Source organism: Microbacterium sp. I2 (assembly GCF_051364985.1).
Taxonomy (GTDB): domain Bacteria; phylum Actinomycetota; class Actinomycetes; order Actinomycetales; family Microbacteriaceae; genus Microbacterium.
Window position 1 is genome coordinate 1 of sequence record NZ_JBLWIH010000027.1, and the last position, 57087, is coordinate 57087.

52 protein-coding genes (1 of these 52 only partly in view) are annotated in these 57087 nt (G+C 70.4%); 20 read left to right on the plus strand and 32 right to left on the minus strand.

Annotation, left to right across the window (positions count from 1 at the left end):
* Positions 1-125: 125 nt before the first annotated feature.
* A complete protein-coding gene (locus ACLKM7_RS19025; protein WP_436448874.1) occupies positions 126-590 on the minus strand; it encodes an AAA family ATPase in 465 nt (154 codons plus the stop codon).
* Between the two features lie 239 nt (positions 591-829).
* Complete coding sequence (locus tag ACLKM7_RS19030; RefSeq protein WP_436448945.1) at positions 830-1063, minus strand: histidine ammonia-lyase; 234 nt, start codon at positions 1061-1063, stop codon at positions 830-832.
* A 282-nt stretch (positions 1064-1345) separates the two neighbouring features.
* Here ACLKM7_RS19030 and ACLKM7_RS19035 point away from each other — a divergent pair, with 282 nt between their 5' ends.
* The gene (locus ACLKM7_RS19035) at positions 1346-1762 is read left to right on the plus strand and encodes an HIT family protein (RefSeq protein ID WP_436448875.1); all 417 of its coding nucleotides are present in this window, start codon (positions 1346-1348) and stop codon (positions 1760-1762) included.
* Between the two features lie 104 nt (positions 1763-1866).
* Here ACLKM7_RS19035 and ACLKM7_RS19040 read toward each other — a convergent pair whose 3' ends face one another.
* Positions 1867-2349 (minus strand): hypothetical protein, encoded by a 483-nt coding sequence (locus tag ACLKM7_RS19040; RefSeq protein WP_436448876.1) that lies wholly within the window; start codon positions 2347-2349, stop codon positions 1867-1869.
* Positions 2350-2494: 145 nt separating this feature from the next.
* Positions 2495-3448 carry a hypothetical protein gene (locus ACLKM7_RS19045; RefSeq protein ID WP_436448877.1) on the minus strand — a complete coding sequence of 318 codons (954 nt, stop codon included), beginning with the start codon at positions 3446-3448 and terminating at the stop codon, positions 2495-2497.
* A gap of 157 nt (positions 3449-3605) precedes the next feature.
* Between ACLKM7_RS19045 and ACLKM7_RS19050 the strand changes: the two genes are divergently transcribed.
* Positions 3606-4229: a hypothetical protein gene (locus ACLKM7_RS19050; RefSeq protein WP_436448878.1), complete on the plus strand. Its 624-nt coding sequence runs from the start codon at positions 3606-3608 to the stop codon at positions 4227-4229.
* Positions 4230-4292: 63 nt separating this feature from the next.
* Here the strand turns inward: ACLKM7_RS19050 and ACLKM7_RS19055 are convergent, their stop codons facing one another.
* The 3 genes from ACLKM7_RS19055 to ACLKM7_RS19065 form a co-directional block, all read right to left on the minus strand.
* Positions 4293-4466: a hypothetical protein gene (locus ACLKM7_RS19055; protein ID WP_436448879.1), complete on the minus strand. Its 174-nt coding sequence runs from the start codon at positions 4464-4466 to the stop codon at positions 4293-4295.
* A gap of 117 nt (positions 4467-4583) precedes the next feature.
* Positions 4584-5069 carry an AAA family ATPase gene (locus ACLKM7_RS19060; RefSeq protein WP_436448880.1) on the minus strand — a complete coding sequence of 162 codons (486 nt, stop codon included), beginning with the start codon at positions 5067-5069 and terminating at the stop codon, positions 4584-4586.
* A 158-nt stretch (positions 5070-5227) separates the two neighbouring features.
* Positions 5228-7822 (minus strand): family 78 glycoside hydrolase catalytic domain, encoded by a 2595-nt coding sequence (locus ACLKM7_RS19065; RefSeq protein WP_436448881.1) that lies wholly within the window; start codon positions 7820-7822, stop codon positions 5228-5230.
* Between the two features lie 124 nt (positions 7823-7946).
* Here ACLKM7_RS19065 and ACLKM7_RS19070 point away from each other — a divergent pair, with 124 nt between their 5' ends.
* From ACLKM7_RS19070 to ACLKM7_RS19090, 5 genes are all read left to right on the plus strand, one after another.
* The gene (locus ACLKM7_RS19070; RefSeq protein ID WP_436448882.1) at positions 7947-8765 is read left to right on the plus strand and encodes an NAD-dependent epimerase/dehydratase family protein; all 819 of its coding nucleotides are present in this window, start codon (positions 7947-7949) and stop codon (positions 8763-8765) included.
* A gap of 2 nt (positions 8766-8767) precedes the next feature.
* The gene (locus tag ACLKM7_RS19075) at positions 8768-9766 is read left to right on the plus strand and encodes a LacI family DNA-binding transcriptional regulator (RefSeq protein WP_436448883.1); all 999 of its coding nucleotides are present in this window, start codon (positions 8768-8770) and stop codon (positions 9764-9766) included.
* Positions 9767-9797: 31 nt separating this feature from the next.
* On the plus strand, positions 9798-11315 hold the full coding sequence (locus tag ACLKM7_RS19080; RefSeq protein ID WP_436448884.1) for an apiosidase-like domain-containing protein: 1518 nt from the start codon (positions 9798-9800) through the stop codon (positions 11313-11315).
* Entirely contained in the window at positions 11312-13477 is a 2166-nt protein-coding gene (locus tag ACLKM7_RS19085) for a beta-galactosidase (RefSeq protein WP_436448885.1), read from the plus strand. The genes ACLKM7_RS19080 and ACLKM7_RS19085 overlap by 4 nt, the downstream gene beginning before the upstream one ends.
* A gap of 81 nt (positions 13478-13558) precedes the next feature.
* Positions 13559-14074: an alpha/beta fold hydrolase gene (locus ACLKM7_RS19090; RefSeq protein WP_436448886.1), complete on the plus strand. Its 516-nt coding sequence runs from the start codon at positions 13559-13561 to the stop codon at positions 14072-14074.
* A gap of 56 nt (positions 14075-14130) precedes the next feature.
* Here ACLKM7_RS19090 and ACLKM7_RS19095 read toward each other — a convergent pair whose 3' ends face one another.
* The 9 genes from ACLKM7_RS19095 to ACLKM7_RS19135 all read right to left on the minus strand — a co-directional run bounded on the left by ACLKM7_RS19095 (position 14131) and on the right by ACLKM7_RS19135 (position 24432).
* On the minus strand, positions 14131-15396 hold the full coding sequence (locus ACLKM7_RS19095; RefSeq protein WP_436448887.1) for an MGH1-like glycoside hydrolase domain-containing protein: 1266 nt from the start codon (positions 15394-15396) through the stop codon (positions 14131-14133).
* A complete protein-coding gene (locus tag ACLKM7_RS19100; RefSeq protein ID WP_436448888.1) occupies positions 15393-17270 on the minus strand; it encodes a hypothetical protein in 1878 nt (625 codons plus the stop codon). The genes ACLKM7_RS19095 and ACLKM7_RS19100 overlap by 4 nt, the downstream gene beginning before the upstream one ends.
* A gap of 231 nt (positions 17271-17501) precedes the next feature.
* The gene (locus tag ACLKM7_RS19105; protein ID WP_436448889.1) at positions 17502-18257 is read right to left on the minus strand and encodes an SDR family NAD(P)-dependent oxidoreductase; all 756 of its coding nucleotides are present in this window, start codon (positions 18255-18257) and stop codon (positions 17502-17504) included.
* Positions 18258-18285: 28 nt separating this feature from the next.
* Entirely contained in the window at positions 18286-19164 is an 879-nt protein-coding gene (locus tag ACLKM7_RS19110) for a phosphogluconate dehydrogenase C-terminal domain-containing protein (protein ID WP_436448890.1), read from the minus strand.
* A complete protein-coding gene (locus ACLKM7_RS19115) occupies positions 19161-19970 on the minus strand; it encodes a sugar phosphate isomerase/epimerase family protein (RefSeq protein ID WP_436448891.1) in 810 nt (269 codons plus the stop codon). Before ACLKM7_RS19115 ends, ACLKM7_RS19110 begins: the two co-directional genes overlap by 4 nt.
* Positions 19967-20782 carry a triose-phosphate isomerase family protein gene (locus ACLKM7_RS19120; protein ID WP_436448892.1) on the minus strand — a complete coding sequence of 272 codons (816 nt, stop codon included), beginning with the start codon at positions 20780-20782 and terminating at the stop codon, positions 19967-19969. Before ACLKM7_RS19120 ends, ACLKM7_RS19115 begins: the two co-directional genes overlap by 4 nt.
* Positions 20782-21279, minus strand: coding sequence for a ribose-5-phosphate isomerase (locus tag ACLKM7_RS19125; RefSeq protein WP_436448893.1), 498 nt, complete (start codon positions 21277-21279; stop codon positions 20782-20784). The genes ACLKM7_RS19120 and ACLKM7_RS19125 overlap by 1 nt, the downstream gene beginning before the upstream one ends.
* Positions 21272-23029: a dihydroxyacetone kinase family protein gene (locus tag ACLKM7_RS19130; RefSeq protein WP_436448894.1), complete on the minus strand. Its 1758-nt coding sequence runs from the start codon at positions 23027-23029 to the stop codon at positions 21272-21274. Before ACLKM7_RS19130 ends, ACLKM7_RS19125 begins: the two co-directional genes overlap by 8 nt.
* Positions 23026-24432 (minus strand): MFS transporter, encoded by a 1407-nt coding sequence (locus tag ACLKM7_RS19135; RefSeq protein WP_436448895.1) that lies wholly within the window; start codon positions 24430-24432, stop codon positions 23026-23028. The genes ACLKM7_RS19130 and ACLKM7_RS19135 overlap by 4 nt, the downstream gene beginning before the upstream one ends.
* A 133-nt stretch (positions 24433-24565) precedes the next feature.
* Between ACLKM7_RS19135 and ACLKM7_RS19140 the strand changes: the two genes are divergently transcribed.
* Positions 24566-25324, plus strand: a complete 759-nt coding sequence (locus tag ACLKM7_RS19140) for a FadR/GntR family transcriptional regulator (protein WP_436448896.1) — start codon at positions 24566-24568, stop codon at positions 25322-25324.
* 16 nt (positions 25325-25340) lie between these two features.
* Here the strand turns inward: ACLKM7_RS19140 and ACLKM7_RS19145 are convergent, their stop codons facing one another.
* Complete coding sequence (locus ACLKM7_RS19145) at positions 25341-26690, minus strand: glycoside hydrolase 43 family protein (RefSeq protein WP_436448897.1); 1350 nt, start codon at positions 26688-26690, stop codon at positions 25341-25343.
* Between the two features lie 140 nt (positions 26691-26830).
* On the opposite strand from ACLKM7_RS19145, the gene ACLKM7_RS19150 reads away from it, so the two are divergent.
* From ACLKM7_RS19150 to ACLKM7_RS19170, 5 genes are all read left to right on the plus strand, one after another.
* Positions 26831-28144, plus strand: a complete 1314-nt coding sequence (locus ACLKM7_RS19150) for an ABC transporter substrate-binding protein (protein ID WP_436448898.1) — start codon at positions 26831-26833, stop codon at positions 28142-28144.
* Positions 28145-28226: 82 nt separating this feature from the next.
* Entirely contained in the window at positions 28227-29186 is a 960-nt protein-coding gene (locus ACLKM7_RS19155; RefSeq protein WP_436448899.1) for a carbohydrate ABC transporter permease, read from the plus strand.
* Positions 29183-30091 (plus strand): carbohydrate ABC transporter permease, encoded by a 909-nt coding sequence (locus tag ACLKM7_RS19160; protein WP_436448900.1) that lies wholly within the window; start codon positions 29183-29185, stop codon positions 30089-30091. The genes ACLKM7_RS19155 and ACLKM7_RS19160 overlap by 4 nt, the downstream gene beginning before the upstream one ends.
* A complete protein-coding gene (locus ACLKM7_RS19165; protein ID WP_436448901.1) occupies positions 30088-30708 on the plus strand; it encodes a hypothetical protein in 621 nt (206 codons plus the stop codon). The genes ACLKM7_RS19160 and ACLKM7_RS19165 overlap by 4 nt, the downstream gene beginning before the upstream one ends.
* A complete protein-coding gene (locus ACLKM7_RS19170) occupies positions 30705-31640 on the plus strand; it encodes a nucleoside hydrolase (protein WP_436448902.1) in 936 nt (311 codons plus the stop codon). Before ACLKM7_RS19165 ends, ACLKM7_RS19170 begins: the two co-directional genes overlap by 4 nt.
* Here the strand turns inward: ACLKM7_RS19170 and ACLKM7_RS19175 are convergent.
* From ACLKM7_RS19175 to ACLKM7_RS19185, 3 genes are all read right to left on the minus strand, one after another.
* Positions 31613-32620, minus strand: a complete 1008-nt coding sequence (locus tag ACLKM7_RS19175; RefSeq protein WP_436448903.1) for a LacI family DNA-binding transcriptional regulator — start codon at positions 32618-32620, stop codon at positions 31613-31615. The two genes, ACLKM7_RS19170 and ACLKM7_RS19175, sit on opposite strands and share 28 nt — an antisense overlap.
* A 121-nt stretch (positions 32621-32741) precedes the next feature.
* A complete protein-coding gene (locus ACLKM7_RS19180) occupies positions 32742-34082 on the minus strand; it encodes an MFS transporter (RefSeq protein ID WP_436448946.1) in 1341 nt (446 codons plus the stop codon).
* A gap of 5 nt (positions 34083-34087) precedes the next feature.
* Positions 34088-34549, minus strand: coding sequence for a MarR family winged helix-turn-helix transcriptional regulator (locus tag ACLKM7_RS19185; RefSeq protein ID WP_436448904.1), 462 nt, complete (start codon positions 34547-34549; stop codon positions 34088-34090).
* A 103-nt stretch (positions 34550-34652) separates the two neighbouring features.
* Here ACLKM7_RS19185 and ACLKM7_RS19190 point away from each other — a divergent pair, with 103 nt between their 5' ends.
* The 5 genes from ACLKM7_RS19190 to ACLKM7_RS19210 all read left to right on the plus strand — a co-directional run bounded on the left by ACLKM7_RS19190 (position 34653) and on the right by ACLKM7_RS19210 (position 40510).
* Entirely contained in the window at positions 34653-35504 is an 852-nt protein-coding gene (locus ACLKM7_RS19190) for an alpha/beta hydrolase (protein WP_436448905.1), read from the plus strand.
* Between the two features lie 156 nt (positions 35505-35660).
* A complete protein-coding gene (locus ACLKM7_RS19195) occupies positions 35661-37235 on the plus strand; it encodes a glycoside hydrolase family 6 protein (RefSeq protein WP_436448906.1) in 1575 nt (524 codons plus the stop codon).
* A gap of 224 nt (positions 37236-37459) precedes the next feature.
* Complete coding sequence (locus ACLKM7_RS19200; protein ID WP_436448907.1) at positions 37460-38509, plus strand: lipoate--protein ligase family protein; 1050 nt, start codon at positions 37460-37462, stop codon at positions 38507-38509.
* Positions 38506-39513 carry a DNA-methyltransferase gene (locus ACLKM7_RS19205; RefSeq protein WP_436448908.1) on the plus strand — a complete coding sequence of 336 codons (1008 nt, stop codon included), beginning with the start codon at positions 38506-38508 and terminating at the stop codon, positions 39511-39513. Before ACLKM7_RS19200 ends, ACLKM7_RS19205 begins: the two co-directional genes overlap by 4 nt.
* Positions 39514-39523: 10 nt before the next feature.
* Positions 39524-40510, plus strand: a complete 987-nt coding sequence (locus ACLKM7_RS19210; RefSeq protein WP_436448909.1) for an LLM class F420-dependent oxidoreductase — start codon at positions 39524-39526, stop codon at positions 40508-40510.
* A 215-nt stretch (positions 40511-40725) separates the two neighbouring features.
* Here ACLKM7_RS19210 and ACLKM7_RS19215 read toward each other — a convergent pair whose 3' ends face one another.
* From ACLKM7_RS19215 to galT, 3 genes are all read right to left on the minus strand, one after another.
* Complete coding sequence (locus ACLKM7_RS19215) at positions 40726-41568, minus strand: alpha/beta fold hydrolase (RefSeq protein WP_436448910.1); 843 nt, start codon at positions 41566-41568, stop codon at positions 40726-40728.
* Positions 41569-41734: 166 nt separating this feature from the next.
* Complete coding sequence (galK, locus tag ACLKM7_RS19220; protein ID WP_436448947.1) at positions 41735-42919, minus strand: galactokinase; 1185 nt, start codon at positions 42917-42919, stop codon at positions 41735-41737.
* Positions 42920-42936: 17 nt separating this feature from the next.
* Positions 42937-44253, minus strand: coding sequence for a galactose-1-phosphate uridylyltransferase (galT, locus tag ACLKM7_RS19225; RefSeq protein ID WP_436448911.1), 1317 nt, complete (start codon positions 44251-44253; stop codon positions 42937-42939).
* A gap of 80 nt (positions 44254-44333) precedes the next feature.
* Here galT and ACLKM7_RS19230 point away from each other — a divergent pair, with 80 nt between their 5' ends.
* Positions 44334-45362 (plus strand): LacI family DNA-binding transcriptional regulator, encoded by a 1029-nt coding sequence (locus tag ACLKM7_RS19230; protein ID WP_436448912.1) that lies wholly within the window; start codon positions 44334-44336, stop codon positions 45360-45362.
* A 400-nt stretch (positions 45363-45762) separates the two neighbouring features.
* Here ACLKM7_RS19230 and ACLKM7_RS19235 read toward each other — a convergent pair whose 3' ends face one another.
* The gene (locus ACLKM7_RS19235) at positions 45763-46485 is read right to left on the minus strand and encodes a ThuA domain-containing protein (protein WP_436448913.1); all 723 of its coding nucleotides are present in this window, start codon (positions 46483-46485) and stop codon (positions 45763-45765) included.
* Between the two features lie 56 nt (positions 46486-46541).
* On the opposite strand from ACLKM7_RS19235, the gene ACLKM7_RS19240 reads away from it, so the two are divergent.
* Positions 46542-47663 carry a glycerate kinase gene (locus ACLKM7_RS19240; RefSeq protein WP_436448914.1) on the plus strand — a complete coding sequence of 374 codons (1122 nt, stop codon included), beginning with the start codon at positions 46542-46544 and terminating at the stop codon, positions 47661-47663.
* A 287-nt stretch (positions 47664-47950) separates the two neighbouring features.
* Here the strand turns inward: ACLKM7_RS19240 and ACLKM7_RS19245 are convergent, their stop codons facing one another.
* The 8 genes from ACLKM7_RS19245 to ACLKM7_RS19280 form a co-directional block, all read right to left on the minus strand.
* A complete protein-coding gene (locus ACLKM7_RS19245) occupies positions 47951-49396 on the minus strand; it encodes an aldehyde dehydrogenase (NADP(+)) (RefSeq protein WP_436448915.1) in 1446 nt (481 codons plus the stop codon).
* 76 nt (positions 49397-49472) lie between these two features.
* The gene (locus ACLKM7_RS19250) at positions 49473-50573 is read right to left on the minus strand and encodes a mandelate racemase/muconate lactonizing enzyme family protein (protein ID WP_436448948.1); all 1101 of its coding nucleotides are present in this window, start codon (positions 50571-50573) and stop codon (positions 49473-49475) included.
* Positions 50574-50587: 14 nt separating this feature from the next.
* Positions 50588-51487 (minus strand): 5-dehydro-4-deoxyglucarate dehydratase, encoded by a 900-nt coding sequence (locus tag ACLKM7_RS19255; protein ID WP_436448916.1) that lies wholly within the window; start codon positions 51485-51487, stop codon positions 50588-50590.
* Positions 51484-52440, minus strand: coding sequence for an NAD-dependent epimerase/dehydratase family protein (locus ACLKM7_RS19260; protein ID WP_436448917.1), 957 nt, complete (start codon positions 52438-52440; stop codon positions 51484-51486). The genes ACLKM7_RS19255 and ACLKM7_RS19260 overlap by 4 nt, the downstream gene beginning before the upstream one ends.
* Positions 52437-53816 carry a Gfo/Idh/MocA family protein gene (locus ACLKM7_RS19265; protein ID WP_436448918.1) on the minus strand — a complete coding sequence of 460 codons (1380 nt, stop codon included), beginning with the start codon at positions 53814-53816 and terminating at the stop codon, positions 52437-52439. Before ACLKM7_RS19265 ends, ACLKM7_RS19260 begins: the two co-directional genes overlap by 4 nt.
* A gap of 194 nt (positions 53817-54010) precedes the next feature.
* Positions 54011-55021, minus strand: a complete 1011-nt coding sequence (locus ACLKM7_RS19270; RefSeq protein WP_436448919.1) for a LacI family DNA-binding transcriptional regulator — start codon at positions 55019-55021, stop codon at positions 54011-54013.
* A 237-nt stretch (positions 55022-55258) separates the two neighbouring features.
* A complete protein-coding gene (locus tag ACLKM7_RS19275; protein ID WP_436448920.1) occupies positions 55259-56293 on the minus strand; it encodes a LacI family DNA-binding transcriptional regulator in 1035 nt (344 codons plus the stop codon).
* 65 nt (positions 56294-56358) lie between these two features.
* Positions 56359-57087 carry the 3' portion of a sugar phosphate isomerase/epimerase family protein gene (locus ACLKM7_RS19280; RefSeq protein ID WP_436448921.1) on the minus strand. It continues 168 nt past the right edge of the window, so the window shows 729 of its 897 coding nt (coding positions 169-897); the start codon falls outside the window, past its right edge — the gene reads right to left on this strand; its stop codon occupies positions 56359-56361.

Here is a 57087-nt window from a genome sequence, read left to right on the forward strand (position 1 = left end):
ACTGCCCCGCCTGAAAGCACTCCCACGCCTGCTGGACCACATCCAGCCGGAACCTCAGCGCCAACTCCGCCACAACACTCTCCATTCAGCAAGTGTTGCGACCACCGCAAGAACCCAAGGATCGCCTACCGTGCGCTACCGGAGCCGTGCGGTATTGCGAGCTTCTCGATCTCGTCGGCGAGTTCGCCGATGGGCCGGCACGCATCGAGTTCCAGGGTCGCGCCGCGACGTAGCAGGGGCTCAATGTCCCGCGCGTATCGGCGTACATCGGCCTGGTCGCGTTCTGATTTTCCGTAGGGATTGTTCGTACGCGTCGAGAGGCGGTGTAGCAGGACGTCGACCGGTGCGCTGAGAAGAATGACGGCCGCGAAGCGGTCGTAGAAGCGCCCCTGATTCTCTACCGTGCCGGCTACGACCACGGGCGAGGCGGCTGAGAGTAGAGAAGCCATTCGCGGTTCGTCCCACGCGCCGTCTGCGCGCACCCATGGGCCGTAGTCCGTGTCGATCGTTCGATGGCCTCGACGAGAGAGTTCGCTCAGCACCGATGACTTTCCGACGCCGGACATTCCCGTGACCAGGATTTGATCCACAACTCGGGAGCATAGTTCTCAGCCGTGCGGTAGCCGGTCACGCAGCGCGCAGACAACCTTCTGTTCAAGACCGAGAGTCGAGGAGTCGTAGCGGATGCCGTCGCGGGTGGTCCAGACCTTCCGCCCTAGGAGCTGTGTGAGCACCTGCTCCGAGTCGCGCAGGCCGCTTCCCACCGGGAGTCCGGCAGGACGAACCAAACTGGCTCTTCGCAATCGAGGGTGTAGCCGCGCGCACCCCCTCAGTCGGAAGACCCGCCAGGGAAGAACGGATTCTCCGGACCGTGTAGACGGCCGGTCGCGGGGTCGACCCAGTTGCCGGATCCGTTGGCACGGTGCCAGCGCTTGTGGAACGCGAGGTCGGTACCGTCGGCTTCGACGACGGCGGCACCGCAAAGATCGCAGATGCGCAGGATGACTGTGTCGCCACTTGCGGTTGTGACCGAGACCGCCCCCGCCGGAAAAGCGATGCCCACCAACCGCCTCCTCTCGCGTGTCCGGCCGTCGCACTTTGACGCCGAGACTGCACTCAAACTACGCCATGTAGCGCCGGCGTGCCCCGGCGAGCCGCGACGAGACGAGGCATGTCGTCGGAAGGTCAGCGTAAAAACGTCCATCCTCGTAGGGCCTCGCCTCACCACGCGAAAGTCCGCTGGATCCGCCTGCCCCGCGTCACAGCGGTTCGTACGAGGGTCGGTCAGCGGGCATTTCGGCGGCTGTCGGCACGCCGGAGAATACGTGCTGGCTAGAGTCGCCCCATGAGCGTGCCGTGTGTGTTCTGCGATCTCATTCGAGACGACTCCGCGACGTGGGTGGCAGTCGAGGAGCACGCGGTCGCGTTCAAACCTCTCGCGGAGGACGCTCTCGCCCCTGGGCACACTCTCGTCATACCCCGCATTCACCGTGAAGGACTGTTCGGACCGACCGAGGTCGAACTAGCTGCTGTCATGGATTTGGTCCGGCTCGTGGCGAGGGCGATGCGAACCGAGCTCGGCAGCACCGGGACCTTTCTCCTTCAAGCGAGCGGCCCCGACTCTGGTAGCACAGTTGCGCACCTTCACTTCCACGTCGTGCCGTGCTGGGCCGATGACGAGGCAGACTACTGGCCGGTAGCACGCTCCGCCCATATCGGCCACCCTGACCCATACGTTGCGATCCGCTCTGCTCTCACATGACGCTCGGCTAGCGCGCCGGCATCGAGCGAGTAACGGGACTTGATCCCGTGACCCGGGCGACTAGATGGGTCGGCTACCGAGCGGATGCCGGTCCCGTCACCGCACTATGGCGTGATGTCGTCGCTCGAGTCTCGCCGGTAAACCAGCCGTAGCTCGACACCGTCCTGCGTAGGTCTGTTGTATATCCACAACGCGCGCCAGTCCAGCGGTGTCGGACCGAGCTGAGTGGGCTGTTCGGACAGCCCCATCTCCTCAAGGAGCTCATCAGCTGTGCGACCGGCCGCTGGCCGAACCGTCACGTACGTGGTGACTCTGTAGTTCGAGGCCTCGATCCGCGGTTCTCCCACGATCGTTGCGCCTTCCGGCGCCGTGATCACCCACGACGGCGGAACCGCGTCCTTCGTGCTCGCGAGACCGATGACCTGCAAGAGGAGGTAGCCACTGACGAGGATCAGGGTGATGGTCAACGCGATGACGCAACGGTCTCTAGCCGACAGGGGCCGCGGCGCGTCGTCGCCGGCGGGGTCCGCCTCCGACCGTGTCGTCAACACGCTCGTCCTAGCGATCGCGCGCGCCGGACGTTTCATGTCCTCACCGTACCGGCCCGAGGCCCGGCCACCCGGGGTCCTCAAGCGAACTGTTCGACGCGTGATCACGGAGGTCGCGCGCCGGTGCGTTGTCCCTCGCTCCGGTCGCACACCGTCCGAGTGCGCGATGTCCATGACCGGTTGTTCAGGCTGCGGTGAGGATCGCCTCGCGCCGCTCCAGCAGCGTACTGATCCGCATTGACGTCTCAACGGCGCTGGTGGCCAGCTGCTCTGCGAGCTGAGCGAGGCGGTGGTCAAGCTTCTCGGCGCTCGCGCGTGCTTCGGAGATGCGGTCCATCACCATCCAGTCGCTGAGGACGTTATCGAACAGCACGTCAAAGACCGCCAGAGTGTCGGAGATCTCGACGCCATCGACGGTCGATGCCCCGAGGTCGGCGAGCTCGGTCGAAAGCCGCTCGAGCGCCCGGTTGACCGCGGTGAAGGCGTCGGTGGCTTCGCTGATGTTCGAATGCTTGACCATGTCGGCGACCAAGCCGCCCCCGAAAAAGGTGTCGTACGTCGACCAGCCGCCCGCGCTGTCCAATTTCACGAGTGCTTCGTCAAGTGCTGCTTTCGTGGCGCGCAGCGCTTCGACAGCCTCCGTGATCTCGCGTTGACGCGCCGCGGCCACGCCCAACTGGTCGGCGATGGCAGTCAGTTCCGCCGCTTCGCGGCCGCCGGCTGCACGCAGGGCGACCTCGTAGGCGGCCAGCGCTTCACCGTACGCGTAATCCGCGCCGCGCAGGTCATCGCGTTCGCTGCGGACTCGGGCGGCGTCGGCGATGGCGCTGTCGAGTCGCGCCTGCGCGCCGGCCACGGCGAGCGCGGCGGCGTCGGCTTCGGCGCGCTCGATGGCAAGGCGATCGGCCGTGTCTCCGCGCAGCGTCGCCCAGATCTTCGTCGGGGAGAAGGTCTCGAGCCGGCGGACGTCGGTCTGCTCCACGTGCAGCCCCCGCTGCAGCTCGGCCAGCTCGCTGCGCCGCGTGTCCACGAGCGCCCCAGTGGCATCCAGTTGGGCGCTGAGTCGTCTGTGACGCGCACGGGCCTCTGCGGCGGAACGGACGGCCTCGGACAGGGCAGCCAGGTCGGGTTGGGTCACCCAGTCACTGTGCCACACGACTCGCGCCGGTAACCGAGATCTCGCATGGGAGCGCAGGGCCAAGGAAGGAGCGGGTGAGGGCGAACCCGCGCCAGACGAGCCGCACGTTCGCCGGTCCGTCTGCGTGAGCCAATTGCTGCCGCCCTATCGTGGTGGGATGCGCGGGATCGAGGTCGACGAACGAGACTCATCGTGGGAATCGAACGACCCGCGCTACCGGATTTACGTCTTTACGGGCGCTGCTTCGGCGGTGACCACGGTCGATCTAGAGGATGCGACGTTCAAGGACGCGGAATGGTCTGCGACCACCCTCGCGGGCGAGGACGGGGTGTGGTCGATCGCGCTCGTCGTCGATGATTCCACCCGCGGCCGTGGCCTGATCTGGCTGGTGGGAGGCGACTACAACTCGCCGCCGAAGTCGCCTCGTGAGTGGCGGATGCGTGCGGAGATGCAAGACCGCCTGCTCGCACTGCGAAGCCGTAAGAGACTTCCGCTCACTCTCCCGGACGGACGGCGGGTCATCCGCCTCTTTCCGGATTGGGGGCGGGAGTGGCCGATCTGGGAATCCTTCAGCGACGAGTACACGCTCGACGCTGAGGACCTGCCGCTGAGCAGTGAGCTGTCCGCCGACATCTATGCCTGGAACGCCGCTTGGCAGGCGAGGGCAGAAACCGATCCTGTGCCGGATGGGTGGGCCGAACACGGACGATACCTCCATGCGCGGATGCAGGCAGAGCTCCACGCAGTCGCCGAAGTGCGACCGGACTTCGAATCACCCTGAGCCCATCGCACCATTGGAGCGGACGCCGGTCGTCAAGCGCGCGAGCGGCTGACCTCGCCGGGGTTAGGGCCGGTATTCGTCCCTGGGTGTGGGAGAGGGCTTTGGCGGAAGCATCGTCTGTGCATTCATCTGCTCGGGCGGTTTGAGGACCGCGAGGAAGAAGGCAAGCGCCTTCGCGAGCGTGCTGCCGATCACCACGGCTGCGGCCCAGGCGAGGGAACGATCGCGATCGGTCATCTTGCAAGCATTCATCATCGGAGTGTCGAGCGTCTAGCGGTCGGCGACGTGGAACAAGCGATTGGCGGTACTCGAGCGCGCCGAAAATGGAGGGGCAACGGGACATGAACCCGCTACTCACTCAACCCCATGCCGGTCGGTTACGGCGTCCTTGGAGTCGGGCGGCTCGATCAGCTTCTCGACTTCATCCGCGAGTTCACTGACAGGTCGGCGCGCATCAAGCTCCAAGGTCGCGCCGCGACGTAGCAGGGGCTCGATGTCCCGCGCGTATCGGCGTACCTCGGCCTGGTCGCGTTCTGATTTTCCGTAGGGATTGTTCGTACGCGTCGAGAGGCGGCGCAGTAGAACGTCGAGCGGTGCGCTGAGGAGAACGACGGCCGCGAAGCGGTTGTAGAAGCGCCCCTGATTCTCTACCGCGCCCGAGACGACCACGGGCGAGGCGGCTGAGAGTAGAGCAGCCATTCGCGGTTCGTCCCACGCGCCGTCTGCGCCAACCCATGGGCCGTAGTCCGTGTCGATGGTTCGATGGCCGCGACGAGAGAGTTCGCTCAGCACCGATGACTTTCCGACGCCGGACATGCCCGTGATCAGGATGTGACCCACAACTCGGGAGCCTAGTTCTTGCCCGTGCGGATGCCGGTTGGACGCAGGCGCGTTCCAGATGTGGTCGCGGCCCCGCGTCGCTCGTGGCGCGTTTACCCCGCCCGATGAACAAGTTGTTCAGGGTGCCCTTTGCGCGCCCAGGGCGGGACTCTGGGGTCTCACTCGCGAAGCGCGACAGTGCGTGAATAGGTGCCACTGCCCAGCGTCTCCTCGTCGGCTCCGACGAGATCCAGCACCGCCTCGGCACCCACCGGCACAGTCACCTCGACGTGCAACTCCCCGTCCCCGATCCGCCACGCGATCGCGGCCTCACCGTACGGCGTGAGTTGCCGCGCCGACGCCGACGTCAGCCCGCCGCCGGGACGAGGCGCGAACCGAATCCGCCGATACCCGGGCGCTGCCGGAGCCAGCCCCGCGATCACCCGGTGCATCCAGTCCGCCACCGCACCCAAGGCGTAGTGGTTGAACGAGGTCATCTGGCCCGGGTTCACGGTGCCGTCGGGCAGCAGAGAGTCCCAGCGTTCCCACACCGTGGTCGCACCCTGCTCCACCTGGTACAGCCACGACGGGCACTCGCGCTCCAGCAGCAGGTCGTACGCCGTGTCGATGTGCCCAGCCCCGCTGAGCGCGTCCGAGACGAGCGGCGTGCCGACGAACCCGGTCGCGATGCGGTTGCCGGCGTCGCGCACGAGCTGCGCGAGACGGGATGCCGCAGCATCCCGCATCTTCGGATCGGTGAGGAGGTCGAACTGGAGGGCGAGGGCGTACGCCGTCTGCGCGTCGCTGGTCATCGTGCCGTCGTCGTTCACGTATTCGGCGGTGAACGCGGCGGCCACCTCGTCAGCCAGCCCGTCGTACCGCCCGGCCTCGGACGACAGTCCCAGCACTTCCGCCATGCGCGCGACCGTACGCGCGGACTTGGCGAAGTACGCGGTCGCGACGAGGTAGCGGTCGGTGCGGACGTCGGCGGGGTCGTTCGGCGGTGCCGCGGGGTCGAGCCAGTCGCCGAGCTGGAAGCCGGTGTTCCACAGTCGCGACGGCCCTGAGATGCGCTCGATCAAGTCGACCCAGCGCCGCGCGCTGTCGAACTGCGCGCGCAGCACGCCGGTGTCGCCGAAGCGCTCGTACAGCGTCCAGGGCAACAGGGTCGCGACGTCGCCCCACACGGCGCCCGGCCGCAGCGGCGTCCACATCTTGTCGGCCGGGATCACGGGTACGTACCAGGGCACCGTGCCGTCGGGCAGCTGCTCGATCTCGAGGTCGCGCAACCACCCCGCGAGCATGCCCGAGACATCGAACAGCGTCGAAGCCGTCGGGCCGAACACCTGGATGTCACCGGTCCACCCGATGCGCTCGTCGCGCTGCGGGCAGTCGGTGGGGATGTCGACGAAGTTGCCCCGCATGCCCCACAGCACGTTCTGGTGCAGACGGTTCAGCGCGGGATCGGACGACTCGAACCATCCGGTGCGCTCGAGGTCGGTGTGATAGACCCGCGCGACGAGCGCCCCTGCGGCAACATCGGCGTCGAGGTCGCCGGGCCAGCCCGACACCGCGACGTAGCGGAAGCCGTGGAACGTGAAGCGCGGCTCCCACTCCTCGAGCTCGCGTCCCGCGAGCGTGTAGTTGTCGGTCGATCGCGCGTCGCGCAGAGGACGCGTGTAGATCTCGCCGTCTTGCATCACCTCGGCCGTGCGGAGCGTCACCGTCGTACCCGCCTCGCCCGAGACGCGGATGCGCACACGCCCGACGAGGTTCTGGCCGAAGTCGAGGATGCGTGAGCCGCTCGGGCCCGTGAGCACCTCCACGGGTCGCAGCTCCTCGGTGCAGCGCACCGGGGGAGCGGTCGGCGCGACGAGCGTGGCGGGGTCGCGGTGACGTTCCTGCGCCATCTCCCACCCGGCGTCGTCGAAGCCGGGACTCGACCAGCCGGCGTGCTCCTCGCGTGCGTCGTAGTCCTCGCCGTCATAGATGCCGCTGTGCAGGATGGGGCTCGCCGCGGCGCGCCACGTGTGATCCGTGGCAACGACCTCGCGCGTGCCGTCGGCGTAGGTCAGCTCGAGCTGGCCGAGGAACGACTGATCGGTGCCGTAGACGTTGCGGAACCCGCCACGCCAGCCGAGGCGACCGCGGTACCAGCCGTCGCCGAGCCACGCGCCGAGGGCGTTGGCGCCGGGCCGCACCTGCTCGGTGACGTCGTACGTGTAGTAGCGCAGCCGCGCGCCGTACACGGTCCAGCCGGGCGAGAGCGTGTCGTCGCCGACGCGCTCGCCGTTGAGCTCGGCCTCGTACAGCCCGTGCGCGGTCGCGTACAGCCGGGCACGCACGAGGCCGTCGCGCACCTCGAAATCGCGACGCACGAGTGACGGACGGCGGCCGTCGGACTGGGGGTCTTCGTTGCGGGTGGCGCCGACGGGCCGTGCCACCCAGTCCGACGGTTCGAACAGTCCCGTCTCGAGCGTCGTGGGAGCGGATGCCTCCGACCACGCACCGTCGACACCGCGCACCGCGATGCGCACCGTCACGATGTCGCGCGAGCCGAGCGGCTCGGCGGGCCACTCGACCAGCACCTGCTCGCCGCTGTCGACCTCATACGAGGCCGCGCCGCCGTCTCGCTCGATGTCGACGCGGTAGGCGGCCTGACGCCAGCCCGATGGCGCGGAGCTGACGACCCACGACAGCCGCGGCATCCGCTCGCCGATCCCGAGGGGTTCGCGGTGGTGCTCGATGCGGGGTGCGTCGACGATGACGGTCATGGTGGGCCTTCCGTTAGCCGCGAACACCTCTGAAACGTTTCGGTTTCGCGTGTACAGTGAGTGTGCCAGGGAGTTCGAATCGTTTCAAGTCGCTCGTGCGAGGAGGCACTCAATGAGGATCGGCGTGACAGGCAGCGGCGGCAAGCTCGGCCGTGCAACCGTCGAGTGGCTTCGTGCCGACGGCCACGAGGTGACGGGATTCGACCTCGCCGGAGTCCCAGGACCGGGCTTCACGCGGGTCGATCTCGCCGACTTCGGCCAGACCCTCGACGCGTTCCTCTCGGTGACCGCCCGCCACGACGGACTCGACGCCCTCGTCCACCTCGCGGCGATCCCCGTGAACGGATTGATTCCGGATGCCGCCACCTTCCACAACAACATGACCGTGTCGTTCAACGCACTGTTCGCGGCGCACCGCGCCGGCATCCGGACGATCGTGCTCGCGTCGAGCATCACGGCGATGGGCTTCCCGTTCGACGAGGCGCCGCCCGCGCTTCCCGTCGACGAGAGCTACACGAGCGCCAACAACACGTACGGACTCGGCAAGGTCGCCGAGGAGGCGATCGCCGCGCAGCTCGTGCGCTGGGGCGACGGCACCTCGATCACGGCGCTGCGCTTCACGAACGTCGTCGCGGCCGACGAATACGCGACGTTCGAGCGCGCGGGCGAACCGGACTACCGACGCGACCTCATCGGGTCGTGGATCGACGCGCGTGACGGGGCCGAGGCGGTCGCGCTGGCGCTCGCCGCCGCCGAACCCGGGTTCGAGGTGTACAACGTCGCGGCGCCCGAATCGGGCGTGGCGGCGCCGTCGCGCGAGGTGGCGGCCCGGTGGTTCCCGGGCACGCCGGTCGCCGACGATCTCGGCGAGTTCGAGTCGCTGATGTCGACGCGCAAGATCCGCGCTCGGCTCGGCTTCGTCGCCCGGCACGACTGGCGCTGACGATGTCGAGGCCGGGGATCCGTCAGGTTGCAGCCCGCGCGGGAGTCGCGGTCGGCACCGTGTCGGCGTACCTCAATCATCCCGACCGCGTGTCGGCCGAGCGGGCGGAGCGCATCGCCGAGGCGATCGCCGAGCTCGGGTTCGTGCCCAGCAGCGCGGGCCGGCAGCTGCGACTCGGTGTCAGCAGTCTCATCGGCTACCTGTCGCCCGACGTCAGCAACCCGCACTTCAGCGAGATCGCGCAGGACGTGGAGTACCGCGCCGAGCGCCTCGGCATGACGGTGTTCTTCGCCCACTCCCACGGCGATCGCAACCGCGAGGACGCCTACCTCGAGGCCTTCGAGCAGCGCCAGGTGCGGGGTCTGCTGGTGTCGTCGTTCGAGCCGGTCGAGGAGCGACTCGCGGTGATGCGCGATCGAGGCACGCCCTCGGTGCTGGTGGGGCGCCGCGCATGCCGGCCCGAGCAGCCATCGGTGTCGATCGACGACGTCTCGGGCGGCCACCAGGCCGCCGAGCACCTGCGGGCGAACGGATGCCGCCGCCTCGCCTTCGTCGGCGGTCCGCTGCCGGTGCAGCAGGTCGCCGACCGGCTCGCCGGGGCTCGACAGGTCGCCCGCGACCTCGAGGTGATCGAGGTCGCGGAACGGTCGATCGCGGTCGGGCGATCGGTCGGCGACGCCCTCGCGGCGCGTCCTCCGGCGGAGCGACCCGACGGGGTCTTCGCCGCGAACGACGTCCTGGCGCTCGGCATCCTGCAAGCGCTCGTCGCCGGCGGAGTCTCGGTGCCCGCCGAGGTCGCGCTCGTCGGATACGACGACAACGAATTCGCCGAGGCATCCCTCATCCCGCTCACGAGCGTGCGTGCGAGGCACGAGGACTTCGGCGCCACAGCGGTCGACCTGCTCTTCGAGGCGATCGAGCAGGCGTCGCTGCCCGACCCGCAGCGCGTGTACGCACCGGAGCTGATCGTGCGAGAGAGCTCGCGCCGCACCACTTCTTGACTCTTACGGACCACATCGAAGGAGAACATCCGTGTCATCCCCTCAGCCCAGTGAGCTGTACCGTCCCATCGAGCTGACGTTCGAGGGATCGGCGCTCATTCCCGCCGATCGCACGCCGCTGACCGTGCGACTGCGGCACGCGGCATCCGGAGCCGAACGGGCCGTGCCGGGATTCTGGGACGGCGGCACCACGTACCGCGCGAGGTTCGCCCCCGATGTCGAGGGGGAGTGGACCTGGCAGAGCGAGAGCGAGGATGCCGCGCTGTCGGGCACGACCGGCACGTTCGAGGTCGTCCGCGGCAAGGACCACGGCCCGGTGCGGGTGGCGCACCGGTTCCACTTCGCCCACGCCGACGGCGCGCCCTTCCGCCCGGTGGGTGCGACCGCCTACAACTGGCTGCACCAGGACGAGCCCCTCTTCTCGTCGACGGTCGACGCGATCGCCGAGGCGGGATTCAACAAGTTCCGGTTCATGGTCTTCCCGCAGGGCGGCGGGTACATCGAGCACGTGCCGGAGCTGATGCCGTTCGAGAAGACGGACGGGCGCTGGGATGTCACGAAGCCCGTGCCGGAGTTCTTCCAGCGCCTCGACCGGGCCGTCGACGTGCTCGGGGATCGCGGCATCCAAGCGGACGTGCTCATCTACAACGCCTATGACCGTGGTCAGTTCGGTCTCAACGAGCTGACCGAGGAAGAGGACGCGATCTACCTGCGCTACCTCGTCGCGCGCCTGACCGCCTACCCCCACGTGTGGTGGTCGCTGTGCAACGAGTTCGATCAGCTCGAGCGACCCGCCGAGCGGTGGGACCGCACCGGCGCGCTGCTGGCCGAGATCGATCCGTACGATCACCTGCGCTCGATCCACAACTGGATCGAGCTGTACGACAACAACCAGCCGTGGGTGACGCATGCGTCGATCCAGAACGGTTCGGCGACGACCGACTTCGGCCGCGCGAACCTCTACCGCGACGTCTACGGCAAGCCGGTCGTGCTGGATGAGATCAAGTACGAGGGCGACATCGACGACCGCTGGGGTCATCTCGATGCCCACGAGCTGGTGCACCAGTTCTGGATCACGACGGTGGCCGGCTGCTACGCGTCGCATGGCGAGAGCTTCGTCACCGAGAGTGGCAGCCTGCACATGGTCGAGGGGGGACCGTTGCGCGGCGAATCGCCGGCACGGCTGGGGTTCCTGCGCGGCATCCTCGACGACCTCGTCGTGCCCGGCCTCGACCCCATCGACAAGTGGGACGATCCGGCATACGTCGCGGGCGCGCCGCGCCGGCAGTACGTCCAGTACCTCGGGCGTTCGGCGCCGGAGTCATGGGAGTTCCGCCTGCCGATCGGCGTTCCGGGGGAGCGACTCGAGGAAGGCGACCTGTTCGAGGTCGACGTCATCGACACCTGGAACATGACGATCACGCCCGTCGGCCGCCGATTCACGCTGACCGACGTGCAGCGCAACGACGCGTACGACCGCGAGTCCGCTCCCGTGGCGCTGCCGGCAGGTGAGGCGCTCGCGCTGCGCATCACCCGCATCGAGGCGTGAGCGTGGCCGAGCCGGCGGCACCTTCTCCCTCCGACGCGGGCGGGGCCGCGGCATCCGTCGACCGCCTGCGCGCGTGGCGCGGCGGCCCCCGCCTCGGAACGGCGTACTACAACGAGTACCTGCCCGGCGATGCCCATTCCAGACGTGCGCGGCTCGAGACCGACCTGCGATTGATGACGGATGCCGGGATCACGTGCATCCGCGTCGGTGAATCCGTCTGGTCGACCTGGGAGCCGCGCGACGGCGAGTTCGATCTCGACTGGCTCACGCCGGTGCTCGACGGCGCGCACGCGCACGGCATTGACGTGATCCTCGGCACGCCGACGTACGCGGTGCCGCCGTGGCTGGCCCGCAAGCACCCAGAGCTCGCCGTCGTGCGCCGCGATGGATCCCGCGTGCCCTGGGGCGGGCGGCAAGAGGCCGACTACACGTCAGAGGTGTTCCGTGGCTACGCCGAACGGGTCATCCGAGCCGTGCTCGGGCGGCACGGGCGTCATCCGGCAGTCGTCGGCGTGCAGCTCGACAATGAGGCGGGCCTGCACCTGATCCACAACGACCACGTCGTGGCGCGCTTCCGGCGGTGGGTCGCAGCGCGCTACGGCGACGTCGACACGCTCAACCGCGAGTGGGGGCTGACGTACTGGTCTCACCGCATCTCCGAGTGGGACGAGCTGTGGCATCCGGCCGGAAACACGACGCCCGCGTACGACCTCGCGTGGCGCCGGTTCCAGGCCGAGCTGACAGCGGAGTTCATCGAGTGGCAGGCCGGGATCGCGCGCGAGCTCGTGGCCGACGACACGTTCCTGACGACGTGCATCGCCTACCAGCGCCCCGCGATGGACGATGTCGCGGTCGCCGCGCACCTGGATGTCGCCTGCGGCAACGCCTACTACCTCGCTCAAGACTCGCTCGACCTTGCTCGTGAGGGTGCGGGCGGGCAGTGGTACGCCGACGACGTGCCGCAGCTGATCCTCATGGCCGACCGCATGCGCGGCTCGCGGGAAGCGCCGTTCCTGGTGACCGAGACGGGTGCCGCGTCGATCGGGCCGGCGTGGCTCACCCGACCTCCGTACGACGGCCAGCTCGCCCAGGCGGCGTGGCTGCTGGTGGCACGGGGCGCCCGCCTCGTGTCGTACTGGCACTGGCACACTCTGCACTCCGGCGCCGAGGTGCACTGGGGCGGCATCCTCGGGCACGACCTCGAGCCCGGCCGGATCCATCGCGAGGTCGCGAGGATCGGCCGAGAGTTCGCGGGCGCGGCGTCGTGGCTGGCGGATGCCGAGCCCGACGCCGACGTGGGAATCGTGTACGCGCACGACAGCGAATGGATGATGGCGTTCGAACCGCCTCTCGCTGTTGGGGGCGGCACTCCCGATCGCGCCGCCTACGGTCGCATCGTGGGTGCGTTCGGCCGGGCCGCCGTCGACGCCGGACTGCAGGTCGGCTACGTCAACGAGCGCCGGCTGCCCGAACCAGGGGAGCTGCTCGCGCGGTTCCCTGCCCTGATCGTCGCCGGCCTCATCGTGGCGTCGGACCGGACGCTGACCGTACTCGAGGAGTACGCGCGGCTCGGCGGACGACTCATCGTGGGACCGCGCACCGGATACGGCGACGACGAAGGACGCATGCGTGCCGCGGTTGCGCCGGCGGTGCTCGGCCCGGCCGCGGGAGTGGCGTACCGCGAATTCGCGGCCCTCGCCGACCCCGTGGCGGTGGTCGCTCCCGACGGACCCCTGGCAGGGGCATCCGGTCAGGCGCACGGCTGGGTCGACGCCCTCGAAGCCGGTGATGCCGACGTGGTGCTGCGCTACGACCACCCGCACTTCGGCCGGTGGGCCGCCGCGACGCGGAGCGTGGTGGGTGACGGAACGGTCACGATCGTCGGGACGCTTCCGGACCGCTCGCTCCTGAGAGCAGTGGTGACGGATGCCGCGGGCCCGGCGCGCGTCGCCGGCCCACTCGCGGAGCGGCCGCTGCAGGTGACGACGCACTCGTTGGCGGGTGCCCGCGGCCGCGTGTGGGTCGTGCACAACTGGGCGCCGGAGTCCCGGACCGTGGCGGTGACGCGGGACGTGGCATCCGTCGTCGATGACGCCACCCACGACGCCGGCACCGTCGTGGAACTCGGGCCCTGGGACGTGAGGATCTGGCGCGAGGCCTGATCGATCTCGCGAGGTGCTGGCGGGCCGTCGGCACCGCGCCGTAGCATCCGGTGAGTCTGTTCGCGATACAGGAGGCCCGCAATGGCGCAACACACCCTGGAGCTGCCGGATGTCGACCTGGTCTACGACGTCCACGGTCCTCTTCCGACCGCGGATGGCCGGCCGCCGCTCGTCATGATCGGCCAGCCGATGGACGCGAGCGGGTTTCAGGCGCAGGTGAAGCTGTTCGAGGACCGGACGGTCGTGACCTACGACCCGCGCGGCCTGGGCCGGAGCAAGCGCAAGGATGGCAGGGTCACGAACGATCCGGAGACTCAGGCGGAGGACGTGCACGCGATCATCGAGGCGCTCGGCGCCGGCCCGGTGGACATGCTCGCCAGCAGCGGCGGCGCGGTGACGGCGCTCGCGTTGGTCACGGCGCACCCGGATGACGTGTCGACCCTCGTCGCCCACGAGCCGCCGATCGACAGTGTGCTGTGTCGCTTCCCGGCACGGCTTACGGCGTGTCGTGACACCTCAGCGGGCATGGCGCCGCCCGGCTCGGTGTTCGGGTGTCAGGACACGCGGCATCCCCGCGCGGGATACGGCGTGTCGTGACACTTGAAGCCCGCGCCCACTCGGGAGGAGCCCAGGGGACCGGGCCGATCCTGCGGCTAGAACTCCGCGACGACCGGACGGCCCTCGAGCCACGCGATCATGTTGAGCACGAGGAAGTTCCAGTTCTGGAAGTTCCGCGTCATGATCGGCTCGCCGTTGTCGGGGTTGTAGAACTCGTGAAGCGACCCGGTGGTCTCGAGGTCGCGGCCGAACAGGCGCACGGTGTCTTGGGCCAGCTCGCGCGCGTCATCCGCGAAGCCGTACTTCAGCAGGCCGCGGAACACCAGGTAGTTGCTGACGCCCCAGATCGGGCCGAGCCAGTTCGACGGGTTGTTCGACGCCCGCAGGTTGTACTGCTTCTCGAGGCGCGACAGCGTGCGCACACCATAGTTCGCGCGGAACGTGCGGCGGTCGATCACGCGCTCACGCATGCGATCCGCCTGCTCCTGCGACGCGAAGCCGGCCCACAGCGGCAGGAAGCTCGACCAGTTGTCGACCCGCAGGAGAACCGACGACCACGAGCGGGGCGCGCCGCGGTGCAGCCAGTCCTCGGGGTCGATCGGGCGCAGGGCGAGGTCGGCGCTGTAGAACGTGCCGTCGCGCTCATCCCACAGGTGCTCGTTGACGGAGTCGGCGAGATCCTGCGCCCGGCCACGCCAGCGGTTCGCCTCACGCACCTCGTCGAGGTCCTCCAGCAGCGAGCCGAACGCGAGCAGTTCGCGGTAGAGCAGCGAGTTCAGGTAGATGGAGGCGGTGCTGCGTGCCGGCCGGTAGTACACCGACGGGTCGTTGTCGACGCCGATCGCGAAGTCGGTCTGCCAGTAGGCGAGTCCCGTCTCGGCGTGGATGTGGCTCTCGAGATAGCGCTCGAGAAAGCGCTGGAGTGCCGGGATGTCGCCGCGAAGCCACTCGGCGCTGCCCCGGCGGCGCGCTAATAGCGCCGCCTGCTGCGCGAGCACCGGCTTGTGCATGTTCTCGGAGAAGCCCGCCGCGCGGCTCGGGTCCGCATGCAGGAACGGTCCGTCCGGCTTGAGCAGCACCGGCATGACGCCGTCCTCGTCGGTGTGATCGAGGAAGTTGCGGATGGTGCCCTCCTCGTACTCGCCGAAGCGACCGCGCTGGTCGGTCTCGAGCTCGACCTGGCCGAGCACGACGCTGATGAACCATGAGTCCCAGTCCCACAGCGCGTCCGAGTAATACGGCGAGTCGGGCGAGCTCGGCACCGTGTACGGGTGCGACAGGATGCCGGAGGGCTCGCGTGTCATCTGCACGGCATGCTCGCGGATGTGGTCCTGCAGCAGGCGCATCCAGTGCTCGGTCATGATCCTCCATGATTCAGAGCGGTCGCGGCGACCGCGAGGCGGACGAAACTGCCGCCGTCGATGTGTGTGGTGAGAGAGCCGGTGGGGGTGTCGACGGTCACAGTGCGGCGCTGTCGATCGAGGTTCGCGACGAGCACGGTGTCGCCGGCTTCGCCTCGAGCGCCGATCGCCCACACCAGGCCGTCGGGGGAGTCGCCGCGCAGGCCGGGCAGACCCGCGAGCGAGGCGAGCGCGGTCGCGGCAGCATGCACGGGCCGTGGGGTCCCGGTGTCGTCCGCCAGCCCGCGCGTACCCCACTCCTCGAAATACGCGATCGTCGCGACGCCGGGGACGGCCAGGGCCGCGGCACTCGCCACTGTCCACGTCGCGAGCTCGGGCGCGCTGATGCGGGCATCGGCGGAGTCGATGAGCGCGGAGCCATAGCCATCCCGCAGGTCGTCGTGTTCAGGCCTCGGCGGCGGCGTGGTGGCGACGTCGTTGAAGTGCGGGCGCAGCGACACCGGGCCGACGTGCACCGGCACACCGCCGGCGATGTCGGCCGCCTGGGTCGCGATGAGCCGCTGCATCGGCAGCGACTCGATGAGCTGGTGCGTACCCAGGCTGTGGAAGAGCGGCGTCACGCTGAAGACGACGCCGTCGAGGTCCGCCGGAAGCCGGTGGTTCTCCCGGTTGAGCTCGGTGAAATGGGAGCGGGCGCCGCCGACGACGGGGGCCTGGATTCCGGCATCCGTCATCGCATCGCGCAGCAGCGCGATCGCCCGGGCATCCGAGACGTGCCGGGCGGGTCCGGTCGGCCAGAACGCGGTCACGCGGGCGAGGTCGTGGCCGCGCAGCGCACGCACACCTTCGCCGAGAGCCGACGGGTCAGCGTCGGCGAGCACGAAGCGAACGTCGAGAGGACGGGCGGTCCGCACGCCCCCTCCGGACGCCGTCCCCACGGCCCCTCCACTCGCCGCTGGCGCGTCGAGTGGAGCCTCCGGCCGCGTGGGCCCAGGCGCGTCGCCCGGAGCCTCCGGGCGCGTGGGCCCAGCCGCAGCCCGCTCCAGCGCCGCGCGCCAGTTGCGCGTCGCGAGGTCGAGCTCGACCAGAGTCACCGCGCCGACCGGCTCAACGGCGGGGGCCGGGTCGGGCGCGGTCGATGCGCTCACGGCGATGTGGGGCAGCGGTACTCCCGGCTCGAGCCGGATCCGCGCCGGCGCGTTGTCGTCTTCCGCGGCGACGGCACCGCTCACGCGCACCTCGACCGACTGCACGACGCGCTCGCCCGCCGCCAGGCGATACGGGAAGGGGAGCCCGAGGGGTCTGCTGTACGTCTTGTACGAGGCATCCGTCCAGTTGCGCTGGTCCTCCATCTCGAACACGTCGCCCGCGAAGCGCACGTCCACGTCAAGGCCGGCCGGATCGGTCCATGACAGCGCCGTGATGTCGAACGCCGGCTGATGGGGGCTGATGCGGTTGGGGAACGCGGTCTGCTCCACCGCGCCGGCAGCGTGCGTGATGCGCAGCGCGCTCCCCGCGAGCGCCGGGGGGTGCAGCACGACCAGGCCGGTGCGGTTGGTGTCGAAGTCGGTCTGCGACTCGAGGTCGGTGAGCACGACGAGCCGGTCAGCCCGAACCTCGGCGCGCACGATGCCACGCAAGTCTGCGCCGAACGCCTCGCAGCGCACATGCAGCGTCACGGCGAGATCGCTCGCATCGACGCGATCCACGATCAGCGGCGGGGTGTCCCAGTTGCGATCGCGCACGACCGAGCGCACCGAGCGCAGCACGACGCGCCCGTCGAACGCGATGTCGGCGAACTCGTCGTCGCGCACCTCGACCGACCACGGGCCGCTGCGCCACTCCACGGCACCCTCGCCCCACCACTCGCTCACGCCTTCATCCTCCTTTATCGCCTACCTCTGGTCGCCCCTCGCCCGTGCGGTGAGAACCACGTGGAGGTTGAGAAACCACGCAGAGGTTGAGAAACCACATGAGGCGTGATGTTTCAACCTCGGCATGGTTTCTCGACCTCAACCCCTACCCCGACCCCGACCTCGACCCCGACCCCGAACCCGACCTCAGCCTCGGCCGCGACGACGGTCGGGCAGCACGCGCCGTCGAGATCAGAGCGACGTCATGCCGCCGTCGACCTGGAACAGGGCTCCCGTCGCGAACGCCCCGTCGTCACTGGCGAGGTACACCATGATGCCCGCGACGTCGTCCGGCGTGCCGGCGCGGCCGAGCGGGATGCGGCCGATGATCGCGGCGCGCGACTCGGGGTCCTCGCTGATGGCCGACACCAGCGGCGTCTCGGTGTACGCCGGCTGCACGGTGTTCACCCGGATGCCCTGCGGCGCGTACGCCGCGGCCACTGTCCGGGCAAGTCCGTGGATGCCGGCCTTGGACACGCTGTAGGCGGTGAAGTCCTTGCCCTCGCCGTTGACGCCGGTCGGGCTGCCGGTCAGGATGATCGACCCGCCACCCCGCGCAAGCATCGAGCGCACCGCGTGCTTGACCGTCAGGAACGTCCCCGTCAGGTTGATGTCGATCGTCCGCCGCCAGACGTCGAGGTCCAGGTCCGCGGCAGGCGCGTCCTGCCCGAACAGCTGGACTCCCGCGTTGGCGATCACCACGTCCGGCGCCCAGCCCGCCGCCTCGATCTCGGCGAAGCCGGCGGCGACCGCACCCTCGTCCGAGATGTCCATCGTGACCGCACGCGCGTTCTCGCCCAGCTCGGCGGCGGCACGCGCTGCGCCGTCGCCGTTGCGGTCGGCGAGCACGACACGGGCGCCCTCACGGGCGAATCGGGTGGCCACGGCCAGCCCGATGCCCAGCGCGGCTCCCGTGATGAGCGCGGTCTTGCCCTCGAGCTGACCCATATCCGTTCCCTTCCGACCGCGGGCGCTGTCAGCGCTCGATCTTGTCGAGGTGGAGCATGCGCGCGAGGTTCTTGTCGAGCTCGTCGTCGCGGAAGATCTTCTTCCAGTCCTCCTTGATGATGCTCTCGCGGCCGTAGTCCATCGCGATGAGACAGGCGTCCGAGAACGGGTTGTCGCCGCGCAGGCCGTTGGCCAGCGCCACCTGGGTGTGGCCGTACAAGATGCTGCGCGCCGCCGCCTCGGGAACGCCCATGGTGTTCACCGTCTCTTGCAGCGCCTCGTTGAGCAGCGCGCCGATCATGCACGCGACGGTCTCGACGAGGGTCGGCTCGAGCTGCGCGAGCTGCTTGATCGTGACCCAGTGCACGTCGATCACCGGCGCGTAGATCGCGCGCACGGTCGCCTCGACGATCGCCTTCTTCGCGGGGTCGTCCGACTCGATCGCGGCGATCGCGTCCTGCGGGGCGGCGATGCCGCCGAACGTGTCCGCCCACTCCTCGGGCGTCTGCCGCTGCAGGAAGATCGACGGGTGGCACGGGTGCGCGACGGACTGGATGACGTCCTCGCGCGTCGTCAGCAGACCGGCGTACGCGGCGGCGGGATCGAGCGTCAGCACGATCGCGCCGGCCTTCAGCTGGGGCACCAGTTCGGCGGTCACGGACTGGAGGGCGAGGTCGGGTACGGCGAGCACGACGATCTCGGCGTCGGCGACGGCGGTCGCGGCATCCGTCAGCTCACGGCCGGCATCGATCGTGCGCTGTTTTCCGGCCGGCGAGTTCTCGACGTACGCGACCTCGTGTGCCGTCTTGACGAGATTGTTCGAGACGCGCATGCCCATCTTGCCGCCCGCTCCGATGACGGCGATCTTGTAGGACTGGGTGCTGGTCTCGGTGGCGGTGGTGCTCATGCGATGCTCCTCAGGTATTCGACGGTGATGCGGGTCCATTCCCGCTCGGTTCGGATGGTGGTCTCGGCGTCTCCCTGCCAGGACAGCCAGTGCTCGACGATTTCGTTGACCTCTGGCTCGTCGACGCCGCGTTCGCGCGGGCGGACGGTGTCGAGCAGGTGCGCGTAGTCGTGCAGGCCTTCGCCCATCGGCGCGCCGCCGTAGGTGAAGCCGACCCAGCCGGCCTGGCGCGCGAACGCGAAGTCCTTGACGTGGATGTTCTTCACATGCGGCGCGGTCGTCTCGACGCAGTCGCGCGGGCGCTCGAGCCGAGCGACGACGTTCGCCGGGTCGAGGCACACGCCGAGCCGCTCGCTGCCGATGCGCTCGATCAGGGCGACCAGCTCGTCGGTCGCGACCTGCTCGTAGGTCTCGAGCGCAAGATCGACTCCGGATGCCTCGAACCTCGGCAGCGCGACGCGCAGCCACTCTTCGGCCTGGGCCAGGGTGGGCCGGGTGTCGGGGGAGTACAGCATGCTCCGCACGAGCTTCGCGTCGAAGAGCTCGGCGAGTGCGAGGAACCGTTCCAGCCGCTCGGGCTCGATGCCCTTGGTGCCCAGCTCGATCCTGAGGCCGAGATCGCGCGCGGCTGTCGCGGCGTCGACGAGCTCGCCGTCGGTCATCGTCTCGAGCGGGGCGTAATCGCAGATCTGGAACAGATCGACGCCGAGCTCTTTCGTCGCCTCGAACGCGCCGACGAGTGACAGGGGCTGCGGCACCTGATCGGAGTGCTGCCAGAAGAATGCGTAGGTTCCGAGTCCGATCATGCGCCGGCCTCCGTGCCGTCGTCGGTCTCGTCGCTGAGCTCCTCGCTCCACGATCGATCTGCGACGGCGGATGCTTCGTCGAGCACGGCGATGAGGGCGTCGGGGTCATGGGCGAAGCGGCCGAGGAAGAGGCCGTCGACGTCGTCGCCGAGTCGGGTCAGCAGGCCGGGTCCGGCGGAGCCGCCGTAGATGACGCTGCTGCCGGCGCGAGCGGGGTCCGCGTCGAGCGCGCTGCGCAGGGCGCGGGTGACGGTGGTGATGTGTGTCGCCGGTGCGGGCTGGGGGGCGCCGATGGCCCAGACGGGCTCGTACGCGACGACGACGGGGCCGGCGGGGGAGTCCTCGAGGTCGGTGTGCAGCTGAGCGACGGTGGCCGCGGCCGCGTCGTCGGCCGAGAGACGGTCGGCTTCGCCCACGCACAGCACGGGCACGATGCCGGCGTCCAGCGCCGCGGCGACCTTCGCGGCGACGACCTCGTCGGTCTCTCCGAACAGGCGCCGGCGTTCGGCGTGGCCGACCTCGGCATAGGTCACGCCGATCTCGGCGAGCTCGGCCGCGGTGACCTCGCCGGTGAACGCACCGGCCGGGAACGCCGAGACGTCCTGTGCGCCGACCCGCACCGGCGTACCGGCGAACGCGTCGAGGGCCGCGGGGATCTGCAGGTACGTCGGGATCACGAACAGCCGCACGTCACCGGCGGTCACCGGGAGGTGCTCGCCGACACGTCGCGCGACGTCGGCGAACCAGGCCGCAGCCTGGTCGTGCCCGAAGTACGTCTTCAGGCTCACTCCCACGATGACCGGGCCGGACATCAGCAGCTGCCGGTGGTCTCGTACTCGTCGATGACGGCGACCTTCTCCGCCGAGGCGGAGGAGGTGTCGAACCGGTAGGTGAGCCACTCCCGCACCAGGCGGCGGGCGAGTTCGATGCCGACGACCCGCTGTCCCATGGTGAGGACCTGGGCGTTGTTGGACAGTACGCCGCGTTCGACGGAGTAGGAGTCGTGTGCGGTGACGGCGCGGATGCCGGGCACCTTGTTCGCGGCGATCGCGACGCCCAATCCGGTGCCGCAGATCAGCAGCGCCCGGTCGGCGTCACCGTCGGCGACCTGCTGCGCCGCCTCGATCGCGACACGCGGGTACGGGGTGTGACCGTCGGCGTCCACGCCGACATCGATCACTTCGACCACGCCGGGGTTGTTCTGCAGGTCCCTCTTCAGGATCTCTTTGTAGTCGAAGCCGGCGTCGTCGCAGCCGATCACGATACGCAGCGGCGCGGGGGTCGGCTGAGGTGTGGCGGTGTCAGGCATCGGCGTTCTCCTTCTGAGTCGCGAGCAGGTCGCCCACGGCGGTCACGATGAGCGCGAGCGAGTGCGCGCCGGGGTCGGGGGTGCCCACGCTGTTCTGCCCGTGGGTGCGGGCGCGGCCCATTCGGGGGAGCAGATCCGCGGTGGCCGCGGCGGCGCGGGTCGCGGCATCCGCTGCGCTCCGCCACGCCGAGGCGAGACCGGCGCCCGCGTCGACAGCGTGGGTCAGGGTGGTGCTGAACGGCACGAGCGCGTCGACGAGGGTCTTGTCGCCGACCTCCGCCTTGCCGTAGTCGGTGACGCCCCGCGACGCCGCAGCGACGCCGGCGGCCACCGCGCGCGACTCCGGACGCCCCTCGTCGCCGAGCTTGGCGGCGAGTGCGTTCAGGATGACGCCCCACAGGGCGCCCGAGGTGCCACCGGCCCTGTCGGACCATGCGTGGGCGGCGCGAGCCAGAGTGGTGCCGGCGCCGGCACCGGCATCCACCGCGGACGTCGCCGCCGCCAGCGCGGCGTGGGAACCGCGCTGCATCCCGATGCCGTGGTCGCCGTCTCCGGCGATCGCGTCGATGCGGCCCAGCTCCTCGACGTGAGTGTCGACGGTCTCGACGATCGTGCGGACCGCGGCGAGCACGGTCTGCGCCGCATCACGGGATGCCTCGTCCCCCGGCTCGATGGCGGCGAGGGCGTCGTCGGCGCCGGCCGAGGCATCCGTCTGCTCCCGCGGGGCGACGGAGCCGCGCCGATATGCGGGCGTGTCGACCGGTGTTCCCCACAGCTCTTCGAGTTCGCTGTGCTGTTCCGCACCGTCCAGCCAGAACAGGGTGAGCGAGGTGCCGGCCATGTCGAAGCTCGTGCAGTACTCGCCGACGTGCGGGTCGACGATCTCGACACCGGCGCCGGTCAAGAGCTGCGCGATGCGCCGGTAGACGACGAACATCTCCTCGTACTTGAGCGACCCGAGCCCGTTGAGGATCGGAACGACGCGGGCCCCCCTGGCCGCGTCGACACCGTCGGGAAGCTCGCCCAGCAGCCGCTCGACGAGCAGTTCGGCGAGCTCGTCGGCGGTGGGGATCGCCGTCTCGTGGATCCCGGGCTCGCCGTGGATGCCCAGCCCGACAGCCATCCGGCCCTCAGGCACCGTGAACAGCGGCGCCTCGGCGCCAGGCAGCGTGCAACCGGTGAACGCCACACCGAACGAACGGGTCCGCTCGTTCGCCAGCCGCGCCACCCGCGTCACCTCGGCCAGGTCGTACCCCGCCTCGGCCGCGGCGGCCGCGACGCGGAACACCGTGAGGTCGCCCGCGATCCCGCGGCGTCTGTGCTTCTCGTCGACGGTCGCCGACATCACGTCGTCGGTCACGGTGACCGTCTCGCACGCGACGCCCTCGGCCCGCAGGCGCTCCTGCGCCGCGTCGAAGTTGAGCACGTCGCCGGCGTAGTTGCCGTAGGTGAGGAACACGCCGCCGCCGTTGTCGGCAGCCTTCGCGACGGCGTAGACCTGCTGCGCCGAGGGCGACGCGAAGAGGTTGCCCATCGCCGCGCCGTGCGCGAGGCCCGGCCCGACCAGTCCTGCGAACGCAGGGTAGTGGCCCGAACCACCACCGACGACGACCGCGACCTGACCGGTGGGGGACGTCGTGCTGCGCACGACCCCGCCGGTCACGCGCCTGACGTAGCGCTCGTTCGCCGCGACGAACCCCGCGATCATCTCGTCGGCGAAGTCGGCCGGGTCGTTCCACAGTCGTGTCATCGCACGTCGCCCTTCACACCGGCGGACTCTGCATCCCCGGCCGACAGGGGCGTCGGGGTGACCTGCTCGACCTCGGCGGGGGCGATGCGGTTGCTGCGGGCGAGCAGCACCATCAGCACCGCCGACACGAGCATGAAGAAGCCGACGATGAACATCGGGATCTCGTACCCGCCGGTCCAGTCGTGCACGGCTCCCGTCACGTACGGGGCGGAGAACCCGGCGAGGTTGCCGATCGTGTTGATGAGCGCGACGCCTGCCGCGGCCGCGGCTCCCGTGAGGAAGCGCGTCGGCAGCGTCCAGAAGTTCGGCAGCGCCGCGAAGATCGCGCATGCCGTCACGGTGATGAATGCGATCGTGGCCGCGGGGGAACCCGCGAAGAGTGCCAGCGGGATGCTGACGGCACCGGCGATGGCGGGAACGGCGATGTGCCACGTCTTCAGGCCCCGCTTGGAGGCATCCCGCGACCAGAAGTACATGACGATCGCAGCGGGCAGGTACGGGATCGCGGTGATGAGGCCCTTCTGCAGGACGTCGAAGGTCTGCCCGGTCTGCTCCTGGAAGCCGTCGATGATCGTCGGCAGGAAGAACGCCAGCGCGTACAGGCCGTAGATGAAACCGAAGTAGATGAACGACAGCACCCACACGCGGCCGCTCTTGAAGGCGTACTTCGCCGAGACGTGGCCGTGCTCCTTCTGCTGGGTGGCGGCCTTCTCGCGATCGAGGGCGTCGGTGAGCCACACCTGCTCCTCGCGGGTGAGCCACTTCGCGTCGGACGGCTTGTCCTTGAGGTAGAACCACGCGATGACGCCGACGATGATCGCCGGGATGGCCACGCCGAAGAACATGAAGCGCCAGCCCTCGAGGCCGAAGAAGACCTCATCCTGCTGGATGAGCCAGCCGGCGAGGGGGGCGCCGATCACGGTGGTCAGTGGCTGGGCCAGGTAGAAGAGCATGAGGACGCGGCCGCGGTACTGTGCGGGCACCCACAGGCTGAGGAACAGGATCGCGCCGGGGAAGAAGCCGGCCTCGGCCACGCCGAGGAGGAAGCGCAGGACGACGAGCTGCTCGAAGTTCTGCACCCACGTGAACAGCAGCGCGACGATGCCCCAGCTGACCATGATGCGGGCGAGCCAGCGCCGGGCGCCGAACTTGTGCAGCGCCAGGTTCGAGGGCACCTCGAGCAGGATGTAGCCGATGAAGAAGACGCCCGACGCGAAGCCGAACTGAGCCGCGCTGAGCGCGAGATCCTCGTTCATGCCGTTGGGGGCGGCGAAACCGATCGCGGTGCGGTCGAGGTAGTTGATGAAGAACATCAGCGCCACGAACGGCACGAGGCGGGTCGACACCTTGCGGATGGTTGATCGCGCGACCCGCGCGTCGGGGGTGGTCTGCGTGCTGTCCACGGTGACTCCTGCTCATCGACAGTGATTCGAGCGACCATTCGGCCGGCTCCAGTGTGACAAACCGGTTGACCAATTGCAAGTCCCCGGCGCTGCGAGGGTCAACCGGCCGGGTCCGCGCGTATAGGTTGTTCGCATGCCCGCCTATCCCGACGACCAGTCTGCCGAGATCGCCGCGGCCCTGGGTGCTCTGCCGGCAGGGACGCCGGTGTCCGAGGTCGCGCGACGTCTCATGGACCTCTTCACGGGCGGCTCCCTTGCGCCAGGCACGCGCCTTCCCCCGGAACGACAGCTGGCCGCAACGCTGGGCGTCGGCAGGTCGGCCGTGAGAGAGGCGCTGGCCGCGCTCGAGATCCTCGGCATCGTCGATGTGCGTCCGGGTTCGGGGACGTACCTGCGCGGCACCGCCAGCGAGCTGCTGCCGCAGACCCTGCGCTGGGGGCTGCTGATCGGCGAGCGCAACACCGCGGAGCTGCTCGAACTCCGGTCGGGCCTGGAGATCTACGTCGCCCGGCTGGCAGCCGCACGCGGCAACGCGCGAGAGCTCAAGGCGGTCGAGACCAACCTCGAGCGCATGCGGTCCTCCATCGAGGATCTGCGGGCGTTCGCGAAAGCCGACCTGGAGTTCCACCACGCGCTCGGGCGCGCCGCCGAGAACAGCATGCTCGTCGACCTGCTGCATGTCGTGCGTTCGCTGCTGCAGGTGTACGCCGATCGTGCCGTGCACAGCACAGCCGCCGCGCTCCTCGCGGTCGAGGAGCACGACGCCGTCCTGCGCGCCGTCCAGGCGGGGGATCAGGATGCCGCGGCCTCGGCCATGGCGATCCACATGGCGACGGCATCCGCTCGCCTCGCCGCCGATGCGGCTGCCCGCACCCCCGCCGACGTCGGCTGAACCGATCGGGGCCGGTTCACGCATCGACCTCGAACAGGGCGCCGTCGGGCGAGTGCGCGCCGAGTGCGCACTCGAGGCCCGTCCACTGCGTGGGCACGGGTGTGAACCACCCTCCGGCCGGTTCGCCGTCGACACGGAAGCGTGCCTCGGGGCCGTCGAACTCGACTGCCAGTCGGATGGGTGCGCTCGCACGGACGAGGATCTCGTGGTCGACGGCATCCGTGAGGGGTTCGACCTCGGGCGGGGCGACGCGCAGCCGGTGATGACTCTCGCCGATCAGTGACAACGCGCCGACCCCCTCGAGCAGCGTGAACTCGACCCGGGCCGCCCGTTCGAGGGGCCGTGCGAGGAGGCCGCCGGTGCGCAGACCGATTCGCCGTTCGTCGGCATGCGTCACGAGATCGTGCGGCGAGGCGCCGCGCCCGTGCCACCCCGCATCGGCCGTTGCGGTGGGTGGGCTCCCGCCGAACGGCCGAGGAGTCGGCATCCGCCATTCGGTCACCGGCTCGGCGGCATCGCCGGCGACCGCCGCGCCGATGCGGGGCCAGCCGTCCTCTCCCCACGCCAGTGGCTGCAGATGGAGTATCCGGCCGTGCTGCGGCGTGTGCTGGAAGTGCAGGAACCACTCCTCGCCCCGAGCTCCCACCACCCACGCGCCCTGGTGCGGGCCGTTGATGTCGGTCGCGCCCTGCTCGAGCACGACCCGGGCCTGCCAGGGTCCAGCGAGATCGCGGGAGCGGAAGACGTACTGCCACCCCGTCTCGACGCCGCCCGCGGGGGCGAAGACGAAGTACTCGTCGCCGCGACGATACAGCTTCGGTCCCTCCAGGACGGTGCACCCCTCGACCGCATCTCCGTCGATCAGCACGCGTGCGGGGGCGAACGTCCGGGTCAATGACGGGTCGACCTCGACGATGTCGAGGCGATTGGCGAAGCCGGCGCGGGATCGCGCCCAGCCGTGCACCAGCCAGGCGCGCCCGTCCTCATCCCAGAAGGGGCAGGGATCGATCGGTCCCGGCCCCGGGATCAGCAGTCTCGGCTCTGACCACGGGCCCTCGAGCCGCGGTGCATCGACGACGTAGACGCCGCGGTCGGGGTCCGCCCACGTGATGAAGAGCCGGTCGCCATGTTCGCGGATCGCCGGCGCCCACGCGCCCCCGCTCGGCTGCACGAGTGGCTGATGTCCGCCCGCGAATCCGGCCGGGTGCCACGTGACGAGATCGTCGGACCGCCACAGCGGCAGGCCAGGGCGACGGTCGAAGCTCGACGCGACCATCGCATATCCGCCGCCGGTGAGCGCGATGACGTCCGGGTCCGGCACATCGAATGCCAGGACGGGGTTGGTGTAGCTCGGGTTCTGACTCACATTCGCTCCGTACTGACAGACCCACTTGGGTAACCGGTTGACCTCTGATACTGTACCGGGAACCGGTTTCTGAGCGAGTCTCGAACTCACGCGGAACGGCTGCACCGAGGGAATCCACCCCACTCAAAGAGGAGCTCAACATGGCACAGGCACCAAGGCGACCCGGACGCCGGGCGCTCGGCGCAGGTCTGATCGCCGCTGGACTCGTGGTCTCGGCCACGGCGTGCGCGGCAAGCGAGGACGCGGGCGGAGGTGAAGCAGAGGACGGTCCGGTGACGATCTCCTTCCAGTGGTGGGGCAACGACGAGCGCGCGGTCCTGACAGAGGAGGCGCTCGACCTCTTCGAGGAGCAGAACCCCGGCGTCACCGTCGAGACGTCGTTCTCGGCCATCGACGCCTACATCCCCAAGCTCGCCACCCAGATCGCCAGCGGCTCCCAGCCGGATCTCTTCCTCATCCCGATGGAGTCGGTCAAGGAGTACACCGAGAAGGGAGCCACCTCCGACCTCAGCGAGTACATCGGAGACGTGATCTCGGTCGACGACATCCCCGAGGCGACGCAGAAGATCGGCCAGATCGACGGCACGTTCTACGGGTTCACGCTCGGTACGGCGACGTACGCATGGGCCTACGACCCGATCGCGTTCGAAGAGGCCGGCGTCGAGGCGCCCGCCGCCGGGTTCACATGGGACGACCTGATCGACGCAGGTGAGAAGATCCGCGCCGCGAGCGGCGGGACGAAGGCCGCGATCAGCGACCCGGGTGGCTACATCGCGCACTACGCGACCTGGCTCGAGCAGAACGACAAGCAGCTCTTCACCGAGGAGGGCGAACTCGGCTTCGATGAGGACGACCTCGAAGGCTGGTTCGACCTGATGCAGGAGCTGCGCGACTCGGGCGCCTCCACCGATCCGCAGACGACCTCTACGCTCGACCAGAGCATGCAGAACTCGGGCTTCGCTCTGGGCAAGTCCGCGGGTGAGTTCATCGCCGCCTCGATCACCGGGGCGTTCGTCGACACCATCGGCGAGGAGCACGTCGCCCTTGCTCCGTACCCGTCCGACACCGATCGCCTCGGTCTGAGCATGGCGGGCACCAATGTCGCCGCGGTCTCGCCCGAGTCCGACCACCCCGAGGTCGCCGCCAAGCTGCTCGACTTCCTGATCAACGACCCGGAAGCCGCCGAGATCCTGGGTCTCACCCGCGGAATCCCGCTGAACACCACCAACTACGAGGCGCTCGCGCCCACGCTGACGGGCGGCGACAAGATCGTCAACGATTTCGTGCTCGAGTACCAGCCCGAGTTCAGCGACCCGTCGCCGCTGGCGCCCCCGGGCGTGAGCACCCTTCCGGCGGACTTCACGCTGGCCTACGAGAACATCATCTTCGGTCAGCAGTCCAACGAGGAGGCCGCGAAGGCGCTGTACGCGACCTTCGAGTCCGCGATCTCGTGATCCGGGTCCGGCTGGGTCGTCGCCGACGACCCGGCCGGACACCCTTCCCTGCGTCCACCACCGACATCACCCAGGAGTGCCGATGACGGCGACCCTTCCCGACGCGGCGGCTGCGGCATCCCCGCGGTCCGCCCCCGCCCCATCCGCGAGGCGCCGCCGGCAGCCCCGAGACGGCGCTGCGTGGGTCTTCCTCTCGCCGTGGCTCATCGGCGCGGCCCTGCTCACCATCGGCCCGATGGTGGCCTCGCTCGTGCTGTCGTTCACCGACTACGACCTGTTCACCGCGCCGGAGTTCGTCGGCACCGCGAACTACGAGCGGATGTTCTTCGACGACCCGCGGTTCTGGAAGGCCGTCGGCGTCACCCTCAACTACGTGCTCGTCGCGGTGCCGCTCAAGCTGGCTGCGGCGCTCGGCATCGCCCTGCTGCTGAACCGCCCTCGCAAGGGACAGGGGTTCTACCGGTCCGCGTTCTACGCCCCGTCGCTTCTCGGTGCGAGCGTCGCCGTCGCAATCGTCTGGCGGACGCTGTTCTCAGACGACGGCGTCGTGGACGAGACGCTCAGCGCCGTCGGGCTCGACCTCGGGGGGTGGATCTCGAACCCGTCCATGGCGCTGTACGTCCTCGTGACCCTCGCTGTCTGGCAGTTCGGTGCGCCGATGGTGATCTTCCTAGCGGGGCTCAAGCAGGTGCCCGCCGAGCTCTACGACGCCGCCGCGGTCGACGGCGCGGGGCGCTGGCGCACGTTCTGGTCCGTCACGTGGCCGCTGCTGTCGCCGGTGCTCTTCTTCAACCTCGTGCTCGAGATGATCGGCGCGTTCCAGTCCTTCACGTCGGCCTACGTCGTGAGCGGCGGTCGCGGCGGTCCGATCGACTCGACGCTCTTCTACACGCTCTACCTCTATGACCGCGCCTTCACCGCGTTCGACATGGGATACGCCTCGGCGATGGCGTGGTTCCTGCTGGTCGTGATCGCGATCGTGACAGCCCTCATCTTCCGCAGCTCGCGCAGCTGGGTCCACTACGCCGGAGACGACCGATGACCGCCACTCACGCCGACGCGACCGCGACGCTCGTCACCGGTCGCCCCGCCGAGCACCGACGTCGCCCCCGCCGCTCACTCGTCGGGTCGATCGTGTGGCACGTCTTCTGTCTGGCGCTGCTGCTGCTCCTGCTCTACCCCGTGGCCTGGCTCGTCGGCTCGTCCTTCAAGCCCGGCACCGAGATCCTGACGAACGCCACGCCGTTCCCGCACGAGTTCACGATCGAGAACTACCAGATCGCGGTGCAGGGGGTTGCGGGCCTCAGCCTCTGGCAGCTGCTCGGCAACTCGCTGACGATCTCGGTGCTGACCGTCGTGGGCAACGTCCTCAGCTGCGCGCTCGCCGCCTACGCGTTCGCCCGGCTGAGATTCCGCTTCCGGTCGGTGCTGTTCGCGTTCATGATCTCGACGATCATGCTGCCGATGCACGTGGTGCTGATCCCGCAGTTCATCATCTTCAACGAGATGGGCCTGGTCGGCACGTTCCTGCCGCTGGTCCTGCCGAAGTTCCTTGCCACCGAGGCGTTCTTCGTGTTCCTGATGGTGCAGTTCATCCGCGGCATCCCTCGCGACCTCGACGAAGCGGCGCTCATCGACGGCGCGGGTCCCTACCGCACGTTCTGGTCGATCATCCTTCCGCTCATGCGCCCCGCACTTATCACGACCACGATCTTCTCGTTCATCTGGAGCTGGGATGACTTCTTCCCGCAGCTGATCTACCTGAACGACCCCAAGAACTTCACGCTGCAGCTCGGGCTCCGCCTCTTCGTCGACCAGACCAGCGCGTCTGCGTTCGGGCCGATGTTCGCGATGAGCGTGCTGGCGATCCTCCCGGTGGTGATCTTCTTCGCGGTGTTCCAGCGCTACCTGGTGGACGGCGTGGCGACGTCGGGACTGAAGGGATGACGACGGTTCCGCAGCGGCGCGTGGCACGACGTCGCGCGCCCAGCGGCCTCGACCCGCACTCGCCCACGTTCGCCGCCTTCGCCGACATGCTCTACGCAGGCGTGCTGATCTTCGGTCTGTCGGTGCTGCTGGTCACGTGGTTCGCGGCCCTCAGCGCGGGGGTGGAAGAACTGCGCGCGGCGAGAGCCGAGGACCGGCACGTGCGAGCGCGCGCTGTGTGGTCTGCTTTCGCTAACCGAGTGGTGCGGCATCCGCTCTCCCACGTGGTGGCGCCGACGGCGGTCACCGCGCTGCTCGTCGTCGACGTCGTCGTGATGCCGTACGTCGCCTCGGGCGAGCTGTGGGCGACGGTGCTGCCGATCGTGCTGGCGGCCGGACTCGGCGCGATCGCGCTGCGGATCGCTGGGGCGTGGCGGCGGGACGTCGCGCCGCGGCGCACGTTCGCCGTGGCCTGGCGACGGATGTCGCAGGATGCGTCGGGCTCGGCACTGCTCGCGCTCGCGGTCGCCGCGGCCGGCGCGGTGGTCGCCATCGCCCCGATGCTCGCCGTCGTGATGCCCGGACCGCTCGCCCTCGCGGCGGTCGCCATGGACCGTGAACCAGTGGAGCCCGCATGAGAATCGACGACACCCGCACGCGCCGCGTCATCATCGACTCCGACGTCAAGAACGAGGCAGACGACCAGTTCGCCGTCGTGCACGCGCTGCTCTCGCCGTCGCTCGACATCCGCGGCATCATTCCCGCTCATTTCGGCGCCGAGCGGTCGGATCGGTCGATGCTCGACTCTCGCGACGAGCTCGACCGACTTCTCGGACTGCTCGGCGCGCCGGATGGGGTGCCCATCGCCAACGGCGCGCCCCACCGACTACCCGACGCGCAGACGCCGGTCGACAGTCCCGGAGCGCGTCTCATCGTCGAGGAGGCGCGGCGCGCAGACGCCGGTCCGCTCTTCATCGGGTTCCTCGGGCCTCTCACCGACATGGCCAGCGCGCTGCTGGCCGCGCCCGACATCGCCAAGACCGACACGACGGTCATCTGGATCGGCGGGCCGCCCTACGGCGACCGCGAATGGCGGGGCACCTGGCCGGAGTTCAACCTGCGCAACGACATCCACGCGGCCAACGTCGTGTTCGAGTCGGGGATTCAGATCTGGCAGGTGCCGTCGAACGTGTACCGCCTGGCCGGCGTCGGGTACGCGGAACTGCGTCGACGCGTCGAGCCCTGCGGCGAGCTGGGGCGCTATCTCGCGCAGATGGTCGTCGACTTCAACATGGCGCATCACCGCGTCCCGGTCGAGTCGCGCTCGCTGGGGGACTCTCCGGCGATCGCGCTCATGCTCGATCCGTGGTGCGCGTCCTTCCGCCGCCAGTCGCCGGTGCGGTTCACCGCGGACGGCCATTGCGTGCCGTCCGAGCGCGGCGGCGACGTGCTCGTCGTCGAGCAGATCGACGTGCGCTTCTTCCTCGAGGACATGTTCGCCAAGCTCGCCGAGTTCGGCGAGTCCGGAGCGGTGCCTCGGCGTCAGGCGGGTGCCTGGCCGGTGCTGTGACGCTCGACCAGCGTGCCCTCGACCCACACCGGCTCCGCCGCCGGCCGACCCGCCATGGCGTCCTTGAGCTGCGCCCACGCCTGCGTTCCGAGTGCGTCTTTCGGCAGCGAGACCGTCGTCAGGTGGGGCCGGCTGTAGCGGGCGAAGGGGATGTCGTCGACACCGACGACAGAGAGCCGGCCGGGCACCGAGACGCCTAGATCGTCCAAGCGGGAGAGCAGCCCGATCGCCACGAGGTCGTTGAAGGCGATGACGGCGGTCGCGTCGCTGCGCAGCACCGCGTCGGCGATGTCGGATCCCGCGTCCAGCGACGCACCGACCTCCTGACGCTGTACGACGAGGCCGGGGTGGCGCTTCTCGGCGTCTGCGACGCCCTCCAGGCGGAGGCGGTTCGACGCGCTCGAGAGCGGACCTCCGAGGTAGAGCAGACGGCGGTGACCGAGGGCGGCCAAGTGGTCGGCGACGAGCCCGATCGCGTGCCGGTAGTCCATCGCGAGCTGCGCGACGGGTGCCGGCGTGGGCCGGTTGATCAGCACCATCGGTGCGGCCTGTGCGAGCACGACCGCGAGGTCTTCGTCCGGCATGCGCGGCGCGCACAGCAGCAGCGCATCACAGCGTCGACGCGCATCGAGGGCCGCGCGACGCTCGAGCTCGGGTCTCTCCCGGGTGTCGCCGACGAGCACCTGGTAACCGTCCTCGGCGGCGCCGAGTGTCACACCATGCAGGATCGCCTGGAACATGGGGTTGCCCAGATCCGGCACCACCACGGCGATCGTGTTCGTACGCCCCAGTGAGAGATTGCGCGCCGTCTCGCTCGGACGGTAGTCGAGCTGCGCGATCGCCGTCTCGACGCGTTCGGCCAGCGCGCGGTCCACCGTCGCGCGGCCGTTGAGCACGCGCGAGACCGTCGCACGAGAGACGCCGGCGGTTCGGGCGACATCGCCGATCGTCGCGGCACGCGTACCCCCCGTATCGGTCATCCGTCGTCTCCTCTCGCGGGAGCGGCGTCAGCAGGCTGCGACCTTCCCGCCACCGATCATACGGGGAACCGGTTTCTGTCCGGCAGTCGGGCGGGGGTGATGGAGCGGGTCGGGCGCCGCGTCAGCTCGCGCGCCGGTCGGTGTCCCGGCCTTCCGACGGTACCCGGATCGGCGTGGTCTGCGCGATCTGATCGCTGAACTCCTCGGGCGGAACGATCGTGAGGGGTCGCGTCTCGTCGATGGTCAGGCGGAACCGTCGCTGCTCGTGACGGTGCAGGCGGCCGGAGACGATCAGCCACGTCGCGCCGATCGCGAACGCCACGACGGCCGCGATCGCGCCGAGAAGGATCGCCGCGCGCGGCCCCCATTCGTCGGCGACCCAGCCCACGATCGGGGCGCCGACCGGCGTGCCGCCCATGAGGATCGCCATGTATAGAGCGAGCACCCGCCCGCGCAGGGCAGGATCCGTCGTGGTCTGCACGTACCCGTTGGCGGTGGTGAGCATCGTGACGACGGCGAAACCCGTGAACATGAGCGTCACGGCATATGCCCAGTAGGTGGGCATGAACGCCGAGACGGCCGCTGCGGCAGCGAAGAGCAGTGTGCCGCCGATCACCACGCGGATGCGCGCGCGGTCGCGCCGGGCAGCCAGCAGCGCGCCCGCCAGCGAACCGACAGCGAGGATCGAGCTGAGCAGGCCGTAACCGTCAGCCTCCTGGCCGAACTCGATCGCCATGGTGGAGGCGAAGATCGGGAAGTTCATGCCGAACGCGCCGACGAGGAAGACCATCGCGAAAGTCACGATGAGGTCGGGTCGCCTCGCGACGTAGCGGAAGCCGTCCGCGAGGCGCGAGGCTCCGGGGGCATGGACGCGGGGGACGAGCTCGTCCGTGCGGATGAGCCACAGCGCGATGATCATCGCGAAGAAGGTGACTCCGTTGACGAGGAACACCCAGCCCGTCCCGACGGCCACGATGACGACTCCGGCGAGCGCCGGCCCGATCATGCGCGCGCCGTTGAACGACGCCGCGTTGAGGGCGACGGCGTTCGAGGCCGCTTCCCGCGCGACCAGGTCGGATACGAACGCCTGGCGTGCCGGATTGTCGAACGCGGCGACCACGCCGAGCACCAGGGCGAACGTGTACATCAGCGGCAGCGTCATCACGCCGACGAGGAGCAGGATGCCGATCGCGACGCCGATCAGCAGCAGCAGCCCCTGCGTCACGACGAGCAGCCGTCGCCGTTCGAAGCGGTCGGCCACCCAGCCGGTGACGCCGACGAGCAGCAGCGGCGGGGCGAACTGCAGCGCCATCGTGATGCCCATCGCTGCCGCGTCGTTGTCGGTCAGCTCGGTGAGGACGACCCAGCTGAGCGCCGTCGCCTGCATCCAGGCGCCGATGTTCGACACGAGCGCGCCGATGAACCAGACACGGTAGTTGAAGACGGAGAACGACCGGAACATGGCGCTCATCGGGCGGCCATCCGCTCCATGATCTCGGCGGCGCGAGCAATGGCCTCGCGCTCCTCGGCCGAGAGTTCGGCCAGTGCCGCCTCCACCCAGGCATCGCGACGACGTGCGGTCTCGTCGACCACGCCGCGTCCCGAATCGGTCAGCGAGATCACGACCTTCCGCCCGTCGGTCTCGTCCGCGCTGCGGGTGATGTAGCCGGATTCCTGCAGGCAGTTCACGGTGCGGTTCATGGACGGGGCCGACACGCGCTCACGGTCGGCGAGCTCGCCGAGCGTGTGGGGACCATGCACCCGCAGTGCGGCGAGCACGGCGAACTGGCCGTCGCTCATCGAGTCCACGGCACGCTGCGTGCGCAGACGTCGCGCGAGCCGGAACGTCGCGATGCGCAACTGCGCGGCGGCAGGACTCAGCTCGGCGTGGTCGCCGGAATCGGCGGTGGCGGTCTCGTGGCTGGTCATACGATTGCTTAGCCTAGCTCATTAGTCTTGCTAAAGAAAGTTCCGGATGCTGCGTCCGCAGGTGCTGGCTGCCGTCATAGCCATGCCGCCTAGACTGCTCGGCATGCCCGAGTTCATCGACGCGCACGGCGTCACGATCTTCTTCGACGTGCACCTGGCGAAGACCGCCCCGCGGGCAGTGGTGCAGTTGTTGCACGGTGTCGGAGAGCACGTGGGCCGGTACGGACTGCTGATCGAGTCGCTCACGGCGGACGGGTTCATCGTCTACGCGGCGGATCACCGTGGTCATGGCCGCACCGGCATGAAGCAGCACGGCGGCGACGCTTCGCGTCTGGGCCACCTCGGACCCGGTGGCCTCAGGGCGGCGCTGGCGGCGATGTGGCAGCTCACCCGGCAGATCCGTGAGGAGCAGCCCGACCTCCCTCTCGTCGTGCTGGGTCACTCCGGCGGATCCGTGCTGGCGCAGATGCTCATCAACCAGCACCCCGACGGGTACGACGGCATGGTGCTGACCGGCTCCGCGCTGCGTCGACCGGGCGCCATCCGTGCGAGCAAGCTCAACGCGCCGTGGGACGGACCGGGGGCGATGGGGACCGAGTGGCTCTCGAGCGATCTGTCGGTGGGCCGCGCCTTCCTCGACGATCCCCTGACCACCACCGAGGAGCCGCGCAAACTCCTGGGCATCGTCGACTCGTTGCGCATGTATGGGCTTCCCGGCACGGACCTCGGTCGCGACATCCCGACTCTTCTCATGGTCGGACGCGACGACACCGTGGGCGGGCCGCGCAGCGTGCACAAGCTCGCGGCCGCGTATCGCACGCGCTCGGGCTTCACCGACGTGACGACCCTCGTCTACCCGGGCGCGCGGCATGAGATCTTCAACGAGGTCACGCAGCAGGACGTGCGCGATGATCTGCTCGCGTGGCTGGATCGCCACTTCCCGGCCCGCGACTGATCCTCTCCGAGAGCTGCCGGCGTTGACGTCTTCGGCCGGCATAGGCCATGCTGGCCCCAGCGTGCAGCGTGGGAGCGCTCCCATACCTTGCGAGAGCCCGCGTGACCGCTCCCCGGGCGACGGCGCCCGGAGGTCGACGATGACCAGGAGATACGCATGATTCACAAGCCACCCCGCCGCGCGACCGCCCTCGCGTTCGGCACCGCGGCGCTGCTCGCACTCGGCCTGGCACTGCCGCTGAGTGCGGCGGCCGCAGACGATGCCGACCCCGCCGTCGGGCTCGCCGGAGCGGACCTCTACCTCAACCCGTGGAGTACGACTCTCGAAGCCGCGCAGTCGCTCGCCGGTCAGGCCCGCGCCGACGCCCAGCTGCTCGGGTCCATCCCCTCGGCGGACTGGTTCACCACCGGCACTCCCGCCGAGGTCCAGGAAGCCGTCGACAACGTCGTCAGCGCCGCCGCCGTCCAGGGCCGGATGCCCGTGCTCGTCGCGTACAACCTGCCGTTCCGCGACTGCGCCCAGTACTCCGCCGGCGGCGCGCTCGACACCGCGGCCTACCAGGCGTGGATCGACGGCTTCGTCGCCGGCATCGGCGACCGGCCGGCCACCGTGATCCTCGAGCCCGACGGGCTCGGCATCATCCCCCACTACGTCACCCTCGACGGCGTCGCCGAATGGTGTCAGCCGGCGGAGGTCCCCGCCGAGACCGCGGCTGCCGACCGCTACACCCAGCTGAACTACGCGGTCGATGCGCTGGGCGCATTGCCCGCGGCATCCGTTTATCTCGACGGCACCGGCGCGAGCTGGCTGAACGTCGGCGAGATCTCGGACCGGCTGATCAAGGGCGGCGTGCAGCGCGCGGACGGGTTCTTCCTCAACGCCTCGAACTACCAGTTCACCGCCAACTCGACGGCCTTCGGCACGTGGATCTCGCAGTGCATCGCCTACGTCACCGAGGTCAGCGCCGGCGACTTCGGCTCGTGCGGGAACCAGTACTGGAACGGCGGGCCGGCCAACAACTGGACCGGCGTGGCGATGTCGCAGTACGGCGAATGGAGCGCGGATGCCGCGGACCCGGCGCTGAACACGGCGGGTGTGGACTCCCGATATGAGTCCATCCTCGGCGGCGTCGAGCCGACGACGCGCTTCGTCATCGACACGAGCCGCAACGGACTCGGCCCGTGGCAGTACCCGGCCGATACGTATCCGGTGCACGAGGACTGGTGCAACCCGCCCGATCGCGGACTCGGCGTGCGCCCCGACACGACGACCGACGTGCCGCTGGTGGACGCGTACCTGTGGATCAAGGTGCCCGGCGAGTCGGACGGCAAGTGCTACCGCGGCACCGGCGGACCGTACGACCCGGCGCGCGGCATCGAGGATCCGGCTGCCGGGCAGTGGTTCGTCGAGCAGGCGCGTGAGCTCGTCGCGCTCGCCGACCCGGCCATCGCGCCGCTGGACTGCCACGTCGCGTGGGACGTCGAGGCCGACGCCGCCGGCTTCGCCGCGAAGATCCGCACATCGGCCGCCGGAAGCCTGGCGTTCTTCTTCGCCGGCGACCAGGCCGTGCGCAAGGCGACGCGCGGCGGGTTCACGCAGGACGGCGCGGCGGTGACGACCACGGTGGCCGACCGTCCCGGCAACGCGCCGGACGCGCTGCTGCACGTCGGCGGCGAGTCCGACCGGCCGTGGATCTTCTGGCTCGACGGACGCGCCTGCACGTCCGACTGATCGAGCAGGGACCGGGGAGGATGCCGCGCCCGCGGCATCCTCCCCTTGCTCCGTGCCGCCTCCCATCCGGCTCGTCCGCCACGGAGGTGCGCAGAACAGCAAGTTCGGCGTACGTAGGTGGCGAGCGAACGCCGTGGGAGGGGCGAGCGGCGGAGGGGCCGAGGGACGGAGGGGCCGCGGACGGAGGGGCCGGAGGGGAGCGAGCGCGGCAATAGGCTGAACGCATGCACGGCGAATACAAGGTTCCGGGCGGCAAGCTCGTGGTGGTCGACCTCGAAGAGCGCGACGGCCGCATCGCCGACTTCCGCCTCGCGGGCGACTTCTTCCTCGAGCCCGACGACGCCCTGGCCGACATCGACGCCGCCGTCAACGGGCTGCCCGTCGAGTCGGACGTCGCCTCGATCGCCGCCGCCGTGCGCGGAGCGCTGCCCGAGGGGGCGCAGTTGTTGGGCTTCACGCCGGAAGCTGTGGGCACGGCCGTGCGCCGCGCACTCGTGACCGCTCCCGGCTGGCGTGATTTCGACTGGGAGATCGTGCACGAGCGCCCCGTCTCGCCCCGCATGAACCTGGCGCTCGACGAGGTGCTCACCGGACGCGTCGGCGACGGACGCCGCCGCCCGACGCTGCGAATGTGGGAGTGGGACGAGAACGCGGTCGTGATCGGGTCGTTCCAGTCGTTGCGCAACGAGGTCGACCCTGAAGGCGCCGCCAAGCACGGCTTCGACGTCGTCCGCCGCATCTCGGGTGGTGGAGCCATGCTCATGGGCGCGAACTCGATCGTGACGTACTCGCTGTACGTTCCGGCATCCCTCGTCCAGGGCCTGACGTTCGCCGACTCGTATGCGTTCCTCGACGACTGGGTGCTGCAGGCGCTGCGCGCGCTGGGCATCGAGGCGACCTACCAGCCGCTCAACGACATCGCGTCGCCGCAGGGCAAGATCGGCGGTGCCGCGCAGAAGCGCCTGGCCAACGGAGGTGTGCTGCACCACGCGACCCTCAGCTACGACATGGACGGCCAGATGATGACCGAGGTGCTGCGCATCGGCCGCGAGAAGCTCAGCGACAAGGGCACCACGTCGGCGGCCAAGCGCGTCGACCCGCTGCGCCGCCAGACCGGCCTGCCCCGCGAGGCGATCATCGAGAAGCTCAAAGAGACGTTCGCGAAGCTCTACGGCGCGGTCCCCGGGCACATCACCGACGACGAGTACGCCGAGGCCGAGGCCCTCGTCGAGTCGAAATTCGCCACCGACGCGTGGCTGCGACGGGTGCCGTGACGGATCCCTCGGACCCGGCCTTCGAGCCGGGTGCCGGGCCGGTCGAGGTCTACGAGGGTGACAACCTCGAGGTGCTCCGTGCCTTCCCCGACGCGTCGTTCACGCTGATCTACCTCGACCCGCCGTTCAACACGGGCCGTACGCAGTCGAAATCGGTGGAAACGGCGTCGTCGGGATTCACAACTCAGTCTGCGCGCGAGCCGGATGCGACGGCACCCGCGGAATACCGCGGCTCTGTTGCGGCGGCGGACGCGGCGGGACTGAATAGCGAACAGGCGGCGGTCGAGCCCCGGCAGGGCGCGATTGTGCGACGGGGGTTCCACGGGCGCGAATACGAGCGCATCCGCGGCGACCTGCGTGCCTACGACGACCGGTTCGACGACTACTGGGGCTTCCTCGAGCCGCGCCTGCTCGAGGCCTGGCGGCTGCTGACCGACGACGGCACGCTCTATGTGCACCTCGACTACCGCGAGGCGCACTACGCCAAAGTGCTGCTCGATGCCCTCGTCGGGCGCGAGCGGTTCCTGAACGAGCTGATCTGGGCCTACGACTACGGTGCGAAGACCCGCAAGCGCTGGCCGACCAAGCACGACACGATCCTCGTGTACGTCAAGAACCCCAAGGCGTACTGGTTCGATTCGGATGCCGTCGACCGCGAGCCCTACATGGCACCGGGCCTGGTCACGCCAGAGAAGGCCGAGCGCGGCAAGCTGCCCACCGACGTGTGGTGGCACACGATCGTGCCGACGACGGGCCGCGAGAAGACCGGGTATCCGACGCAGAAGCCCGAAGGCATCCTCCGGCGCATCGTCCAGGCCTCGAGCCGCCCCGGCGATCGCGTGCTCGACGCGTTCGCGGGCAGCGGCACGACCGGCGCCGTCGCCTCGGCGCTCGGCCGCCATGCCGTGCTGGTGGACCACAACCCCGAGGCGATCGCCGTGATGCGGGAACGGATGCCGCACGCCCGCGTGGTGGCGGATCCTGGCCGGGTATCTCGCCCATAGGCTGAGGATCATGCGTTTCGGAACCTTCATCCCCCAAGGCTGGCGATTCGATCTCGTGGGCATCGAGCCCGCCGAGCACTGGGCGGTGATGAACGGCCTCGCGCAGCGGGCCGACGCCGGACCCTGGGAGTCGCTCTGGGTCTACGACCACTTCCACACGACGCCGGTGCACAGCGACGAGGCGACTCACGAGGCGTGGACGCTGATGGCCGCCTTCGCGGCCTCGACGAGCCGCATCCGCCTCGGCCAGATGTGCACGTGCATGGGCTACCGCAACCCCGCCTACCTCGCGAAGGTCGCCGCGACCGTCGATACGGTGTCGGGCGGCCGCACCGAGATGGGCATCGGCGGCGGCTGGTACGAGCACGAGTGGGAGGCGTACGGCTACGGGTTCCCGCCGGTGCGCGATCGACTCCGGATGCTGCGCGAAGGCGTCGACATCATGAACCAGGCGTGGACCACCGGACGCGCCACCCTGGACGGCGAGTACTACCAGGTCGACGGCGCGATCGTGCGTCCGCTGCCCCTCCAGGACGGCGGCATCCCGATGTGGATCGCCGGCGGCGGCGAGAAGGTCACGCTCAAGATCGCGGCGCAGTACGCCGCGTACACGAACTTCGCGGGTTCGCTCGAGCAGGTGGATCACAAGAGCGAGGTGCTGCGCGGGCACTGCGATGCGATCGGGCGGGACTTCGCCTCGATCACCCGCTCGTCGAACGTCAACACGATCGTGGGCGAGACCGACGCCGAGGCACATGACCGCCTGGCCGCGGTCAAGGCCCGGCTTCTCCCGCATGTGGGGCAGGAGCGGGCCGACGTGATCGAGAAGGAGTTCCTCGCCTCGCCGGGGTTCGGCGCCGTCGACCGGGTCGCCGAGAACCTCGCCGAGCGCGAGCGGCACGGCATCACGTACGCGATCCACTACTTCCCCGAGGCCGCGTACGACCTGTCGGGCATCGAGCTGTTCGAGCGGAACGTCATCGCCGCGCTGTCGTGACCGCGGCGGGCCGCGCCGGTCGCGTTCCGCGCTCGCGCTGCTGAAACCGGCGGACGCTGCTGGTGCGCCGCTCGCGCTGCCGAAACCGGCGGACGCTGCTGGTGTGGCAGGCTGCGCGCCGCTCGCGCTGCCGAAACCGGCGGACGCTGCTGCTCTCTTCGGGAGCGATTGACGGAAGCCGCAGCGCGAGCGGATGACGACCCGGGCGCAGCGGGTCAGGCGCGCAGGAACGCCAGCAGGGCCTCGTTCACTTCGGCGCCGTGGGTCCACAGGAGTCCGTGCGGGGCGCCTTCGAGCTCGACGTACGTCGCCTCGGGGAGCAGATCCTTGAAGCGGCGGCCGGTGGCGTCGATCGGCAGGATGTTGTCGGCCGTGCCGTGGAGGATGAGCGCGGGCACGTCGATCGACGAGATGTCGCCGCGGAAGTCGGTGGGCCACGTCAGGGGCGCGGCCGCGATCGCGGCGTTGCCCATGAGGTTCGCCACCTGGACGCTGGCATCGACCGCCTCCTGCGAGATGCGCGAGCCGAGGTTGTCGTCGAGGTTGTAGAAGTCCCGGTAGAACCCGGCGATGAACGCGTAGCGGTCGTCGCGCACCGTCTGGGCGATGCCGTCGAAGAACTCCTGCGGACCCGCACCCTCGGGGTTGTCGTCGGTCTTCAGCAGGAACGGCTCGAGCGAGCCGAGGAAGGCCGCCTTCGCGACGCGCCCGCTGCCGTAGCGCGAGAGATACCGCGCGATCTCGCCGGTGCCCATCGAGAAGCCGACCAGCACGACCTCGCGCAGGTCGAGGTCTTCGATGAGGGCGTGCAGGTCGGCGGCGAACGTGTCGTAGTCGTAGCCCGAGCCGGCCTTCGTCGACGCGCCGAACCCGCGGCGGTCATAGGCGATCACACGGTAGCCCTCGTCCAGCAGCGCCGCCTGCTGCTTGCCCCACGACTCGCCGTTCAGCGGGAACCCGTGGATCAGCACCACGGGCTGCGCGTCAGCCGGGCCCTGGTCGGTGTAGTAGAGGTCGACGTCTACCGAGTTCTCGGTTCCGACGGTGATGTAAGCCACGATCGCTCCTTCCGGCACCGGAAGACGGATGCCCCGGCCCTGTGTATGACGCTAGGGCGCGGCATCCGTCAACGCCAGTTCTTGCGCACCGGCGCGTCGAGCGTTCAAGCCGCGTTCACCTGCCCCGGCATGCCCGCCGCGGAAGTCGACTGAGCGCGGTTCGCCGTCAGGCGTCGCGGGAGGCGCCGTCGGAGGGCGTGACGGTGAAGATCGTCGGCGCGGTGAAACCGGATGCTGCGAACGCGGCGGTCGCGGCATCCGTCACGTGCTGCAGCCGGTCGCGGGCGACCAGGGCGATCGCCGCGCCGCCGAAGCCGCCGCCCGTCATGCGTGCGCCCAGAGCGCCGGCCGCCAGCGCCGCGTCGACGGCGGTGTCGAGCTCGGGGACCGAGATCTCGAAGTCGTCGCGCATCGACACGTGCGAGGCGACCAGGAGGTCGCCGATCGCGGTGGGGCCCTGCTCGCGCAGCGCGCGGACGGTGTCGAGCACGCGCTGGTTCTCGGTGACGACGTGCCGCACACGGCGGAAGGTGACATCGTCGACGAGGCCGGCGAGCCGGTCGAGGTCGGCGACCGTGACGTCGCGCAGAGCCGGCACGCCGAGGGCTGCGGCACCGCGTTCGCACGCCCCGCGGCGCTCGCCGTAGCCGCCGGTCGCATGCGAGTGCTTGACGCCGGTGTCGATGACAAGCAGCTCGAGTCCCGCCGCGTCGAATCCGAGGTCGACGATCTCGGTCTCGAGCGAGCGGCAGTCGAGGAAGATCGCTGCGTCGGCGCGGCCGAGGAGGGCCGCCATCTGGTCCATGATGCCCGTGGGGGCGCCGACGGCCTCATTCTCGGCGACGCGGCCGGCCTTGGCGAGCGACACCCGGTCGAGCGAGACACCCCAGGTCTCGGCGAGTGCGACGGCGGTGGCGCCCTCGATCGCGGCCGAGGACGACAGCCCCGCACCGACAGGGACGTTGGACGCGAAGGCGAGGTCGGCGCCGGTGACCTCGGACGGGGACTTTCCGGATGCCGCCAGCACCGCCCACGCGACGCCGAGCGGGTAGCGGGCCCACTCGGTGACCTCGTCGCGACGCGTCGGGAAGAGCGAGTCGAGCTCGTCGAGGGCGACCTCGACCGTGGCGTCGTCGAACGTCGAGGCCACGCGCACGCGGAACACCCCGTCCGTCCGCGGCGCGAGCGCGACGTGCGTGCGGTGCTGGATCGCGAACGGCAGCACGAAGCCGTCGTTGTAGTCGGTGTGCTCGCCGATGAGGTTCACCCGGCCGGGGGCCGACCACGTGCCCACGGGCTCGGCGCCGAACCGCTCGCGGAACAGGGCGCGCGCCGCAGCGGCGGTCTCGATGGTGCGGACGGTGTCGGTCACAGGGTCTCCTCGGGAACGGATGCCACGGCATCGCGCAGGCGTGCGGCCGAGGTCTCAGGGGGGATGTCGCCGATCCAGGCGCCCATGGCGGCCTCGGATCCCGCGAGGAACTTGAGCTTGTCGGCGGCGCGGCGTGGGCTCGTCAGCTGGAGGTGCAGCCGGACGGTGTCGCGCCCACGGTGCACGGGAGCCTGATGCCACGCCGCGATGTAGGGGGTGGGGCTGTCGTAGAGTGCGTCGATGCCGCGCAGCAGCCGCAGGTAGAGCGGGGCGAGCTCGTCGCGTTCTGCCGCCGTGGTCTCGGCGAGGTCGGCGACGTGGCGGTGCGGCATCAGGTGCACCTCGATCGGCCAGCGCGCGGCGAAGGGCACGAAGGCCGTCCAGTGCTCGCCAGACAGGATGACCCGGTCGTCAGCGAGCTCGAAGTCGAGGATGCGCGCGAACAGATCCGGGCCCTCGCGCTCGATCGAGCCGAGCAGGGTCGCCGTGCGGGGGGTGATGTAGGGGTAGGCGTAGATCTGGCCGTGCGGGTGGGGGAGTGTGACCCCGATTGCCTCGCCTCGATTCTCGAACGGGAAGACCTGCTCGACGCCCGGCAGTGCCGACAGGGCCGCGGTGCGGTCTGCCCATGCCTCGATCACGGTGCGCGCCCGCGTCGGGGTGAGCGAGCCGAAGGATCCCGAGTGCGCGGGGCTGAAGCACACCACCTCGCAGCGGCCCACGCTCGTGCGCGTGCGACCGAGGCCGGGTGCGTCCAGGTCGTCGAGACCGCGCGGCGGGTCGGTGCCGACGAGGGCTTCGCCGGGGACGCTGGTGGGGGCTTCGCCGGAGGTGCTGGCGGGGGCTTTACCGAGGGTGCCGACGAGGGCTTCGCCGGGGGTGCCGTCGAGGGCTTCGCCGGAGGTGCTGACGAGTGCGTCGATGCCCGCGACGGCGAGGGCTGGGCCGAAGGACGGCGACTTGTTCTCGAACACCGCGACGTCGTACATCGACGGGATCTCGGACGGGTTCGTCGGCGTCTGCGGGGCGAGCGGGTCGAGCTCTGCGGGAGGCAGGAACGCACGGTTCTGCCGCGCCGCGGCGATCGAAACCCAGTCGCCGGTGAGAACGTCGCGGCGCATCGTGGCGGTCGCCGGCCGTGGTGCGAGCTCCCGCGCGTCCACCGCCCGCTCGGGCCCGAGCGTCGTCCCGGGATCGTCGTAGTAGAACAGCTCCCGCCCGTCGGCCAGTCGTGCGGTGCGCTTGACGACGCCGGCGCCGAGCGTCTGGGCCGCGGGTGGCGCGGCATCCGATCCGGACTCAGGTGTGTTCACGTCAACACGGTAGCAAGAGCGCTATGTTAGCGTCAACACATGGGCCGAGACGGCGGGCCGGCGAGGGAGGTGGCGGCGGGATGGATGCAGCGGCGCAGCGCCGGATCTCGATGGCGGACGTCGCTGCCCGCGCAGGGGTCTCGGGTCAGACGGTGTCGCGCGTGGTGAACGCGAGCCCTCGCGTCGACCCCGAGACGCGCGCCCGCGTCGAGGCGGCGATGGTCGAACTCGGCTACCGTCCGCACCGTGCCGCCCGGGCGCTGCGCACCGGCCGTACCCAGACCATCGGGCTCGTGGTGTCGACCCTGGCGACGGTGGGCAACTCGCTCATGCTGCAGACGGTGGCGGATGCTGCGGCCACCCGCGGCTACGCCCTCACGGTCGTGACGCTCGGCGTGGACGGCGCCGCAGCCGCGTTCGAACGGCTCGCCGAGCAGGGGGTCGACGGCGTCATCGTGCTCAATGAGGCTACGGCGCTCGCACTCGACGCGCCCGCGCCCCGAGGCCTGTCGGTGGTCGTGGTCGACGCACCGCCCGAGGTCGCCGTCGCCGCAGGCCCCGCACCGGCGGGGCGGCGGGGGATCGTGCAGTCCGATCACGCCGGGGGCGCGCGCGCCGCCGTTCAGCACCTGCTCGGGCTCGGTCACGACACCGTCCACCACCTCGCGGGTCCGGCGTCGTCGTTCGCCGCTTCGGAGCGGGAGCGCGGCTGGCGAGCTGCGCTGGCCGAGGCCGGGCGCGAAGCGCTGGAGCCGGAACGCGGCGACTGGACCGCGGCATCCGGTCATCGTCTGGGGGAGCTGCTGGCGGCCGACCCCGCGGTCACCGCCGTCTTCGCGGCCAACGACCAGATGGCGCTCGGCGCGATGCGCGCCTTGGCCGACACGGGCCGTGACGTGCCACGCGGGGTCAGCGTCGTCGGCTTCGACGACGTCGCGGACGCCGCCGAGTACCGGCCGCCGCTCACGACGGTGCGGCAGGAGTTCGGTCGCCTCGGCGAGCTCGCGGTGCAGACGCTCGTGACCGGGATCGAAGACGGCGCCGACGCGTTCGAGCTGGTGCCGACCACGCTCGTCGTCCGCGCGAGCACCGCCGCGCCCCCGCGCTGATCCGACTGCCCGGCTTGTGCCCCGCGGGCTCTCGTCGCTCCGCTGGGTGCAAGGGTGCGGCGGCTCAGAAACCCGTGTTGAGGTTGAGAAACCGCGTGGAGGTTGAGAAACCACACCTAGGAGGGAGTTTCAACCTACGTGTGGTTTCTCAACTTCAAGTGGGGGCGGGGCGGGGCGGGGCGCTCACGCTGGCGCGACGGCGGGCGTCGACGGTGGCGCGACGGTGGGCGGGGGCGAGGCCAGGCTGAGGTTGAGAAACCGCGTGGAGGTTGAGAAACCACGTCTGGGAGGGAGTTTCAACCTACGTGTGGTTTCTCAACTTCAAGTGGGGTGCGGGCTGGGCGCGGCGGGCTGGCTGGGGGCGGCAGCAGGGGCCGAGAAGGGCAGCGCCGGCGGGAGGTCAGGGCGCGAGGTGGGCGGCCCAGCGGGCGGCGCGCGCGAGAACGGCGCGCAGCTCGGGGGATTCGTACGCCCGGGTGTCGTGGCCGAGCGCGCTGACGACCGCGCGCACCGGCATCCGTCCCCGGCTCGTCTCGTTCGTCCACACCAGCGGGTGCGCGATGCCGTCGAGATCGTGCACGGCCAGTACGCGGACGGCGGGGTCGACGGCGAGGTCGGTGTAGCACTCGTCGAACGCGGTGAAGTCGGCCGGCACGATCACATTCCCGGGTGCGACGGCACGCACGGTGGCGTCGCCGATTTCGGGATGCCACGACAGGCCGCTGCGCCATTCGCCGCCGATCGTGCTGATCCAGTCGGGGTAGTCGCGCAGACTCGAGACGGCGCTGTGCGTCGCGACCACGCCGATCCCGCGGCCGAGCGCGGCGGCAAGGCCCGCTGCGGCGGCCGGCGCCGCCGCGGGCGCGGCGTCCGGGTTGCGCCACGGGTCGCCGGCATTCACGACGAGCAGGTCAGCATCGACGAGCTGCGTGAGCGCGATGTCGGCGTCGTCGATGACGTCGGCGTCCCAGCCGTCGGCACGCAGCAGGTCGGCGATCGCCGCTGAAGTCTGGGGATACGGATGCCACGGGTCGGCGTAGCGCCCCGCGCCGCTGGCGATCACGGCCCGGTGCGTCCGTCCGAGGGGTGCGTTGTCGGGAGGGGCGGTCTCAGAGGCTGCCATGATGGGAGGATAGCGCTTTCCCTCGCACTCGTCGCGTTCTCCGGGAGAATGGTCCCATGCTGCACACCGTCGTGATCGCCCCGGACTCCTTCAAGGGGACCATCGCCGCCGCGTCCGCCGCGGATGCGATCGGACGGGGCTGGCAGCGGGTCCGTCCGCACGATCTCGTGCGCCTGCTCCCGATGGCGGACGGTGGCGAAGGCACGGTCGACGCCTTCGCGACGGCGGTGCCGGGGGCCGAGCGCGTGCCGGTGACGGTCACCGGTCCTGAGGGGACGCCGGTCGAGGCATCCTGGGTCCTGCTGCCCCCGACCGACGAAGCACCCGGTGGCACCGGAGTCGTCGAGCTCGCGAACACGAGCGGCATCGAGCTGCTCGGAGCGCCGGCACGCTTGCGGCCTCTCGATGCGCACACGAAAGGCTTCGGTGAGGCGATCGCCGCTGCACTCGCGCGGGGCGTCTCGCGGCTGGTGCTCGGCATCGGATCGAGCTCGTCGACCGACGGCGGCACCGGCATGCTCGCGGCGCTCGGCGCGCGATTCACGGATGCCGCAGGCCGACCCGTCGCCGACGGCGGCCGTGGGCTCGCCGCCCTGGCGGCGGCCGATCTGTCGGCGCTGCCGGCTCTCCCGCCCGGAGGCGTGACGGTGCTGTCGGATGTGACGAACCCGCTCCTGGGCCGGCGGGGCGCGGCGGCGGTGTTCGGTGCGCAGAAGGGCGCGACGCCCGACGACATCGCGGCCCTGGACGCCGGTCTCGCGCGGCTCGCAGCGCTGACTGCGGCGGAACCGGATGCTGCCGGCGCCGGTGCCGCGGGGGGCACGGGTTTCGGCCTGCTGGCGTGGGGTGCTGAGCTCGTGCCCGGGTCGGCCGCGGTCGCGGACCTCGTGGGGCTGCGCGAAGCAGTGGCCGAGGCATCCGTCGTCGTCACGGGCGAAGGGTCGTACGACGGGCAGTCCGCCGCCGGCAAGGTGCCGGCGCACGTGGGCGCCGTCGCGGCGGCGAGCGGTGTGCCGGTCGCGCTGGTCGCGGGCCGGATCACGCCCGACGCCGACGTGTCGGGCTTCGCCGGGACCGCGTCGCTGACCGACCTCGCCGGCTCGGGCGAGGCGGCCATGGCAGACCCCGAGCGATGGCTCGTCGAGGCCGGCGCGGCCCTCGCCGCCTCGCTGCTCTGAGAAACCACACGGAGGTTGAGAAACCACGCGAGGTGTGGTTTCTCAACCTAGATGTGGTTTCCCAACGTGAGGGTGGAATGTCCGGCACCGGGACCGCGCGTGTGTACGGCCCCGGCGAACGTCTGTCCGACCGCTCCCGCGCGGTCCGCGGCCGGCTTGCCGGCTCGCTGCGTTGAGAAACCGCGCGGAGGTTGAGAAACCACACGGAGGTTGAGAAACCGCGCAAGGCGTGGTGTCTCAACCTAGATGTGGTTTCTCAACCTCACGTGTGCGAGAACCAGCCGGTGTTACGGGACCTGGAGCACGCCGTTGCGGCGGTGCGGCAGCGCCGCGAGCGACGCGTCGCGCAGCACGTCGGGCAGCAGCGACTCGGGGGCGTCCTGGAACGTCACGGGGCGCAGGAACCGGCGGATCGCCGTCGCGCCGACGGACGTGTGGAGCGAGGTCGTCGCCGGCCACGGGCCGCCGTGGTGCTGCGACCACGTCACGGCCACGCCCGTGGGCCAGCCGGCGAAGAGCACGCGCCCCACCTTGCGCTCGAGCACCGCGAGCACGGCCGCGACGTCGTCGCCCGGCTCGGAGTGCAGCGTGCCGGTGAGCGATCCGGGCACGGCCCGCAGCGCCGTGAGCAGCTCCTCGTCCGACGAGTACCGCACGAGAAGGGTGACCGGTCCGAAGCACTCCTCGAGGAGCGTTCCGGGGCGTGCGGCGACGGCCGCGGCATCCGTCGACAGCACCACCGGCCGTGCGGTGCCGGCCTCGGCCGGAAGCCCGTGAGCCACGACACTCACCGACGGGTCGGCCTCGAGGTGCTCGATGCCCTCCGGGAACGCCGCCGTGATGCGGTCGGTCAGCAGCGGGCCTCCGGTCGCGCCGGTCGCGAAGCCCGCGACGAGTTCTTCGAATCCGGCGCCCGCGGGGACGAAGACGACCCCGGGCTTGGTGCAGAACTGCCCGACGCCCAGGGTGAACGACCCGACAAGACCTTGCGCGAGCGCCTCTCCTCGCGCGGCGACCGCGGCCGGCGTGATCACGACAGGGTTGACCGACCCGAGCTCGCCGTAGAACGGGATCGGGTCGGGGCGGCCCGACGCGAGGTCGAACAGGGCCCGGCCGCCGCCGAGCGATCCGGTGAACCCGGCGGCCTGGATGACGGGATGCTGCACCAGGGCGTTGCCCGCCTCGCGGCCTTCGACGAGGGCGAGCGAGCCCTCGGGGGCACCGGCGGCGACGAGGGCCTCCGCGACGATCGTGGCCGTGCGCTCCGACAGACGCGGGTGGCCCGAGTGCGCCTTCACGATCACGGGGTTGCCCGCGGCCAGCGCCGAGGCGGTGTCGCCGCCGGCCACCGAGAACGCGAACGGGAAGTTCGAGGCCGAGAACACCGCGACCGCCCCGACGCCGGTCAGCATGCGCCGCAGCTCGGGGCGCGGGGGCGTGGCCGCCGGGTCGGCGTCGTCGACGGTCAGTTCGAGGTACGAGCCCTCTTCGACGACCGTCGCGAACAGTCGCAGCTGGCCCGTCGTCCTTCCGACCTCGCCCCGCAGCCGCGTCTCGCCGAGGCGCGTCTCTTCGTCGGCGATCACGACGAGCTCGTCGATGTGGGCATCGAGTGCGTCGGCGGCCGCGCGCAGCCACGAGGCCCGGGTGGCGGCATCCGATCCTCGCCAGATCGGCGCTGCAGCGGCCGCGGCGGCCGCGAGGGTCTCGAGTTCAGCGGTGGTGGTGGTCATGAAGAGATCCTTTCGTATCGGCAGGCCCCCTCGGGCCGGCCGCACCTCGCTTGCCCACAGAGGGCGCGAGGGGGAGTCATGAGAAACGGATGCCGAGACCTGCGTGCGGCACTTCGGTCAGGGTGCCGTCGGCGATGCGCACGGGCGAGGGGCCGTCCAGCACGCCGAGCGCGCCGAAGCCGGCGTCTTCGACGTCTTCGGCCATCGGCTCGGGCACGCCCGGGACGGCAGGGAGCGTGAGCGCGAGCTGGCCCGAGAGCTCGGGCAGCAGATGCGGGTGGACGGCGGCGCCGTACTCGGCCGCGATCGCCGTGATGCCGAGGAACGGGGTGATGCCACCCACTCGCACGACGTTGGGCTGCACGATCTGGGCGGCTCCGGTGCGCAGGAAGTCGTCGAAGCGGAACACGTTGTGCAGGTTCTCGCCGACGGCGATGGGGATGCCGCTGGAGGCCTTCAATCGCCCCGCGAGCTCGATGTGCCCGTGAAGGTCGTCGGCGCGCAGCGGCTCTTCGATCCACGCCGGCGCCACGGCTGCGAGCGCCTCGAGCGACCGCGTCGCGCGGTCGAGCTCCCACCGCTGATTCGCGTCGATCATCAGCGAGCGATCGGGGCCGAGCACCTCGCGCACGGCCTGCAGGCGCTCCAGGTCCTCGGCGACGTCGGGCTTGCCGACCTTGACCTTGACGGCGTCGAACCCGGCGTCGACCCAGCGCCGCACCTGTGCCACGAGCTCCTCGAGGCTGTAGTGCAGATTCACGCCGGACCCGTATGCCCGCACACTGTGGCGTCGCGGCCCGAGGAAGCCTGCCAGCGACGTTCCTGCAGCGCGGGTCGCAGCATCCCACAGCGCAAGGTCCAGCCCCGCGAGCGCGATCGTCGTGATACCGCCGCCGCCTGCCTCGTGCAGGTGCTGCCAGACGGCGCGCCACTGCGCGCCCGGCTCGGCCTCACGACCTACAGCGGCCGCGGCGATGTCGTTCGTCAGCAGCGCATGCACGGCCTCCGCGCCGATCTGCGGGGTCCACGAGAACCCCCAGCCCTCGCCGCCGTCCGAGCGAACGACGTGCGTCGCGATCACGCCGACCGCGGTCACGTCCGCGCCCCATGGGCGGGTCAGCGGCACACGGATGAGTCGCGCGTCGAGCGACGCGATCGTCGCCCCGTCGCCGGTCATCGGTGCGGCGATCGTCACAGCAGCGCCCGCCCCGCCTCGAGGATGCCGGCGAGCCGCGCCTCCTGCTCGGGAGTCGGGTCGACCAGCGGCGCCCGCACCGAACCGACGGGCAGTCCACCGAGCCGCAGGCCGGTCTTGATGAGCGAGACGCCGAAGCCCGGGGTCTCGTCGCGCAGCCGCACGAGCGGTGAGTAGAAGCCGTCGAGCAGCGCGTTGCGACGCTCGTCGTCGCCGTCGACGTACGCCCGGTAGTAGGCGTTCGCCACCTCGGGGATCATCGCGAACGCGGCCGACGAGTACAGCGGGATGCCGATGCCGCGGTACGCGCCCTGCGTCAGCTCCGCCGTGAGCAGCCCGTTGAAGAACGCGAAGTCCTCGCGGCCCTCCTCCGCTACGGCGCGCACGATCTGCTGGGCGAGGCCGACATCTCCCACGCCGTCCTTGAAGCCGACGACCTTGGGGTTGCCGGCGAGCCGGCGCACCGAGTCGACGGTGTACTGCGCGTTGCCGCGGTGGTAGATCACGACGGGCAGATCGGATGCCGCGGCCACAGCCTCGACGTAGGCCACGAGTCCCGCCTGCGGGCCGCCGACGAGGTAGGGCGGCAGCACCAGCAGCGCGTCGGCCCCGGCATCGGCCGCCGTCTTGGCCACCGCCGTCGCGTGGCCGAGCGGGCCACCCGATCCGGCGACGACCGGAACGCGGCCCGCGACCGTCTCGGTCGCGATCCGCACGACCCGGGCGACCTCGCCGGTCGACAGGGCGTGGAACTCGCCGGTCCCGCACGCCGGGAACACGCCACCGGGGGAGTGCTCGAGCGTCGTCGCGATGTGCGCGCGCAGCAGGTCCTCCTCGACGCGGTCGTCGGCGTCGAAGGGAGTGACGGGGAAGAAGAGGATGCCGTCGAAGTTCACGCCAGCACGTCCTTTCGGGGGGTCGGGAGTTCGGTGTCGAGCGCGGAAGCGGCGGCGGCTTCGCCGAGTTCGCTTCGCCAGGTGTGCGCCGGCTGCCAGCCGAGCAGGCGTCGTGCCTTGGCGTTCGAGAACGCGGGCGAGGTGCCGGTCAGGTCGGCCGCGAGCTGCTCGGTGCCGGGCACGAACTGCGGCAGCAGCTCGGCCAGTGGCCGGCGTGCGAGCGCGTCGTCGGCGCCCACGAAGAACACCTCGGCGTTCGGGATGCCGGGAAGCGCGTCGAGCAGCACGTCGACGAAGGTCGCCACATCGCGCGCGTCGACGTAGTTGAACAGTGCGGGCGCCGACAGCGCCGGGTCGTCGAGTCGCTCGCGGACCGTATGACCCTGCTGCGTCGGTGCCCCGTCCCACTCCTCGGGGGCGATGACGTAGCACGGGCGGAAGGCGGCGAACCGGGTGGCGTCGCCGGTCTGGCGCGCGAGCATCGTGATCGTCTGCTCGGCAAGAAGCTTCGACAGGCCGTACGCGTTCCACGGCTTCGGCGTCGTGCGCTCGTCGAGCGGGAACCGGTCGGGCAGCCACCCCGCCGGCGCGCCGTAGCCGAGCACAGTCGGGCTCGACGCCGTGACGATCCGGTCGATCCCTGCCGCGACGCCGGCCGAGAGCACGTTCAGCGCGAGCGTCGCGTTCGTGCGGAGGATGACGTCCTCGGGGGCGCTGAACGGCACCGCGATCGCCGCCAGGTGCACGAGCGCATCGGCACGGGACTCGGCGATCGCGCGGGCCGCGGCATCCGGATCCGTCAGATCGACCGCGATCTGGTCGATGCCCGACAGCTCCGCAGCGCCGGACGCGGCACGGTCGAGCGAGACGAGCTCGTGGCCGGCCGCGGCGAGGCCCGCGACGAGACTGCGGCCGAGGCGCCCGGCTCCTCCGGTGACGGCGATGCGGGTCATGCGCGGACCGATCCGGCCGGGGCGGTGCGGATGTCGTTCTCGAGCAGGCGGATGCCCAGCTCGTCGACCCGAACGGGCAGCCCGGTCTCGAGAGACCTGTTGCCGGCGATGCCGACGCAGATCGAACGGACCCCGTCGCGCCAGTCGGCGGGACGCGCGAGCGGATCATCGCCGGGGCCCTCGAAGACGTCGGCGAGCAGCAGGGCATCGCCGCCGCCGTGCCCGCCCTCGCCCGCAGCGACGATCGGCACTTCGTACGGGGCCTCCCAGTGCCGCTGCACGAGCAGGCGCTCACCCTCGGGACGCAACGAGCCGGAACGGCCGGCGTCGGCCGCGGACGGGTCGAGCACGGGGTGCAGGCCCTCGTCGGCGAGCACGGCGCCGCGTTCGACGACCTCGAGCTCTGCGCGTCCGAGGGTGCCGTTCACGGCGACCCGATACCCCTCCCACGGCGCGTGCGCGTTGAGGGAGTAGCTGAGAGTCGCGCCGGAGGCGTAATCGACGATGAGCGCGAGGTTGTCTTCGATCGTGATGCCCTCGCCGAACACATCGCGGTCGCGCAGGTACCCGTCGTGCTGCTCCGCGTCGAGGTAGAGCGACTTCAGTCGCTCGTCGTCGCGCAGGTCGAGCTCGAACGGGTCTCGCGCGCCGGGAGCGCCGGCGTCGTGTGTGCCGCGTTCGGCACGATTCCGGATGCCCCGTGCCGCCGCGTTCTCGGAACCGTAGAAGCGCAGCCCGCCCGACGCGAAAACGCGGCGCGGCTCCGATCGGAGCCACCAGTTCACCAGGTCGAAGTGATGGCTCGACTTGTGCACCAGCAGCCCGCCCGAGTGGACCTTCTCGCGATGCCAGCGCCGGAAGTAGTCCGCGCCGTGCTTGGTGTCGAGCATCCACGAGAAGTCGACGCTGGTGACCTGCCCGATCGTGCCGTCCTGGATGACCTGACGCAACGCGCTGTTGCGCGGCGAGTAGCGGTAGTTGAAGGTGATGACGACCTCGCGCCCGGTCCGGTCGATCGCGTCCTCGATCTCGGCCGCGCTCGCGGCATCGATGGTCAGCGGCTTCTCGACGACGACTTCGGCTCCCGCATCCAGCGATCGCACGATCAGCTCGGCGTGCAGGTCGTCGCGCGCACACACGATGGTGCGGTCGACGCGCTCGCTGCGGATCATGCGCTCGAGGTCGGCGGGTGCGTACACGGCCGGGGCCGCGTGCCCTGTCGCGACGACCCGGTCGACGTAGTACTGCGCGCGCACCGGGTTCGGCTCGCAGATCGCGACGAGCTCGGCCTCGTCGGAGTACCGGCCGATGAGGGCGTCGACGTACATCTGGGCCCGATGACCGGCTCCGATCAGGGCGTACCGGCGGTGGCTCATGGCGACTGTCCTTCGCTCAGGAAACGTTTTCTCAGCTTATCATGCGGTGCCCACTGCCGGGCTGCCGCGGGACGCCTTGTCGTTCTCCCGTCGACCTTGTTGTTTTCGCGGTGACCACGCCGACATGCTCGGCGTGAGAACGACATGGCGGGTGTGGGTGGCGCGTGGGCTCGGCGGGCAGCGAGGCCGGAGGGTCAGGCGGACGCGGGGCCGGTCGAGCCGCGGACGGTGAGCTGGGGGAGGAGCGAGAGCGGATGCTCCGGCTCGGCACCGTCGAGCAGCCCTCGCATGCGCGCCCAGGCCTCGGAGCCGAGCTCGCTCGCCGGGACGGCCGAGGTGGTGAGGGGTGGGCTGGTGTAGCGCGCGAACGGGATGTCGTCGAAGCCGACGATCGAGAGGTCGGCCGGCACGCGGCATCCGTCCGCCTGCACGGAACTGAGGAGCCCCATCGCGACGAGGTCGTTGAAGGCGAGTGCCGCCGTCGCACCCGATGCCCGCACCGCAGACCCCGCCGCGGCACCGGCCTCGAAGTCGACGCCGCACGGGATCTCGGTCACCTCGGCGTCGGCGTGGCCGGCGGCGAACTCGGCGATGGCCTCCAGGCGTGCTGCGTTGGCGACACTGCGCGCGACGCCGGCCAGATAGACGATGCGGCGGTGACCCTGTGCGTACAAGTGCTCGAGCTCGGCCGTCAGAGCGCTGCGGTAGTCCGCGCGCACGGAGGGCACGTCGCCCGACGAGCGGTTGATCAGGACGACCGGCTTCAGCCCGCCGACGAGCCGGTCGAGCTCGTCCTGGGGGAGGCGCGGCGAGCACAGGATGACGCCGTCGGTGCGGCGCCGCGTGGCGGTGGCCAGCACCCGTTCCTCATCCACGGACTCGGCGGAGTCCGCGACGAGCACGTGGTATTCGTCGGCGGCCGCGGCGCGGCTGAGACCGCGCAGGATGGCCTGGAACGTCGGGTTGCCGAGGTCGGGCACGACGACGGCGACGGTCTGCGTACGGCCGAGCACCAGGCTGCGTGCGACGGGGCTCGCGGTGTAGTCGAGGGCGGCCGCGGCATCCCGCACCTTCTCGGCCAGCGCCGGGTCGACGGTGGGGTTGCCGTTCAGCGCGCGCGAGACGGTCGACAGCGACACGCCGGCGCGCGCCGCGACATCGGCGATCGTCACCCGGGCGCCGTCGGCACGAGGTGGTCGAGGCATCCGCTGCTCCCTCCGTCGGCTCAGCCTACTCGGACAGGAAACGCTTCCTGGATCCGGGCGCGTGTGCTGCGCGGCGGCGTGCGTTAACCGGAGATAGCGCGTGTTTCCGGATGCTGTGGCCCGCGGCGGTCCGGAAAGCTGCGCGAAGTCCGGTTCCCGGATCCGAGATTCAGGTCCGGCACGCCGATCGGCGCAGTGTCAGTCGCGGGCGGGCTCGGTCGCGGGGATCGGTCGCGCTCAGTCGCGGGGCGGCGTGGAGCCGCGGACGACGACCTCGAGGTGCAGCGGCGGCTCGGACGCATCCCACTCCGGCTCGAGCGCCGCGTTCAGCGCGCGGTAGCCGAGATCCTCGAGCGGCACTCGAACGGTCGTGAGGCCGGGACGGATGTCGCGTCCCGTGGCGATGTCGTCGAATCCGGCGACCGCGATGTCGGCGCCGACCTGGCGCCCGGCATCCCGGACGGCAGACATCACGCCGATCGCCACGACGTCGCTGATGCCGAAGATGAGCGTGCCGGCTGGGACGTCGCCCCGCAGCAGATCCTCCGTGGCGGTGTAACCGGCGTCGCGCGTGAAGCCGGCGCGGCGCACGTCGCGCACCGTGCCGCCCGCAGCGCCGAATCCTTCGGTGAAGCCCGCGACGCGGTCGTCGGACGTCCGGATCCCTTCGGATGCCGCCACCACGATCGCATCGCGATACCCGAGGCGTGCCAGCTCGGTGCCGAGCGCGGCGGCCCCGCCGTGGTTGTCGACGGCGACCGACCGGGTGCTTCCGGTTCCGGGGCCGAGCATGACCACGCGGCCGCCCATGCCCGAGAAGGCGTCGAGCTCGGACTGCAGGCCGACCGCATCGGGTCCCTCGGTGCGCGATGCAGCCAGGATGAGGCCGCGCGGGCGCTGGCCGCGGAGCGCGCGCACGAGCTTGACCTCGCGCTGCGGGTCGCGCTCGGTGATGGCGATGGTCACGACCAGTCCCGCCTCGTCGGCGCCACGCGCGACGCCGGATGCCAGCTGGCTGAAGTACGGGTCGGCGATGTCGGCCACCAGCAGTGCGACGATCGCGGAGGTGCCGCGGGCCGTCGCCTGCGCCGAGAGGTTCGCGGTGTAGCCGAGCTTCTCGGCTGCCGCCTCGACGCGCTCGCGATAGCTCTCCGCGACTTTGCGGGTCGAGCCGTTCAGCACGCGCGACGCGGTGGCGAGCGAGACGCCCGCCTCGCGGGCGACGTCGTGCAGGGTTGCTGCGCCTCGGGCCGGCGCGGAGGGGTTGCTCACAGGCGAGAGTCTAAGCCCTGTGTCCGGTTTCGGCCGGGCATTGGGAGAACGCTTACCGTCCGGAGTCAGCCCGCGACGCGCGCGCGCAGATGCGGAGAGACGGATGCCGCGAACCCGGCCGCCGTCCGCTGCACCGCTTCGAGCGGGTCAGCGGCCCAGATCTGCTCGTTGAAGATCTCGACCTCGATGTCGCGGTCGTACCCGGTGGCCTCGACGGCTCGGGTCAGCGATGCGAAGTCGATGACGCCGTCACCGGGATAGTGGCGCGACAGCAGCACGTCGGCGGCGAGCGGCGTCTTCCAATCGCACACCTGGTACGTCGCGATGCGGCCTTCGCGACCCGCGCGGGCGATCGAGGCGAGCACGTCCGGGTCCCACCAGATGTGGAACGTGTCGACGGTCGCGCCCACAACGGCGGGGTCGAAGTCCGCGGCGATGTCGAGCGCCTGGCCGAGCGTCGAGACGACACAGCGGTCGGAGGCGTACATCGGGTGCAGAGGCTCGATCGCGAGGGTGACACCGGCGGCCGCGGCATCCGGAACCAGCTCGCCGATCGCGTCTCGCACGCGCTCGCGCGCGCCGGCCAGGTCGCGCGAGCCCTCGGGCAGGCCGCCCGCGACGAGCACGAGGATGGCGGTCGATCCCTCGGCGCCGGCGGCTGCCAGTGTCGCGGCCTCTTCGATCGCGACGCGGTTGTCGTCGATCGACGCGCGCCGCGCGGGACCTTCGGGCATCGTGAAGAACCCGGACCGGCAGTGCGTGGTGAAGCGCAGGCCCGAGTCGGTCAGCATCGA

Coding starts and splice junctions, on each gene's coding strand:
- ACLKM7_RS19035 (WP_436448875.1), top strand. CDS start 1,346: ATGAGCGTGCCGTGTGTGTTCTGCGATCTCATTCGAGACGACTCCGCG.
- ACLKM7_RS19040 (WP_436448876.1), bottom strand. CDS start 2,349: ATGAAACGTCCGGCGCGCGCGATCGCTAGGACGAGCGTGTTGACGACA.
- ACLKM7_RS19050 (WP_436448878.1), top strand. CDS start 3,606: ATGCGCGGGATCGAGGTCGACGAACGAGACTCATCGTGGGAATCGAAC.
- ACLKM7_RS19055 (WP_436448879.1), bottom strand. CDS start 4,466: ATGACCGATCGCGATCGTTCCCTCGCCTGGGCCGCAGCCGTGGTGATC.
- ACLKM7_RS19065 (WP_436448881.1), bottom strand. CDS start 7,822: ATGACCGTCATCGTCGACGCACCCCGCATCGAGCACCACCGCGAACCC.
- ACLKM7_RS19075 (WP_436448883.1), top strand. CDS start 8,768: ATGTCGAGGCCGGGGATCCGTCAGGTTGCAGCCCGCGCGGGAGTCGCG.
- ACLKM7_RS19090 (WP_436448886.1), top strand. CDS start 13,559: ATGGCGCAACACACCCTGGAGCTGCCGGATGTCGACCTGGTCTACGAC.
- ACLKM7_RS19095 (WP_436448887.1), bottom strand. CDS start 15,396: ATGACCGAGCACTGGATGCGCCTGCTGCAGGACCACATCCGCGAGCAT.
- ACLKM7_RS19105 (WP_436448889.1), bottom strand. CDS start 18,257: ATGGGTCAGCTCGAGGGCAAGACCGCGCTCATCACGGGAGCCGCGCTG.
- ACLKM7_RS19110 (WP_436448890.1), bottom strand. CDS start 19,164: ATGAGCACCACCGCCACCGAGACCAGCACCCAGTCCTACAAGATCGCC.
- ACLKM7_RS19115 (WP_436448891.1), bottom strand. CDS start 19,970: ATGATCGGACTCGGAACCTACGCATTCTTCTGGCAGCACTCCGATCAG.
- ACLKM7_RS19120 (WP_436448892.1), bottom strand. CDS start 20,782: ATGTCCGGCCCGGTCATCGTGGGAGTGAGCCTGAAGACGTACTTCGGG.
- ACLKM7_RS19125 (WP_436448893.1), bottom strand. CDS start 21,279: ATGCCTGACACCGCCACACCTCAGCCGACCCCCGCGCCGCTGCGTATC.
- ACLKM7_RS19130 (WP_436448894.1), bottom strand. CDS start 23,029: ATGACACGACTGTGGAACGACCCGGCCGACTTCGCCGACGAGATGATC.
- ACLKM7_RS19140 (WP_436448896.1), top strand. CDS start 24,566: ATGCCCGCCTATCCCGACGACCAGTCTGCCGAGATCGCCGCGGCCCTG.
- ACLKM7_RS19150 (WP_436448898.1), top strand. CDS start 26,831: ATGGCACAGGCACCAAGGCGACCCGGACGCCGGGCGCTCGGCGCAGGT.
- ACLKM7_RS19155 (WP_436448899.1), top strand. CDS start 28,227: ATGACGGCGACCCTTCCCGACGCGGCGGCTGCGGCATCCCCGCGGTCC.
- ACLKM7_RS19160 (WP_436448900.1), top strand. CDS start 29,183: ATGACCGCCACTCACGCCGACGCGACCGCGACGCTCGTCACCGGTCGC.
- ACLKM7_RS19165 (WP_436448901.1), top strand. CDS start 30,088: ATGACGACGGTTCCGCAGCGGCGCGTGGCACGACGTCGCGCGCCCAGC.
- ACLKM7_RS19170 (WP_436448902.1), top strand. CDS start 30,705: ATGAGAATCGACGACACCCGCACGCGCCGCGTCATCATCGACTCCGAC.
- ACLKM7_RS19175 (WP_436448903.1), bottom strand. CDS start 32,620: ATGACCGATACGGGGGGTACGCGTGCCGCGACGATCGGCGATGTCGCC.
- ACLKM7_RS19180 (WP_436448946.1), bottom strand. CDS start 34,082: ATGTTCCGGTCGTTCTCCGTCTTCAACTACCGTGTCTGGTTCATCGGC.
- ACLKM7_RS19185 (WP_436448904.1), bottom strand. CDS start 34,549: ATGACCAGCCACGAGACCGCCACCGCCGATTCCGGCGACCACGCCGAG.
- ACLKM7_RS19190 (WP_436448905.1), top strand. CDS start 34,653: ATGCCCGAGTTCATCGACGCGCACGGCGTCACGATCTTCTTCGACGTG.
- ACLKM7_RS19195 (WP_436448906.1), top strand. CDS start 35,661: ATGATTCACAAGCCACCCCGCCGCGCGACCGCCCTCGCGTTCGGCACC.
- ACLKM7_RS19200 (WP_436448907.1), top strand. CDS start 37,460: ATGCACGGCGAATACAAGGTTCCGGGCGGCAAGCTCGTGGTGGTCGAC.
- ACLKM7_RS19210 (WP_436448909.1), top strand. CDS start 39,524: ATGCGTTTCGGAACCTTCATCCCCCAAGGCTGGCGATTCGATCTCGTG.
- ACLKM7_RS19230 (WP_436448912.1), top strand. CDS start 44,334: ATGGATGCAGCGGCGCAGCGCCGGATCTCGATGGCGGACGTCGCTGCC.
- ACLKM7_RS19235 (WP_436448913.1), bottom strand. CDS start 46,485: ATGGCAGCCTCTGAGACCGCCCCTCCCGACAACGCACCCCTCGGACGG.
- ACLKM7_RS19240 (WP_436448914.1), top strand. CDS start 46,542: ATGCTGCACACCGTCGTGATCGCCCCGGACTCCTTCAAGGGGACCATC.
- ACLKM7_RS19245 (WP_436448915.1), bottom strand. CDS start 49,396: ATGACCACCACCACCGCTGAACTCGAGACCCTCGCGGCCGCCGCGGCC.
- ACLKM7_RS19250 (WP_436448948.1), bottom strand. CDS start 50,573: ATGACCGGCGACGGGGCGACGATCGCGTCGCTCGACGCGCGACTCATC.
- ACLKM7_RS19260 (WP_436448917.1), bottom strand. CDS start 52,440: ATGACCCGCATCGCCGTCACCGGAGGAGCCGGGCGCCTCGGCCGCAGT.
- ACLKM7_RS19265 (WP_436448918.1), bottom strand. CDS start 53,816: ATGAGCCACCGCCGGTACGCCCTGATCGGAGCCGGTCATCGGGCCCAG.
- ACLKM7_RS19270 (WP_436448919.1), bottom strand. CDS start 55,021: ATGCCTCGACCACCTCGTGCCGACGGCGCCCGGGTGACGATCGCCGAT.